The sequence below is a fragment of the Mesorhizobium humile genome (assembly GCF_033977215.1).
Lineage (GTDB): Bacteria > Pseudomonadota > Alphaproteobacteria > Rhizobiales > Rhizobiaceae > Mesorhizobium > Mesorhizobium humile.
This window is the reverse complement of record NZ_JAVIIV010000020.1, coordinates 57,463-114,286: the sequence shown is the minus strand read 5'-3', so window position 1 is coordinate 114,286 and position 56,824 is coordinate 57,463. Positions and strand designations below refer to the sequence as shown.

At 64.3% G+C, this 56,824-nt stretch carries 50 protein-coding genes and 2 pseudogenes (1 of these 52 cut by a window edge); 23 read left to right on the top strand and 29 right to left on the bottom strand.

What is annotated here, in order from left to right; translation table 11 throughout:
• From RFM52_RS25670 to RFM52_RS32885, 9 genes are all read left to right on the top strand, one after another.
• Positions 1-462 carry the 3' portion of a sugar phosphate isomerase/epimerase family protein gene (locus tag RFM52_RS25670; RefSeq protein ID WP_320298554.1) on the top strand. It extends 357 nt beyond the left edge of the window, so 462 of the gene's 819 nt are visible here — the last part of the coding sequence; its start codon lies off the left edge, out of view; the stop codon is at positions 460-462.
• A complete protein-coding gene (locus RFM52_RS25665) occupies positions 462-1,289 on the top strand; it encodes an alpha/beta fold hydrolase (RefSeq protein WP_320298553.1) in 828 nt (275 codons plus the stop codon). Before RFM52_RS25670 ends, RFM52_RS25665 begins: the two co-directional genes overlap by 1 nt.
• On the top strand, positions 1,286-2,008 hold the full coding sequence (locus RFM52_RS25660; RefSeq protein ID WP_320298552.1) for a ribulose-phosphate 3-epimerase: 723 nt from the start codon (positions 1,286-1,288) through the stop codon (positions 2,006-2,008). The genes RFM52_RS25665 and RFM52_RS25660 overlap by 4 nt, the downstream gene beginning before the upstream one ends.
• On the top strand, positions 2,008-3,015 hold the full coding sequence (locus RFM52_RS25655) for an ROK family protein (RefSeq protein ID WP_320298551.1): 1,008 nt from the start codon (positions 2,008-2,010) through the stop codon (positions 3,013-3,015). Before RFM52_RS25660 ends, RFM52_RS25655 begins: the two co-directional genes overlap by 1 nt.
• Positions 3,016-3,332: 317 nt before the next feature.
• Positions 3,333-4,319: a sugar ABC transporter substrate-binding protein gene (locus tag RFM52_RS25650; protein ID WP_320298550.1), complete on the top strand. Its 987-nt coding sequence runs from the start codon at positions 3,333-3,335 to the stop codon at positions 4,317-4,319.
• Positions 4,316-5,320 carry an ABC transporter permease gene (locus RFM52_RS25645; protein ID WP_320298549.1) on the top strand — a complete coding sequence of 335 codons (1,005 nt, stop codon included), beginning with the start codon at positions 4,316-4,318 and terminating at the stop codon, positions 5,318-5,320. Before RFM52_RS25650 ends, RFM52_RS25645 begins: the two co-directional genes overlap by 4 nt.
• The gene (locus tag RFM52_RS25640; RefSeq protein ID WP_320298548.1) at positions 5,317-6,081 is read left to right on the top strand and encodes an ATP-binding cassette domain-containing protein; all 765 of its coding nucleotides are present in this window, start codon (positions 5,317-5,319) and stop codon (positions 6,079-6,081) included. Before RFM52_RS25645 ends, RFM52_RS25640 begins: the two co-directional genes overlap by 4 nt.
• Positions 6,082-6,155: 74 nt before the next feature.
• On the top strand, positions 6,156-7,241 hold the full coding sequence (locus tag RFM52_RS25635; RefSeq protein WP_320298547.1) for a Gfo/Idh/MocA family protein: 1,086 nt from the start codon (positions 6,156-6,158) through the stop codon (positions 7,239-7,241).
• 131 nt (positions 7,242-7,372) lie between these two features.
• Positions 7,373-7,672, top strand: coding sequence for a helix-turn-helix transcriptional regulator (locus RFM52_RS32885; protein ID WP_430699305.1), 300 nt, complete (start codon positions 7,373-7,375; stop codon positions 7,670-7,672).
• 37 nt (positions 7,673-7,709) lie between these two features.
• Here the strand turns inward: RFM52_RS32885 and RFM52_RS25625 are convergent, their stop codons facing one another.
• Positions 7,710-8,471 (bottom strand): SDR family NAD(P)-dependent oxidoreductase, encoded by a 762-nt coding sequence (locus RFM52_RS25625; protein WP_320298545.1) that lies wholly within the window; start codon positions 8,469-8,471, stop codon positions 7,710-7,712.
• A 124-nt stretch (positions 8,472-8,595) separates the two neighbouring features.
• Between RFM52_RS25625 and RFM52_RS25620 the strand changes: the two genes are divergently transcribed.
• Positions 8,596-9,519, top strand: a complete 924-nt coding sequence (locus RFM52_RS25620; RefSeq protein ID WP_320298544.1) for an AraC family transcriptional regulator — start codon at positions 8,596-8,598, stop codon at positions 9,517-9,519.
• Positions 9,520-10,130: 611 nt separating this feature from the next.
• Here the strand turns inward: RFM52_RS25620 and RFM52_RS25615 are convergent.
• The 6 genes from RFM52_RS25615 to RFM52_RS25590 form a co-directional block, all read right to left on the bottom strand.
• Entirely contained in the window at positions 10,131-10,829 is a 699-nt protein-coding gene (locus RFM52_RS25615; RefSeq protein ID WP_320298543.1) for an SDR family oxidoreductase, read from the bottom strand.
• A complete protein-coding gene (locus RFM52_RS25610; RefSeq protein WP_320298542.1) occupies positions 10,819-12,234 on the bottom strand; it encodes a GH1 family beta-glucosidase in 1,416 nt (471 codons plus the stop codon). The genes RFM52_RS25615 and RFM52_RS25610 overlap by 11 nt, the downstream gene beginning before the upstream one ends.
• Positions 12,215-13,861, bottom strand: a complete 1,647-nt coding sequence (locus RFM52_RS25605) for an amino acid ABC transporter permease (RefSeq protein WP_320298541.1) — start codon at positions 13,859-13,861, stop codon at positions 12,215-12,217. The genes RFM52_RS25610 and RFM52_RS25605 overlap by 20 nt, the downstream gene beginning before the upstream one ends.
• Positions 13,862-13,924: 63 nt before the next feature.
• Positions 13,925-14,671, bottom strand: a complete 747-nt coding sequence (locus tag RFM52_RS25600; RefSeq protein WP_320298540.1) for a transporter substrate-binding domain-containing protein — start codon at positions 14,669-14,671, stop codon at positions 13,925-13,927.
• Between the two features lie 17 nt (positions 14,672-14,688).
• The gene (locus RFM52_RS25595) at positions 14,689-15,765 is read right to left on the bottom strand and encodes a LacI family DNA-binding transcriptional regulator (protein ID WP_320298539.1); all 1,077 of its coding nucleotides are present in this window, start codon (positions 15,763-15,765) and stop codon (positions 14,689-14,691) included.
• Between the two features lie 122 nt (positions 15,766-15,887).
• Positions 15,888-18,941 carry an aminotransferase class III-fold pyridoxal phosphate-dependent enzyme gene (locus tag RFM52_RS25590; protein ID WP_320298574.1) on the bottom strand — a complete coding sequence of 1,018 codons (3,054 nt, stop codon included), beginning with the start codon at positions 18,939-18,941 and terminating at the stop codon, positions 15,888-15,890.
• Positions 18,942-19,080: 139 nt separating this feature from the next.
• Here RFM52_RS25590 and RFM52_RS25585 point away from each other — a divergent pair, with 139 nt between their 5' ends.
• Complete coding sequence (locus RFM52_RS25585) at positions 19,081-19,515, top strand: Lrp/AsnC family transcriptional regulator (RefSeq protein WP_320298538.1); 435 nt, start codon at positions 19,081-19,083, stop codon at positions 19,513-19,515.
• Between the two features lie 169 nt (positions 19,516-19,684).
• Here the strand turns inward: RFM52_RS25585 and RFM52_RS25580 are convergent, their stop codons facing one another.
• The 5 genes from RFM52_RS25580 to RFM52_RS25560 all read right to left on the bottom strand — a co-directional run bounded on the left by RFM52_RS25580 (position 19,685) and on the right by RFM52_RS25560 (position 25,703).
• Positions 19,685-20,554 carry an ABC transporter permease gene (locus RFM52_RS25580; protein ID WP_320298537.1) on the bottom strand — a complete coding sequence of 290 codons (870 nt, stop codon included), beginning with the start codon at positions 20,552-20,554 and terminating at the stop codon, positions 19,685-19,687.
• The gene (locus RFM52_RS25575; protein ID WP_320298536.1) at positions 20,547-21,434 is read right to left on the bottom strand and encodes an ABC transporter permease; all 888 of its coding nucleotides are present in this window, start codon (positions 21,432-21,434) and stop codon (positions 20,547-20,549) included. The genes RFM52_RS25580 and RFM52_RS25575 overlap by 8 nt, the downstream gene beginning before the upstream one ends.
• A 17-nt stretch (positions 21,435-21,451) precedes the next feature.
• Complete coding sequence (locus RFM52_RS25570; protein ID WP_320298573.1) at positions 21,452-22,486, bottom strand: ABC transporter ATP-binding protein; 1,035 nt, start codon at positions 22,484-22,486, stop codon at positions 21,452-21,454.
• A gap of 76 nt (positions 22,487-22,562) precedes the next feature.
• The gene (locus RFM52_RS25565; protein ID WP_320298535.1) at positions 22,563-23,690 is read right to left on the bottom strand and encodes an ABC transporter substrate-binding protein; all 1,128 of its coding nucleotides are present in this window, start codon (positions 23,688-23,690) and stop codon (positions 22,563-22,565) included.
• 126 nt (positions 23,691-23,816) lie between these two features.
• Positions 23,817-25,703, bottom strand: a complete 1,887-nt coding sequence (locus tag RFM52_RS25560) for an oxidoreductase (protein ID WP_320298534.1) — start codon at positions 25,701-25,703, stop codon at positions 23,817-23,819.
• Between the two features lie 10 nt (positions 25,704-25,713).
• Between RFM52_RS25560 and RFM52_RS25555 the strand changes: the two genes are divergently transcribed.
• Entirely contained in the window at positions 25,714-26,676 is a 963-nt protein-coding gene (locus RFM52_RS25555; protein WP_320298533.1) for a helix-turn-helix domain-containing protein, read from the top strand.
• A gap of 174 nt (positions 26,677-26,850) precedes the next feature.
• Here the strand turns inward: RFM52_RS25555 and RFM52_RS25550 are convergent, their stop codons facing one another.
• Positions 26,851-27,924: a helix-turn-helix domain-containing protein gene (locus RFM52_RS25550; RefSeq protein ID WP_320298532.1), complete on the bottom strand. Its 1,074-nt coding sequence runs from the start codon at positions 27,922-27,924 to the stop codon at positions 26,851-26,853.
• Between the two features lie 191 nt (positions 27,925-28,115).
• Here RFM52_RS25550 and RFM52_RS25545 point away from each other — a divergent pair, with 191 nt between their 5' ends.
• The 6 genes and pseudogenes from RFM52_RS25545 to RFM52_RS25520 form a co-directional block, all read left to right on the top strand.
• The gene (locus RFM52_RS25545; RefSeq protein ID WP_320298531.1) at positions 28,116-30,482 is read left to right on the top strand and encodes a beta-glucosidase family protein; all 2,367 of its coding nucleotides are present in this window, start codon (positions 28,116-28,118) and stop codon (positions 30,480-30,482) included.
• 81 nt (positions 30,483-30,563) lie between these two features.
• Positions 30,564-31,799: an ABC transporter substrate-binding protein gene (locus RFM52_RS25540; RefSeq protein ID WP_320298530.1), complete on the top strand. Its 1,236-nt coding sequence runs from the start codon at positions 30,564-30,566 to the stop codon at positions 31,797-31,799.
• Between the two features lie 120 nt (positions 31,800-31,919).
• On the top strand, positions 31,920-32,795 hold the full coding sequence (locus RFM52_RS25535; RefSeq protein ID WP_320298529.1) for a carbohydrate ABC transporter permease: 876 nt from the start codon (positions 31,920-31,922) through the stop codon (positions 32,793-32,795).
• Between the two features lie 8 nt (positions 32,796-32,803).
• Positions 32,804-33,676 (top strand): carbohydrate ABC transporter permease, encoded by an 873-nt coding sequence (locus RFM52_RS25530; protein WP_430699306.1) that lies wholly within the window; start codon positions 32,804-32,806, stop codon positions 33,674-33,676.
• Positions 33,677-33,679: 3 nt separating this feature from the next.
• Positions 33,680-34,750 carry an ABC transporter ATP-binding protein gene (locus tag RFM52_RS25525; protein ID WP_320298527.1) on the top strand — a complete coding sequence of 357 codons (1,071 nt, stop codon included), beginning with the start codon at positions 33,680-33,682 and terminating at the stop codon, positions 34,748-34,750.
• Between the two features lie 45 nt (positions 34,751-34,795).
• Positions 34,796-34,933: pseudogene (locus RFM52_RS25520) on the top strand (Tn3 family transposase); the annotation flags it as partial.
• A 143-nt stretch (positions 34,934-35,076) separates the two neighbouring features.
• Here RFM52_RS25520 and RFM52_RS25515 read toward each other — a convergent pair.
• The 3 genes and pseudogenes from RFM52_RS25515 to RFM52_RS25505 form a co-directional block, all read right to left on the bottom strand.
• Positions 35,077-35,340, bottom strand: a pseudogene (locus tag RFM52_RS25515) (tyrosine-type recombinase/integrase); the annotation flags it as partial.
• A gap of 400 nt (positions 35,341-35,740) precedes the next feature.
• On the bottom strand, positions 35,741-37,306 hold the full coding sequence (gene guaA, locus RFM52_RS25510; RefSeq protein ID WP_320298526.1) for a glutamine-hydrolyzing GMP synthase: 1,566 nt from the start codon (positions 37,304-37,306) through the stop codon (positions 35,741-35,743).
• A 56-nt stretch (positions 37,307-37,362) separates the two neighbouring features.
• Entirely contained in the window at positions 37,363-37,845 is a 483-nt protein-coding gene (locus RFM52_RS25505; RefSeq protein ID WP_320298525.1) for a MarR family winged helix-turn-helix transcriptional regulator, read from the bottom strand.
• An 85-nt stretch (positions 37,846-37,930) separates the two neighbouring features.
• Between RFM52_RS25505 and RFM52_RS25500 the strand changes: the two genes are divergently transcribed.
• Positions 37,931-38,248, top strand: a complete 318-nt coding sequence (locus tag RFM52_RS25500) for a hypothetical protein (RefSeq protein ID WP_320298524.1) — start codon at positions 37,931-37,933, stop codon at positions 38,246-38,248.
• Positions 38,249-38,259: 11 nt separating this feature from the next.
• Here RFM52_RS25500 and RFM52_RS25495 read toward each other — a convergent pair whose 3' ends face one another.
• From RFM52_RS25495 to RFM52_RS25485, 3 genes are all read right to left on the bottom strand, one after another.
• Positions 38,260-38,898 carry a 5'-methylthioadenosine/S-adenosylhomocysteine nucleosidase gene (locus tag RFM52_RS25495; protein WP_320298523.1) on the bottom strand — a complete coding sequence of 213 codons (639 nt, stop codon included), beginning with the start codon at positions 38,896-38,898 and terminating at the stop codon, positions 38,260-38,262.
• 138 nt (positions 38,899-39,036) lie between these two features.
• The gene (locus RFM52_RS25490) at positions 39,037-39,498 is read right to left on the bottom strand and encodes a PaaI family thioesterase (RefSeq protein ID WP_320298522.1); all 462 of its coding nucleotides are present in this window, start codon (positions 39,496-39,498) and stop codon (positions 39,037-39,039) included.
• Positions 39,499-39,593: 95 nt separating this feature from the next.
• Positions 39,594-40,883: an RsmB/NOP family class I SAM-dependent RNA methyltransferase gene (locus tag RFM52_RS25485; RefSeq protein WP_320298521.1), complete on the bottom strand. Its 1,290-nt coding sequence runs from the start codon at positions 40,881-40,883 to the stop codon at positions 39,594-39,596.
• 334 nt (positions 40,884-41,217) lie between these two features.
• Here RFM52_RS25485 and RFM52_RS25480 point away from each other — a divergent pair, with 334 nt between their 5' ends.
• Positions 41,218-41,895, top strand: coding sequence for an MIP family channel protein (locus RFM52_RS25480; RefSeq protein WP_320298520.1), 678 nt, complete (start codon positions 41,218-41,220; stop codon positions 41,893-41,895).
• A 69-nt stretch (positions 41,896-41,964) separates the two neighbouring features.
• On the opposite strand, the gene katG is transcribed toward RFM52_RS25480, so the two are convergent.
• Positions 41,965-44,175 carry a catalase/peroxidase HPI gene (gene katG / locus RFM52_RS25475; protein WP_320298519.1) on the bottom strand — a complete coding sequence of 737 codons (2,211 nt, stop codon included), beginning with the start codon at positions 44,173-44,175 and terminating at the stop codon, positions 41,965-41,967.
• 166 nt (positions 44,176-44,341) lie between these two features.
• Between katG and RFM52_RS25470 the strand changes: the two genes are divergently transcribed.
• The gene (locus RFM52_RS25470) at positions 44,342-45,250 is read left to right on the top strand and encodes a hydrogen peroxide-inducible genes activator (RefSeq protein ID WP_041009968.1); all 909 of its coding nucleotides are present in this window, start codon (positions 44,342-44,344) and stop codon (positions 45,248-45,250) included.
• A gap of 19 nt (positions 45,251-45,269) precedes the next feature.
• Here the strand turns inward: RFM52_RS25470 and RFM52_RS25465 are convergent, their stop codons facing one another.
• From RFM52_RS25465 to RFM52_RS25450, 4 genes are all read right to left on the bottom strand, one after another.
• Complete coding sequence (locus RFM52_RS25465) at positions 45,270-46,076, bottom strand: amino acid ABC transporter ATP-binding protein (RefSeq protein WP_320298518.1); 807 nt, start codon at positions 46,074-46,076, stop codon at positions 45,270-45,272.
• Positions 46,073-47,014, bottom strand: a complete 942-nt coding sequence (locus tag RFM52_RS25460; RefSeq protein WP_320298517.1) for an amino acid ABC transporter permease — start codon at positions 47,012-47,014, stop codon at positions 46,073-46,075. The genes RFM52_RS25465 and RFM52_RS25460 overlap by 4 nt, the downstream gene beginning before the upstream one ends.
• 150 nt (positions 47,015-47,164) lie before the next feature.
• Complete coding sequence (locus RFM52_RS25455) at positions 47,165-48,022, bottom strand: ABC transporter substrate-binding protein (RefSeq protein WP_320298516.1); 858 nt, start codon at positions 48,020-48,022, stop codon at positions 47,165-47,167.
• 79 nt (positions 48,023-48,101) lie between these two features.
• Positions 48,102-49,115 carry an isopenicillin N synthase family dioxygenase gene (locus tag RFM52_RS25450; RefSeq protein ID WP_320298515.1) on the bottom strand — a complete coding sequence of 338 codons (1,014 nt, stop codon included), beginning with the start codon at positions 49,113-49,115 and terminating at the stop codon, positions 48,102-48,104.
• A 92-nt stretch (positions 49,116-49,207) separates the two neighbouring features.
• On the opposite strand from RFM52_RS25450, the gene RFM52_RS25445 reads away from it, so the two are divergent.
• Complete coding sequence (locus tag RFM52_RS25445; protein WP_320298514.1) at positions 49,208-50,152, top strand: nucleoside hydrolase; 945 nt, start codon at positions 49,208-49,210, stop codon at positions 50,150-50,152.
• A 166-nt stretch (positions 50,153-50,318) separates the two neighbouring features.
• Positions 50,319-50,993 carry a TetR/AcrR family transcriptional regulator gene (locus RFM52_RS25440; RefSeq protein ID WP_320298571.1) on the top strand — a complete coding sequence of 225 codons (675 nt, stop codon included), beginning with the start codon at positions 50,319-50,321 and terminating at the stop codon, positions 50,991-50,993.
• Between the two features lie 61 nt (positions 50,994-51,054).
• On the opposite strand, the gene RFM52_RS25435 is transcribed toward RFM52_RS25440, so the two are convergent.
• The 5 genes from RFM52_RS25435 to RFM52_RS25415 form a co-directional block, all read right to left on the bottom strand.
• Positions 51,055-52,122: a calcium:cation antiporter gene (locus RFM52_RS25435; RefSeq protein ID WP_320298513.1), complete on the bottom strand. Its 1,068-nt coding sequence runs from the start codon at positions 52,120-52,122 to the stop codon at positions 51,055-51,057.
• A gap of 257 nt (positions 52,123-52,379) precedes the next feature.
• Positions 52,380-53,003, bottom strand: coding sequence for a poly-gamma-glutamate hydrolase family protein (locus RFM52_RS25430; protein WP_320298512.1), 624 nt, complete (start codon positions 53,001-53,003; stop codon positions 52,380-52,382).
• Between the two features lie 10 nt (positions 53,004-53,013).
• The gene (locus tag RFM52_RS25425; protein ID WP_320298511.1) at positions 53,014-54,780 is read right to left on the bottom strand and encodes an AMP-binding protein; all 1,767 of its coding nucleotides are present in this window, start codon (positions 54,778-54,780) and stop codon (positions 53,014-53,016) included.
• Positions 54,781-54,854: 74 nt separating this feature from the next.
• Positions 54,855-55,553, bottom strand: a complete 699-nt coding sequence (gene hisG / locus RFM52_RS25420; RefSeq protein ID WP_320298510.1) for an ATP phosphoribosyltransferase — start codon at positions 55,551-55,553, stop codon at positions 54,855-54,857.
• On the bottom strand, positions 55,550-56,668 hold the full coding sequence (locus RFM52_RS25415; RefSeq protein WP_320298509.1) for an ATP phosphoribosyltransferase regulatory subunit: 1,119 nt from the start codon (positions 56,666-56,668) through the stop codon (positions 55,550-55,552). The genes hisG and RFM52_RS25415 overlap by 4 nt, the downstream gene beginning before the upstream one ends.
• Positions 56,669-56,824: the final 156 nt, after the last annotated feature.

Below are 56,824 nucleotides of genomic sequence, written 5' to 3'. Positions count from 1 at the left end.
CATCCGGACAATGCCGATCCCTCGGCCTGGGCCGACATGGCGCGCGAGATGGAGAAGGCCCTGCTGATGGCCGAGCGCCATGGCGTCGATCTCGGCATCGAGCCGGAGCAGGCCAACATCGTCACCTCGGCCGGCGACGCCATGCGGCTGATCGCCGAGATGGGTTCGAAGCGTCTGCGCATCGTGCTCGATCCCGCCAATCTGTTCGAACAGGCCAATCCCGACGAGGCGCGCGCCATCGTTGCCGCCGCGGTCGAACGAACGGCGGGCCATGTGTCTTTGGCGCATGCCAAGGATCGTTTTGCCGACGGCCGCTTCGCCACCGCGGGACAAGGCGTCGTCGACTTTCCCGACTTCGTCGCCCGCCTCAAGGCCGGCGGCTTCGACGGACCGCTGGTGACGCATGGGCTCACGGCCGAGGAGGCGCCCGGTGTCGCATGCTTCCTCAAGGAGCTGGTCTGATGGCGGCCCGGACGAAGCTGCTCCGCGACGGTGCCGCGCTCGGCATCACCGATACCGGCGAAGGCCTGGCGGTCGTCTTCCAGCACGGGCTGGGCGGCGGTGAGGCGCAGGTCGCGCAGACGTTCCCCGCGGGCTTCCGGCGCATCACGCTGGAATGCCGCGGGCATGGCGGTTCCGGGCTTGGCGAGCGGCGGCCGTTCTCGCTGCAGATGTTCGCCGACGACGTGCTCGCCGCCGCCGATCAGGTCGGCCTCGACCGCTTCGTCGCCGGCGGCGTGTCGATGGGGGCGGCGATCGCCATGCGCCTTGCCTGCCGCCATCCTGATCGCATCACCGGGCTGGTGCTGGTGCGGCCGGCGTGGACCTTCGGCCCGGCGCCGGACAACATGCAGCCGATCGCCGAGGTCGCCCGCCTGATCCTCGATCATGGTCCGGACAGAGCGCGGACGATCTTCGCGCAGTCGGAGACGGCGCTGCGTCTTTATCGCGAGGCACCCGACAATCTCACCTCGCTGCTCGGCTATTTCGACCGGGCGGATGCCCATACCTTCGCGCAGGTGCTGTCCAACATCGCGGCCGACGGACCGGGCGTTTCCGAACAGGGCGCCACCGCCTTGCGCGTTCCGACGCTGGTCATCGGCAATGCGGTCGATGCCGTGCACCCGCTCTCGGCCGCCTACGCGCTTGCCGCCGCGATACCCGATGCGATCTTCGCCGAGATCACCCCCAAGGCGCGCGACAGCGCCAAGCATTTCAGCGAGCTGCACACGCAGATCGCAAACTTCCTGCAATCCCACTCGAAAGTCCGGAGCCTCATTCCGTCATGACCAGCAAATCCCTCTCCGGCCCCTCGGCAATAGCCGCCTTGCCGCGAAACCGGCTGATCGGCGAGTTCTCGCTATGGTCGGCGGACCTCGCCAATATGGAGCGCGACCTGAAGCGCATCGAAGCCTATGCCGACCTGCATCACATCGACGTGGCCGACGCCCGCTTCACGCCCGGCTTCCTTTTTTTCCCGGACCTTGTGGCGCGCATCGCAAAGCTGACGGCAAGGCCGATCCATGTGCATCTGATGGTCGAGGCCGAAATCGTCGAGGCGCAGACGCGCCAGTTCATCGAAGCCGGCGCCGACCTCGTCACCATCCATGCCGAGAATGGCGAGGCCGGCCTGCGCGCGGTGAAGCTGGCACATGAGCTCGGCGCCGCGGCCGGCGTGGTGCTGCGGCTGGAGACGCCGGTGTCGGCGATCGAGCCGTTCCTGTCGGACGTCGCCTTCGTGACGCTGCTCGGCACCTCGATCGGCGTCAAGGGGCAGAGCCTGTCCGAAAAAGCCTGCCCGCGCCTGATCGAGGCGCGTACGCTAATGCGGAAAGCCGGCGTCGAGGCCGACATCATCCTCGCCGCCGATGGCGGCATCCGCCACGAGACCGTGCCGAAGCTGAGCGCCGCCGGCGCCGACACTGTGGTGCTGGGCTCGCTCGCCTTCGGCGATCCGGACCTCGCGCAGCGCATGGCCTGGCTGCACGGATTGAAGGCCGCCGCCTGATGAGCACGATCGCGCTTGCCTTCGATCTCGGCGGCACGGAGCTGCGCGGCGCGCTGGTCGAGCGCAGCGGCGACGTCATCGCGCGCGTCTCGGAACCGACGATGGCCGGCGCTGGATCGGACGCGGTGATCGGCCGCATCATCGCGCTTGCCAACAAACTGCTGGACGACCACCCGCAGGCCAAGGTGATGGGCATCGGCGCCTGCGCGCCAGGGCCGCTCGATCCGAAGGCCGGCATCGTCATCGGACCGCCGACCCTGTCCGGCTGGCACAACGTGCCGATGATCGACATCCTGGGGCGGCAGTTCGGCCTGCCGGTCAGGCTGGAGAACGACGCCAACGCGGCGGCACTCGGCGAATGGCGTTTCGGCGCCGGCCGCGGCACGGAATCTTTGGTCTTCGTCACCGTCTCGACCGGCATCGGCGGCGGCGTCATCGCCGATGGCCACATCTATCATGGACGGCGCGGACTGGCGGCCGAGATCGGCCACATGACGATCACCGGCGAGGGCGAACGCTGCTTCTGCGGCAATGTCGGCTGCTTCGAGGCGGTCGCCTCCGGTACCGCGCTGGGGCGGCAGGCGACGCGGCTCACTGCGCCGGGCGACGGCTCGGCGATGCGGCGTCTTTCCAGGGATGGCGACGTCTCCGCCCGCCATGTCGTGGAAGCCGCGCGCGCCGGCGATGCAAGCGCCCGCGCGCTGGTCGAGGCCGAGGCGAGATGGCTGGGCATAGGCTTCACCAATCTGCTGCATCTTTATTCGCCCGACCTGATCGTCATGGGCGGTGGGCTCTCCAACGGTTTCGACCTTTTGGCGCCGGGGATACGGGCGACCATCGACGAGCGCGCGATGGCCGCCTATCGCGACGTGCCGATGGTGCGAGCCGAGCTCGGCGACCGTGCCGGCCTGGTCGGCGCCGCCAGCCTGATCCTGTGGGAGGGCGAACCCGGCACGGCGCTGGCGATGGTGCAGAACGAGGCAACGAAGGCGTCCAACCGAGCATGACGAAAACGATGGTGCGGCCTCTTCGATTCCTGCTGCATTGCAGCACATCAAAATAGGCGGCACACCATTTTAATTATTGACGCATGTCAAATTTTTATAAAGCATGCGGAAATGCTGGCGAGGCATCAGCCAGCGCTCTGGGAGGAGCAATGCCTGTCACAGAAGAAACCCGAACCCGGGGGCGCAGTCCGCGCAGCGGGCAGTCGGCATCCAGTCATCACTTTCGCAGGGCAAGCGCCGGGGTCGCTTGTGTCCCGTCAGGCATTCCCGCTCCCGGAAAACGAGCCGACAACCCAAAATTCGGAGGAGGAATATCCATGCGCATCTTCAACGGCCTGACGCTAGGCGCGGGCCTGCTTGCAACCATCGTCTCGGCGCCGGCCTATGCGGGGGACGCGAAGGTCGCGGCGATCGTGAAAGGCCTCGACAACCCTTTCTTCCAGACCATGCAGAAGGGCATCGAGGAGCAAGCCAAGGCCGACGGCGTCGCCGTCACCGTCCAGGCCGCCGCCAATATGGGCGACGCGACCGGCCAGGCCGACAAGCTGACCGCCATGGCCCTGCAGGATTACGACTGTTACCTGGTCAACCCGATCAGCGTCTCCAACCTGGTGCAGGCGCTGGTGCCGGTGGCGCAGAAGAAGAAGCCGATCATCAACATCGACTCGACCATCGACGCCGAGCAGGCCAAGGCAGCGGGCTTCGCCGTCTCCACCTATATCGGCACCGACAACGTCGCCGCCGGCGCGCTGGCCGGCGAGGAGATGCTGAAGCTGGTGCCGAAGGGCTCCAAGGTGGCGCTGATCGCCGGCATCGTCGGCGACGTCGGCTCCAACGCCCGCATCAAAGGCTTTAAGCAGGCCGTCGAGGGCAAGCTCGAAGTGGTTGTGATGGTGAGCGCCGACTGGGACCGCGAGAAGGCGCTGACGGCGGCCACCGACATCCTGGCCGCCCATCCGGACCTCGCCGGCTTCTTCGCCGCCAACGACATCATGGCGCTGGGCGTCGAGCGCGCCGTGCAGACGTCGGGCAAGGACGTCAAGGTGATCGGCCTCGACGGCATCGTCGATGCGCTGAAATCGGTCGCGGCCGGCGAACTCACGGCCACCGTCGCGCAATACCCCTATGTGGTCGGCGCGATGGGCGTGGAGGCCTGCAAGGCGGCGGTGATGGGCAAGGAACTGCCTGCCAACGTGCCGGCGCCGGTGCTGCTCATCAACAAGGCCAATGCCGAGGCATCGCTGAAGAACTTCCCCGCCCCCGGCGGCGACTATCCCGATCCGTTGCGCGAGCTGCTGAAGTGAGCCTACCGACAGACAACGCGCCCGCCGCCCCATCGGCGGGCGCGACGGAGGAGAGCCGTTCCTCCCTTGCGGCTCTCCTCCTCGATCCTTCCTTCTGGGCCGACTGGGCATCCGTGGTCGGCCTGGTCGGCCTCGTCATCCTGTTCGGCGTCACCTCGCCGGTCTTCCTCAGCATCGCCAACCTGCAGGCGCTGCTGCTCGCCGCCGCGATCCTTGTCGTGCTGTCGATCGGCCAGACCTTCGTCGTCGCGACCTCCGGCATCGACCTGTCGCTGGCCGCCGCCGTCATGCTGGGCGCCGTCATCCTCGGCCTTGTCAACGCCGCCGGCTGGGGCATCTTTGCGGCCTGCGTGCTCGCGGTTCTCGCCACCAGCGCGGTCGGCCTGCTCAACGGCGTGCTGATCACCGCGGGGCGCATTCCCGATTTCGTGGTCACGCTCGGCACGCTCTCGGGCATCACCGGGCTCGGCCTGATCATCTCCGGCGGCGAACCGAGCATGGTCGGCTCGACCTTCCTGCTCAAGCTCGCATCCGGCTCGTTCGGACCGTTCGGCTATCCCGTCTGGGTGGCGATCGCGGCGGTCGTCGTCGCCCATATCGCCCTCTACCACACGCGCTTCGGCGTGCATCTTCTGGCGACCGGCGGCCAGGCCGAAAGCGCTGCCGCGCTGGGCATCCGCACCGGCCGGGTCAAGATCGCCGCATACACGATCTCCGGCTTCTGCGCCGGCATCGCCGCGATCCTCCTGGTGGCGCGCATCGGCTCGGCCGAGCCGCAGATCAACACCAGCCTGCTGTTGAATTCGGTGGCGGCCGTGGTGCTGGGCGGCGTCAGCCTGTTCGGCGGCCGCGCCAGCATTTTGGGGCCGGCGATCGGCGCGCTGATGCTGACGGCGCTGGTCAACGGGCTGACGCTGCTCAGCGTCTCGGCCTTCTACCAACCGCTTGCCGTGGGCGCCATCGTGGTGCTGGCGGCGCTGATCATGCGGTATCAGAAATGAGCGCCGTCAATCATATCCCATCCGCCGAAGCGGTGCTTGCCTGCGAGGGGCTGAGCAAGCATTTCGGCGGCATCCGCGCCTTCACCGATGTCGGCTTCCAGGCCCGCCGCGGCGAGGTCACAGCCGTGATCGGCGACAACGGCGCCGGCAAGTCGACGCTGATCCGCTGCCTGGTCGGCGTGCATCAACCGGACGGCGGCGCGATCTATTTCGACGGCCGCCAGCACCCGTTCTCCAACCCGGACGAGGCGCGCAAGGCAGGCATCGAGACGGTGCACCAGAATCTGGCGCTGATCGACGAATTGACGGTGGCGCAGAACCTTTTCCTCAATCGCGAGATCGTTCGCCGCATCGGCCCGTTCGCGCTGCTCGACCGCAAGGCGATGAAGGCCCAGGCCCGCGCCATGCTGTCCAAGCTGTCGATCAACGTGCCCTCGGTGGGCCAGCGCGTGCGGCGCCTGTCGGGCGGGCAAAGGCAGGCGATCTCGATCTGCCGGGCCGCCGGTTCCGGCGCCAAGCTGGTGGTGATGGACGAGCCGACGGCGGCGCTCGGCGTGCAGGAGACGGCCAATGTCGAGGCGCTGATCCGCAAGCTGCGCGAGCAAGGCGTGAGCGTCATCCTGATCAGCCATAATTTCGATCAGGTGCGGCGCCTGTCCGACCAGATCTGGGTGATGCGCGCCGGCAGGATGGTGGCGACGGTGCGCGCATCCGAAACCAGCGGCAACGAGCTGGTGGCGCTGGTGACCGGGGCGGCGTGACCGGCACATCATTTTTGAAGTCAACTGCCAGCCGTTGCAGCCGGCGATAGAATGGAAATACAAGGGAGTTTGCCGTGGCGGTCATCCGTGTCGGACTTGTTGGGCTTGGCGAGGTCGGGCAGTCGATCCATCTGCCGGTGCTGGCCGACCAGCGCGACCGCTGGGTGATTGGTGGCGTCCATGACGTCTCACCAAGTCTGGTGAACCTCATCACATCGAAATTTCAGACTGCCAAGGCCTACGAGAGTGCTGAGGCACTGATCAATTCGCCCGAGATCGATGCCGTCTTCGTGCTGTCTTCCGACGACACGCACAGCCGCTTCGTGCGCGCCGCGATCGAAGCCGACAAGCACATCCTGCTGGAAAAGCCCGCTTGCCTGACGGTGCGCGAGATCGACGAGTTGCTGGCGTTGAGCAAGAACTACGAAAAGACGATCTTCGTCGGCTACATGCGCCGTTACGCGCCGGCCTATCTGGCAGCACGTGAGGAACTGCCGACGCATGGTGATATCACGCATGTGCGCATTTTCGACCTGATCTCCGAGGGCAGGCATTTCTTGAAGAAGAGCCAGAATGTCCTCTACCCGCACGACATCGATCCGGCGATCCTTGCGCGCGGCGCAAAGGAGCGGGACGCGCTGATCCGCGAGGTCGTGGGCAAGGACGCCTCGGGCGATCTGGTCCGCGCCTATCGCGGGCTGACGGCGCTTTCCTCGCACCACATCTCGGCGATGCGCGGACTGATCGGCGAACCGCGGCGGGTGGTTGCAGCTCACCGCACCAATGGCGGCGCCAACACCAGCGTCACCTTCGACTATGGCCACTTCGCCTGCCTCTATGACGCGGTGGTCGACGACCTCGGCCTGTTCGACGCCATGATCGAGGTACGCTCGAACACAAAGCGCGTGCGCATCATCTACGACACGCCCTATATCCGCAGTCTGCCGACGCGGCTGGAGGTGACGGAAGCCGGCCCGCTCGGCCCCGTAACGAAAGCGCTGGGTCCGCTCTATGGCGACGCCTTCTCCAACGAGCTCGAGGCTTTCCACCGCCACATCATGGACCGCACCAGGCCGCTGACTGACCTTGCGGATTCGCGCCGCGACCTGGCGCTAATGGCCGAGATCATCGAGCGGATGAAAGCGTGCGGCGGGACCTGAGATCGCCGCTTGTCTCGTCATGGCCGCTGGCCGGCGCGGCCTTGGCGAGGACGCACCAGCAGATAGAAGCCGAAATCGGAATTGGCGCTGCTTGGCGACTCGATCGCCAATTTGACCTTCGAGGTGATGCTATGCTGGCCAATTTGAGCGGCGACGTCGCCATTGCCGACATCACCCAGGCCTGCAGCCTCTCGGTCAGCTACTTCGCCCGCGCCTTTCGCCGGACGATGGGTGTTCCGCCGTACAAGTGGCTTATGAACGAGCGCATCCGCAAGGCAAAGACGTTGCTCAGCCAAAGCAGGCTTGGAATTTGCGAAGTGGCCCTCGCCTGCGGGTTCGTCGACCAAAGCCATCTGACGCGCGTGTTTCGTTGCACCGTTGGCCAGACACCTCGCCTATGGAGAAAGGAGGCCGGCACCAGGACGGATTAGCGTCGGTCAACCTAGCATCTGCCGCGCCTCGTCAGGCTCACACGGTGGTCAAGCCGCCGTCGACGAACATCTCGAGGCCGTTGACGTAGCTCGAGGCTTCGCTGGCCAGAAACACGGCCGCCTTGCCGATCTCGTCGGGCTCGCCGATACGGCCGGAGGGATGCCGGTCGCGGATCGATTGGATAATCGCTTCCACCTTCCCCTCGCCGCCGGCCTTGGCGGATGCACTGCGAAGCGACGGCGTGTCGACCGCTCCGGGGCTCAGCAGATTGATCCTGATGCCCGTTCCCTTCACGTCCTTGATCCAGGCCCGCATGCAGCCGCGCAGCGCCGCCTTGAGACCGCCATAGACGCCCATTCCGGCGGGTGGCTCCACGGATGCAGTGGACCCGATCATGATGACAGAGCCCGTCTCTGTCATCAGAGGAACAGCCGACTGGATTGCGAACACGATGCCCTTGAAGTTGACATCGATCATCTTGTCGACCTGATCTTCGGTGATCGCGCCGAGCGGCGCATGCTCGCCGACGACAGCGTTGGCCACCAGGATATCGAGCCGGCCGTGCCGCGCCTTCACGTCTTTCAGCAGCCGATCCATCCCCGACGGGCTGCCGGCATCCGCGACGGTCCCGAAGGCATTCTCTCCCAACTTCGCGCAAGCTGATTGAAGGTCGTCGTCTTCCCGGCCCGTGATGACAACCACGGCGCCCTCTCGAATAAATGTGGTCGCGATGCCGAAGCCCACGCCACGCGCGCCGCCGGTGATCACCGCCACTTTGCCGTTCAGTACCTGTGCCATATCTCATCCTCATTTTCAGATCGGTGTATCCAGGTCGGTTTCCCAACCCTTCGTTCCGTGATAAACGAAGATGCCCTGGACTATCCATGCTTGAACGGCCAAGAGTCTACATCAGGAGTCCAAATTGCATGACGCGCTGTCCGATATCCTGGCGCTGATCGAGATGCGCAGCATACGCTGCACGCGGCTGGAAGCGGCCGGCGAATGGGCATGGCGCTTCCCGGCGAAACCAATCCTCAAATTCGTAGCGGTGCTGAAGGGCGGATGCTGGCTCATCCTCAACGGTGAGGAGCGGTACCGCCTTGAAACAGGCGACACATTTCTGCTCGCCAACGCTTCGGACTATGTCGTCGCAAGCGATCCCGGCAAACGCCCCGAAGACGGCATGGCTGCCTTCGATTGGGATCGCTCCGACATCGCGCGGTATCAGGGTGACGATACCGTCTTGCTCGGCGGCGGCTTCGCCCTCGAAGGCAACAATGCCGGGCTGCTGCTGGATGTCCTTCCCGATGTGATGATCCTGTCCGCCGCCGGTCCCTCGGCCGCCGTTCTGCATGGTTCGCTGAAGCTTCTGGACGAAGAGGTGCGAGCGGCGCGAATGGGCACGACGCTGTTGACGCACCGCCTCGCCGACATTCTTCTCGTGCAGGCGCTGCGGGCTTTCGTGGATCAAGGTGGCGGAGGTGTCGGGGGATGGCTTGCCGCTCTGAAGGACCCGCGCCTCGGCGCCTCTATCAACCTGATGCACCGGACGCCCGAGCGGCAGTGGACACTGAGAGAACTCGCCGCCGAGGCCGGCATGTCGCGGTCTTCCTACGTCGCCCATTTCAAGGAGGCGGTCGGCATGCCACCGATGGAGTACCTGCGGCGTTGGCGGATGGAGAAGGCGCGGGACGCGCTGCGCAACGCAAACACTTCGCTCGCCGATCTGGCCCACGATCTCGGCTTCGCCTCCGAAAGCTCGTTTGGCAACACCTTCAAGCGCGTGTTCGGGCATTCGCCGCGAAACTACTGGGCAACCCGGGACAGTGTCCTGGTGTCAAGTTGAGGCGCTCGCTGCGGCCGTGCCCTTATGGGCGGGCTGATATCGACAGCCTGAATACCGCTGACGTGACCTTATCCGTCTGCAATGTTGCTGCCTCAGTTCTGGACATGGTGTTCACCAGCTGCGGACTAAAGTCTGCCAAATGTCGGCCCGCTTGTACCCATCAGGCCTCTTGCAACAGGGATCCGGTTTCGATCACGGCTTCCTCAGAGCAACGCCAGATTAATGCGCTGGTCGGCGCGTTGACCTTAATGCATGTCGCCCAAAAGTGCGCAGCGGTTTTGGGACAACGACATGCATAAAAACAACAACCTAAAGCGCGCCGCATGAGGCCGTTCCGACGCGACGCGCTTTAGCCGTATGCGCGTCCCATCAGAACATCTCGGGTAAGTGAAAGTCCTGATCGGAGCCGAGCGTGCTGCTATGTGTGCCAGCCTGCCCAAGGCCGTGCGGGAGGCCGCGAGCTGACCGTGAATCGGCGTGCAAAATTGACCCCTCCCCCTGCGCCGGAGCGCCCCGTAGCCGGGAATTCCGAGTGACGCAGCGATCACTGACCGCGCGACGGCTTGATAAAAGTGGGTGGACGACAATCCTTTCACCCCGCAGTTGTTGACCTACCAGCCGACCCGCTTGCCGTCGAAAGTAAGGAACGAACCGCTGTCCTCGACCGATGCGCAGTGGATTATTTCGCAAAGGCCGCGGGCGCTGTCCTCCGCTGGCAAGGCCGCTTCGGGGCCACCCATATCGGTTTTCACCCAGCCCGGGTGAAGCGCGAGCACAGTGATGCCGGCGGGCTTCAGGTCGCGCGCGAGCTGCACCGTCGCCATGTTGAGCGCGGCCTTGGAGCAGCGATAGGCATAGTCGTCGTCATCATCGTCGAGCAGGCCTTCCGCCATCGAGCCGGCGCGGCTGCCGATATTGGCGATGACGGGGCCGGCGGCTAGCCGAAGGTTCGGGAGCAGGGCCTTGGCCATGAGGATCGGCGCCAGCGTATTGGTGCTGATGACGTCGAGGAACGCCTCCGGCTCCAGGGCCACCAATCCGGGCGCCCGGCTGCGGACGGCGGCATTGTTGACCAGCACGTCGAGAGGCCGGTCCGCCAGCCGCGACGCAAGGGAGCGGATCGATGCCGGATCGGTCACGTCCAGCGGCTGGAATTCGACGCGTTCCTCAAAACCATCCGCGGGGAAGGCGCGGCCGCAGGCGATGACCCGCCAGCCGGCCCGCGCATACTGGCGGGCCAGTTCGCGGCCGAGGCCACGCCCCGCACCGGTGATCAGGACGGTGCCCGGCTGTCCTGGCTCAGCGGCCAAGCCCGGCTCTCCGCGCCGGCGCGAGGCTTTCCTGCCTTGCGATCGTGGCATAGATCTCGCCGGAATATTTGACGCGCCGTTCCTGCGTTTCGTAGTCGACATGGGTGATGCCGAAGGGCGTCGTATAGCCGTAGGCCCATTCGAAATTGTCCATCAGCGTCCAGGCGAAATAGCCCTTCATCGGCACGCCCTCGGCCGCGGCCTTCGCCACCTGCTCGAGATGGTCGACATAGTAGGCGGCGCGCAGATCGTCCCAGACATGTCCGTCGGCGCCGACCCGCTCGGGCCGCGTCGCGACGCCGTTCTCGGAAATGTAGATCGCTTGCGGCGCATAGCGGTCGTTGACGTAGCGCAGGATGTCGTACATCGAGCGCGGCCAGATCTCGTAGCCCACCGCCGAATAGAGCCCTTCCGGCTGCACGCGGCGATAGTCGAGGGGGCTAAGTTCCGTGCCCGCAGCTATCACCGAACGGCGATAGATGTTGACCCCGAGATAGTCGACGGGCGTTGCGATCAGCCTGTTGTCGTCTGCGTGGATCTCCGGAAGCAGGTCGCCATAGAGGTCGAGCATGTCCTGCGGATAGGCGCCCTTGAAGACGGCGTCGAGGAACCAGCGGTTCTGCGCGCCGTCGAAGCGCCGCGCCGCGGCGACATCGCGCGGGTCGCCGCTTGCCGGCTCGGCGACGTTGAGGTCGAAGACGATGCCGACCGACGCGTCGGGCACCTCGGCGCGGATGGCCGGCACGGCCTTGCCGTGGCCTAGCAGCGCGTGATGGCTGGCGGCGACGCCGCCTTTCGTCCCGTCGCGCAAGCCCGGGGCGTCCTCGCCCGAGGCGTGGCCCGACCAGCAGAAGGTCCAGGGTTCGTTGAGCGTCGTCCATTTCTTGACTCGGTCGCCGAAGCTGCGCGCGGCAAGTGCAGCGTATTCGGCAAGCGCGTCGGAAGTATCGCGGCTGTACCAGCCGCCGCGCTCCTGCAGCGCCTGCGGCAGATCCCAGTGGTAGAGCGTGAGATAAGGCTCGATGCCGGCTTCCAGCAGGCCGTCGATCAGCCTGTCGTAGAAGGCGATGCCCTTGGCGTTGGGAATACCGCGGCCCTCGGGGAGAAGCCGGGTCCAGGCGAGCGAAAAGCGATAGGCGCCGAGACCAAGCGTCTTGAGCACGGCAATGTCGTCGCCCCAGCGATGGTAGCTGTCACAGGCAACGTCGCCGCTGGAGCCATCGATGATCACGCCCGGAACCTTGCAGAAGCGGTCCCAGATACTCTCGCCCTTGCCGTCGGCGGCCGGCGCGCCCTCGATCTGATAGGACGCGGTGGCGGCGCCGAAGACGAAGCCTTTCGGCATGACGAGGGAGGCGGCCCGCGCTTCGAGGTCCCGGCGCGCTTTATCTATGCTTGATGTCATATTTTCTCTCGACGGTGCTGACTAGGCTGGCCGCCGCCAGCGTCAGCAGGATGTAGAAGATGGCGGCGGAGTTGTATGGGGCGAAGGGCAGGAAGCTTGCCGACTGGAATTCCCGCATGCGCTGGGTGATATCGCGGATCGACAGGATCGACAGCAGCGAGGTGTCCTTCAGGATGGCGATCAGCTCGTTGCCGAGCGGCGGGATGATGATGCGGAAGGCCTGGGGCAGGATCACCAGTCGCGCCGTCTGCCAGCCATTGAGGCCGAGGCTGCGCGCCGCTTCGAGCTGGCCGCGCGGGATGGCATTGATGCCGGAGCGAAAGATCTCGGCCAGATAGGCGGAGTAGGCCAGCGCCATGGCGGCGATGCCGCGCGCAAGGTTCGGCGGATCGAAGACGCCCTGGGTGGCGTCCTTAAGCGCGCCCGCCAGCGGCAGGCCGACATAGAGCACGATGACCAGCATCGGGATGCCGCGAATGGTGTCGACGATGAATTCCGAGCCGATCGAGAGCGGATGGCGGCGGTGGATATGGCCGCCGAAGGTCAGCAGGCCAAGCACGATGGCAAGCACAGCGAGCGTGATGCCGGATGCCTTGTCGCGGTCGCCCAGCGTCTGCGTCTGCCAGAGCACCGGCAGGTCGGCGGGCGCCAAGGCGGAGGGAAGCAGCGCGGCGCTGACGTCCTTCTTGGCCAGCGCGGCGAGCGCTTCCGGCGCGCCCTTGAAGGTGCGCAGCGGCACTTCGTTTTCGGGGCCGGATGGAAACTGGCCGAAGCGCACGGCGCCGATCATGCCGGCGGGCGTGCCCGATATCACGGCGACCTTGCCTTCAAGGCTGCCCGCCAGCGTGTAGGCCTGGCGCGGCTGCATCAGGAACCATGCGGCCGCGCAGGCCAGCAACGCCGTGATGACGATGAAGGAGAAATCGGCTCGCCTGCTGTATTCGAGCTTGAGCAGGCCGACCCAGACGAGGCCGAGCAGCGCCGCCAGAATATATGCCGCGATCGCAGCGCGGATGGTGGTGGCCACGCCGGCCGCGAAGGCCATCGGCGCCAGGAACAGTATGAAGACCAGCCCGGCGCCGTTGACCAGGCCGAGGGTCGCGCGTCCGGTGCGCCGCGTGACGTCGCCATTATCCTGCCGGCCGCCGACGAGAAAAAGAGCGAGGGCGACGACGGTCACAGCGAGATAGATCCACAAAAGCGTCGAGACGTGGCCGTGCACCATCGCCTCGGCCTCGCCGGTCAACTGGCGGGGCGTCACGCCCTGGACGACCAGCTTGGACGTGAAAGGATCGACGGCGTTGGCAACGACCGACGATGCGTAGGGATAGACCAGGCCGGTCGTCGCTGCGGCGAGCGCCGCCACGAGGTTGATGGCGGCGCATAACAGCGCAAGGCGCGGTTTCAGTGCCTTGGCGCGACTGAAGACGACGACGCCAATGCCGGCGGCGAAGGCGACAGCCAGCAGCACAAAGCCGGGCACGAACGCCGACGAGCCGTGCTCGACGCCGAGGATAGCGCGCAGCGAACGCTGGTAATCGGCCGACGAGGCAAAGAGGTAGACGATGAACGGCAGGGCGGCGGCAATGATGAGATTGCTGGGCCGAAGGCGCATCAGGAGCTGCATCGAATGACCGCCCTCCAACAAAAAGGTCCCGGCGCGGCGGAGCGCCGGGACCATCGACCACGATTACTTGACGCCCCAGTACTTGCTGATCAGCGCGTCCAGCGTGCCATCCTTCTTGATGGCCTCGATGCCTTCGTTGAAGGCCGCGGCGTTCTCGTCGCCCTTGCGGAAGACGAGGCCGAGCGGATCCGACTGGAGGTTGCGGATCGGCACCACCAGTTCGCCTGCGAACTCCTTCTCGTAGGCGGCGGCGTTGGCGTCGTTGATGGCGACGCCGTCGACATCCTTGTTCTTGAGCGCGATCACGGATGCGCTGAAGCTGTCATAGGCCACGACATTGTCCTTGCCGACGATGCCTTCGGCGACCTGGGCGTCGGTCGTGTTGGCCTGGGCCGAGAGCTTCTTGCCCTTCGACTTGAAGTCGCCGACGCTCAAGCCTTCGTCCGCGACACGCATCAGCACGGCCTGGCTGTTGACGATGTAGGGCTCGGAGAAATCCATGGCCTTCTTGCGTTCGTCGGTGATCGAGACGCCGGAGGCGACGAAGTCGAAATTGCCCTGGTCGAGCGCGGCGAAGATGCCGTCCCAGCCGGTGGTGACGAACTCGGCCTTGCAGTTGATCTTGGCGCAGACGGCGTTGACCACATCGACATCGAAGCCGACGATCTGCCCAGTCGCGGTGTCGACGCTCTCCATCGGCGGCGAGGTGGTGTCGGAACCCACCTTCATGAGCTTGCCGCCAAGATCGGCGGCATGCGCGGCGCCAGACGCCAGCAGAGCCAGCGTCAGGCCAAACAGAACTTTCTTCATGCTGTTTCCTCCATTTTTCAAGGATTGTGGCGGCCGAGGCGGCCGCCGAGATTGTCAGCCTGCCGCGCGATCAACTGCGGGCGGAAGACCTCGGTGAGACGCGCGGCATCCTCGCCAGCCATCAGCCGCAGCAGGAATTCGCCCAGCCGGCGGCCGAGCACCTCGATGGGCTGGTAGAGCGTGGTGACGGGCGGACTGAAATAGGCGCTGACGTTGATGTCGTCATAGGCGATCACGTCGACATCTTCGCCGACCCGCAGGCCAAGCGAGCCAAGCGCCGACAGCGCGCCGAGCGTGGTGGATTCGTTGACGCAGACCAGGGCGGTTGGCGGCTGCGGCAGGCCGCGCAGCGTCAGCGTGCTGTCGCGGCCGAAACGGGTGGAGAGGTCACCGCCGGCGACCAGATCGAGCGACGGCTCCAGCCCTGCCTCGCGGAAAGCTCGGACAAAGCCATCGATCCGGTCCAGGGCGTAGGAGAAACGTTGCTCGGCATTGATCAGCGCGATACGGCGGTGTCCGCCGGCGATCAGCCGCGCGGTGGCGGCATGGGCTGCCCATTCGTTGTCGACGTCGACATGGGCATAGGTGAGCGGCTTGCGGCAGCGGCCGAGCGAGACGAAGGGGAAGCCCGATTGCGCCAGCATGGCAATGCGCGCGTCGTCGGCCAGCACGCCGGAGAAGATCAGCCCGTCGGAGAGCTTCTGGTCGGCGACGCGGCGGGCAACGGCGCAGGCGTCCTCGTAGGAACGATAGCCGTGGACCGAAAGCTGGTAATCGCTGCCGTCGAGCGCCTGACTGATGCCGTTCAGGATCTGCGTATATTCGACGCCATCCCATTCGTAGCCGGCGGCTGCGGTGAGCGGCATCAGTACGGCGGCCTGATAGGTCTTGCCGGTGCGCAGTGCCATGCCGCGCGCATTGGCCTGGTAGCCGAGTTCCTTGGCGGCGGCGAGGATTGCCTCGCGGGTCTGCTCGGTGACCACCGGCGAACCGCGCAGCGCTTTCGAGATCGTGCCGATGGAATAGCCGGTGTGCGCCGCCAGCGTCTTGATGGTCGGCGAAAGCCGGCTTGCCGCGATGCTGCCCTCTGCCATGTGCGCCTGCTCTCCTCTCAGGAATGGCATTACCGGCAAATAAAAACGTTTTCAAGAAAAATAAAAACGTTTTTATTATAAGATGCAAGGAAGCTGCTGACGGAGTCGGAGCGGGCCCCCTGCTACTCCTTGCCGGCCAGCACTGCCTCGAAGGTGCCCTCGAGAACCGACAACAGATGATCGGCGTTGGCCCGGGTGAAGATCATCGGCGGGCGCATCTTGAGCACGTTGTCGCCCGGCCCTTCCGTACCCATCAGCACGCCCCGCGCGCGGGCGCCGTCGCATATCTTCTTGGCCAACACCGTCGCCGGCTCCTTCGTCCGGCGGTCGGCGACCAGCTCAATGCCGAGGAACAGCCCCATGCCGCGCACGTCGCCGATAGCCTCGTGACGTTCCTGCATGCCGCGGAAACGCTCGATCAGGTAGTTGCCGATCTCCAAGGCGTTGCGGCGCAGGTCGCCCTGTTCGATCACGTCCAGCACCGCCAGTCCCGCCGCGCAGGACACCGGATTGCCGCCGAACGTGTTGAAATACTCCATGCCGTTGTTGAAGGACGCCGCGACCTCGCGCGTCGTCACCAGCGCCGCCATCGGATGGGCATTGCCGATCGGCTTGCCCATGGTGACGATGTCGGGCACGACACCCTGCGTCTCGAATGCCCACCAATGGCTGCCGACGCGGCCGAAGCCGACCTGAACCTCGTCGGCGACGCACAGCCCGCCGGCCGCGCGCACCATGGCGTAGACCTCGCTGAGGTACCCATCCGGCAGGAAGACCTGCCCGGCGACGCTGGGGATCGATTCTGCCATGAACAGAGCCGGGGCGCGGCCCTCTCGGCGCATGGCGTCGATCTGTTCGGCGACGCTGGCGGCGAAGCGCTTCGCATGCTCCTCCGCTGGCCAGTCCGCCGGCGCGCGATAGCTGTCGGGGATTACCGCCTCGAAGACGTGGGGCTTGCGCCCCTTGCCGCCCTTGCGCTTGTATTTGTAAGGGCTGAGGTCGATCAGTTCCTGGGTCGTGCCATGATAGGCCCAGTCGAGCACGATGGCTTCCTCGCGGCCGGTGTGGGTACGCGCCATGCGCAGCATCAGGCTGTTGGCCTCGCTGCCCGAGCAGGCGAATGAGGCGACGCAGAGCTCCGGAGGCAGTGTTGCCGTCAGCCGCTCGGCATAGGCGACGATGTTGTCGTGCAGGTAGCGTGTGTTGGTGTTGAGCTTCGCGGCCTGTCGGGCGATGGCCTCCACGACATGCGGATGCGCGTGGCCGAGATGGCAGACATTGTTGAAGCAGTCGAGATAGGCGCGACCGCGATCGTCGATCAGCCAGACGCCGTCGCCGCGCACGAACTTGATCGGCTCGGAATAGGAGATCGACAGGTTGGGCAGCATCGTCGCCTTACGGGCCGCGACGATCTCGGCCCGGCTGCGGCCGGTCTGCGTGAAAGTCTCGGGGGGAATGCCCACCAGCGCCGCCGCGTCGGGGAACAATTCGCGCCATACGCCCAGATAGCTCGCCTCGCCGACACCCAGAATCGCGCGTGCCGAGAGGCCGGTATCGGCCGAAATCTGGAGATGCAGATGCGGCGCCCAGCCGCCGTTTTGCGCGTGCGCGCCCATCTCGCCGACAAGCGCGCCGGCGGCGAGCTTCTGGCCGGGCTTCAGCCGCGCCACGACTTCATGGGCAAGATGCCCCCAGAGCGTGACGAAGGCAGGGCAGCCCTCGGGCTCGTGCAGCAGTGCCACGAGGCCGCCATAGCCGAGCGGCTCCTCCTCGATCTCGGCGCTCTGGACTGTCGCGGCGAGCGGTGTGTGGACCTTGGTGCCGGCCGGCATGAAGAGGTCGAGGCCGAGATGGCGGTCGCGCCGGCCGCCGTCGATGAAGCGCGACTTGAACATGTCGCCCGAGTAGACGTTGCGCGCCTCGCCCCATGGCCCGATGCCGAGGGCGACGCCCGTTTCGCTCGCATGGGCTTCCCACCAGGCGGAGGCCTTTTCAGGGTCGGCGGCAGCGGAGGCCACCGTCATCGGATTGGCGGCGTCGCCATAGGGCACCAGCGCCTTGGCCAGCGTGGCCGGGTGCGGGCGCACGACCGGCGCCATGTTCTTGGCATTGCGATCGATCCAGGTCGCGATAGCAGTTGCGCCGGGCACCGCATCGAAGCCGCAGGCATGACGCAGGATCGCCGTGGCAAAGCGCGGGTTCATCGCATCGAGGCGCCGCAGCATGCGCCAGGCCGGTGCCTCGCTGATCGCCAGGTAGGGATTGTCGCCGACACGGCTGGCGCGCGCCGCCGAAAGCGTCACGCTGATGACCAGTCGCGCCATGATGAGGTCGAACAAGACGTCGAGTTCTTCCTCACGCAACGGATAAAGGGCGTGGAAGCCGGCCGCCAGTTCGGCCACGGCGCCGATCGGGTCCGCCTGGTCGAGTATGGCATAGGCGCTGGCCACCGCCACCTCGGCGATCAGCACCGTGTGCAGTGCGTCGCCGAAATCGATCATGCCGGCGACGCTGTCCGGCCGGTGCGGATCGACCAGGACGTTCCAGTCATTGGCGTCGTTGTGGATGACCTGCGTCCGCAACATTGCGAGACGGGGCGCCACCTGCTTGTCGAAGCGATCGAGGAAGCGCTCCAGCAAGGCGCGGTCGCCGGCATCGGCAACATGAGCGAGCCGGGCGCGGGCTTCGCCGACGCGCCGGACATCCCAGTCCAGCGCGCGCAGGGCGCCGGAGTGGATGAAGCCCTGCAGGGCGCGATCCATGCGGCCCAGCATCTGGCCGAGAGAATTGAGAACGGCGGGGCTGCGTGTGCTTTCGGCGAGCGGCCTGCCCGGAAGCCATGACACCATGCGCAGCGAATGACGCTCGCCAGACGCCGCCAGGGTGGTCGCCAGCGCGGTGCCCGATGCCGCCTTTCTCAGGCGCGGCAGCGAAAGGTCGGGCGCGACAGCCGCCAGATGAGCGAGCAAGGCCACCTGGAAAGCGCTCTCCAGGCCGGGTTCGCTGGCGTTGATGATCTTGAAGGTCCAGGTTCCGGCACTGGAAGCCAGCCGGAAGTTCTGGTCGCGCTCACTGTCGAGAGGGCTAAGCTCGCCTTCGATGCCGAAGTGCTCGCTCGCCAGAAGGGCGGCCTGGTCTATCGGGAAAGCGGGTGCAGGATGGTGGAGATCGGTCATCGGGTCTGCCGGCATGTCGCTGAAATTGGTGGATAGTTTTGCATGGCCGTGCAAATCAGACATCCGGCAAAGCGCCGGCCCTGCCGGCAGTCTGACGTGATCAGCCGGCATATTGCCGGCGCGCCCATGGAGCCCCGCGGTGAAGCAGCCGGACGCAAAAGACCACGAGATCCTCGCCATCCTTTCCAAGGAGGCGCGCATCCCGCTGAAGGCGCTGGCTGCGCGCGTCGGCCTTTCGCGCAGCGCCGCCAGCGAGCGGGTGGCGCAGCTCGAGCGCGCCGGCGTGATCCGAGGCTATCGCGCCGATATCGGCCAGATGGACCGGGACGTCATCCGGGCCTTCCTTCTGGTGACGCTAGCCCGCACGCCCTCGATGAGCATCCTCGACAAGCTGGCCGGTTACGCCGAGGTGCGGCGCGTGTCCTCGATCAGCGGCCAGCTCGACCTCGTCGTCGAGGTCGAGGTGCCGTCGATCGACCGACTGAACAATCTGCGCGACAACATCGCCAGCGGGCCGGCGGTGCAGGACCTGACGACGCTGATCGTGCTGCGCCGGGATATCGACAGGGAGTAATAAAGGGGCGCTCTCTGGAGTGCCCCCTGAGGGTGGACAGTATCAAGCGGCGTTTTGATCCGTCATCATCATGGCGCTTGGGACACCGCTGGTGCTCGGCCCCTTTTGCCGTAGGCCTCAGCCTCGTGCGGTTTGGGCCAGGCGACTGGCGGCGATCAGATATATTTCCCTAATTCTTGCGAAGCTGCCTGATGTACCAAACCATGATTAGCGACAGGCTGACGAAGACGGCGGCGGCGAGGATGACCGAGGCGACGGCGAGCCGTGGCGTGCCGGCCGAGCGGAGGCTGAGCCACATCAACACCGGTAGGGTCTGGGTGTCGCGTGTCGTGAGGAACAGCGCCATGACGAATTCGTTGAGCGATATTACGAAGGCGAACAGGGCGGATGAGATGATGCCGGTCGAAACCGACGGCAAGACGATCTCCAGGAAGGTCCGCAGCGGCCTGCCCCCGAGATCGTATGAGGCTTCGACGACGCGATGGTCCACCGTACGGAAGGTCGCCTCCATCAGCATGAAGACCAGCGGCATCGCCCACAGCGAATGCGCGAGCATGACGAGCGCCCGCGAGCCGTAGATGTTGATGCCCAGGAGCGAGACATCGCCGAAAGCCATCGCGACGCCCAGCCCCAGCACGACGCCGGGCATGAAGAGCGGCAGCATGATCAGGAGATAGACGAGAGGCTTGAAGACAAAGGTGAAACGCTCGAACGCCCAGGCTGCGAGGACCCCCGATACCGTCGAGATGACTGTCGTTCCGAGCGCGATGATGATGCTGCTCGTCAAGGCATCGACCCACTGCGGGCTGGCGAAGAAATCGCCATACCATTTCAGCGACCAGACCTTGATAGGGAAGCGGATCGCCGATGCATCGTTGAAGGACATGGCGAGCGTGACCAGCATTGGGATCGCGATATAGGCGATGATGGAGACGGTGAAGGCAAACGTCAGGATGCGCAGAAAAATGGTGTCCTTGCGCGCCCGTAGCGCGGGTATGGCCGCGGCATTGCGCGTCGGAAGGATCGAAGTTTCAGCCATTGAGCGCGGTCCGTTTCGACGTCAGCGCGCGGACGATCACCATCACCAGCGCGACGCCGATGGTCAGCACGATCGAGAAGGCGGCCGCGCGGGGCCAGTTGTGCTTGCCCAGCATCTGTTCCTGGATCAGGTAGCCGATCGTCCAGAGCGTATCCGGGCCGAGCGCCGAGGGCGTCGCATAGGTGCCGACCGCCCAGATGAAGGACTGTGCGAAGGCCGCGGCGATTCCGCCTTTTGTAAGCGGCAGGAGCACTTCATAAAAGGTCCGCAGCGGCGCGGAGCCGAGATCAGCGCTGGCCTCCAGCACCTTCTTGTCGATGCCATCGAAGATCGACAGCAGGATGAAGAAGCAGAACGGCAAGGTCACGTAGGTCAGACCGACGAAGGCCGCGAATTCGGTGTACATCAGGCTGATCTTGTCGGTGATGAGCCCGGACGAGACGAGCGCGTAGCTGAGCAGGCCGTTCTTCGGAAAGAACATCCACCAGCCGAAGATGATCGATATCTCCGAAATCAGCAGCGGGCAAAGCGCCAGCGCGATGAACGCCAGCCGCCAGCGCTTCGGCTTCAGCCACACCAGCATCGCGAAGGCGTAGCCGATGACGACCGTGACGACGGAAGAGATGAGGGCCAGCCGCATCGTCGTGAACAGCGCGCCGCGGAAGGTCTGGTCAGTCAGCATGGCCGCGTAATTATCGAACGTGAAGCCCGGCACGTAGAAGCGCTGGTCGATGTGCTCATTGAAGCTCATGCGCGCCATGAAGGCGATCGGCAGGCCGAAAAAGGCGACCGCGATCAGAAGTGCCGGCGCCATCAGCAGCCAAGGCGCAAGCCGCGCGCGCAGCCCGGCCTTTCGTCTGGCGGCGTCCGGAGCGCTCATTTCCGAGGTTCCGATGCTCATTGATAGGCGATCATGTCTGCGGTCTGCCAGCCGATGTCGACGAGGTCGCCCGGCCTGTGCGCGACAGCTCCCGGATGATCGACGAACAACTCCAGCTTCGCGGCCTTGAAATGGTAGCGGTGAACGTCGCCAAGGAACTCGGTGAAATCGAGACGGGCCTTCAGGCCGTTCGGCATGTCGGCGCGGCCGAGATGCATCCGGCTCGGCCGAATGTAGAGGCGCCAGGCACCGTCGCCTGGAGGATTGGAAAGACGCAGGTCGATAGGCTCGCCGTCGCTGTCGGCGGCGCCGCCGGCGACTATCCGGGCCTTCAGGCAACAGCTCTCGCCGATGAAGGTGTAGACGAATTCGTTGGCCGGCTCGCCAAACACCTTTTCGGGACGGTCGATCTGCTCGATCCGGCCACCTCGCATCACCGCGATGCGGCTCGACATAGCCATCGCTTCCCCCTGATCGTGGGTAACGTAGATGGCACTAAAGCCGATCTCCTCGTGAAGGCGCTTGATCTCGGCGCGCAGCTGCAACCGCAGCGACAGGTCGAGCGCCGACAGCGGCTCGTCGAATAACAAGATCGCGGGGCGGACCACCATCGCCCTGGCCAATGCCACGCGTTGCTTCTGCCCGCCCGACAATTGCGCTGGATATCGCTGTTCGTAGCCGGAAAGCCGCACGACCTCGAGAGCCTGCTTCACACGCGGCGCGATGTCGGCCTTGGCGACGCCGCGCATGCGAAGGCCATAGGCCACATTCTCGGCCACGGTCTTGTGCGGGAAAAGCGCGCCGCTCTGGAAGATGGTCGTCGTGTCGCGCTGGTAGGCGGGCAGGTGGTCGATGCGGATGCCGTTGATGCGGATCGCGCCGGCATCCGGCCGTTCGAAGCCGCCGATCAGCCGCAACGTCGAGGTCTTGCCCGAGCCCGACGGGCCGAGCAGCGTGACGAATTCGCCACGTTTCACATCGATGGAAACATTGTCGACTGCCACGACGCCACCGTAGGCGCGCCGCACACTGTCGAGTTCCAGTGCATTCATGTCAGCCAAAACCGTCAACTCCGCGTCGAAGCGCGCGAAGCACCCCCCTGCGGGGGCGCTTCGCGCGGGCTTGGGGTCAGCCCTGTGTCGTCTTGGCGATGGTTTCCTTCATGCGGGCGCTGTAGACATCCCAATGCGGGCCGAACTTGTCCCAGCCATCGATGCCGAACAGCTTGTAGGTGCCGCGCAGCGCTTCCTCGCTGCGCGGATAGCTCGGCCAGTGCGGCGGGGGCTCGAGACCCTGCAGCGACATGAAGTCCGTCGAGGCATTGAGGAAGTTCTGCTGCGTCTCCTTTTCGAGCAGGTAGCTCAGGAAGAGATCGCTGAGCTCCGAATGCCTGGTGCCGCGCACCTTCATGAACCAGTTGCTGTAGGAGGCCGTGCCTTCCTTGGGGATGGCGGCCTCGAAATCGTCGCCATACTGCTTGATGAATCCGTAGGCGTCGGCGGAATACATCATCGCCACCGCCGCCTCTTCCTGGGTCATGAGATTGGTCAGCTCGGCGCCATCCTTGTACCATTTGGCGACCTTGAGCTTGTCAAGTTCCTTGAACAGGAGCTCGACGTCGTCGGGCGAGCCGAACACTTCGTCGATGCCGGGTTTGGCGGAGGAGAGCAGCGCCGGGATGCAGAGATCCCAGTAGAAGGCGGAAGCGTCGAGGGTCGATTTGCCCATCGCCTTCTCGTCCCAGAAGCCCTTCCAACTCTCGGGCTTCAGACCGCTCGACTTGGACGTCAGCATCCACAGCGAGCCGGTGCCGAAGGGCACGCCATAGTCCTTCGCCGGGCCGCGATTCTCGTCGAACCAGGGATAGACATTGGCATTGCCAGGAATCTTCGACCGGTCGACCTTGGTGAACACGTTCTGTGCCATGCCGGTCGTGGTCGTGTACTCGTCGGCGATCGTCAGGTCGAAAGGCGGATTGTCGGCGGGCGCCGCGACGATCTGGGCGATCATCTGGTCCCAGCCGCCGACGGTTTCGACCTTCGTGCCGTATTTCTCGTTGAACGGCTTGACCACCGCCTCGCGAAAGCTGAGCTCATGGTTTCCCGACCAGGACACCACGATCAGCCCTTCGCCGGCAAAGGCCGTCGCGGCCGAGGCGACGTTTGCGCGGCCAAGGATCGCGGGCATTCCGATCGCGGCGCCGAGCGCTAGTTTCATTGCGCCGCGGCGGCTGATACCATTTCCTTCGAATGCCATGAATTCTCCTCCAGTTTGCTCAAGGACGGACTGTCGGCTTTCCGCGGGCATCTCCGTCCACCCATTCATTCCTTTGTCGTCCCCATCCGGCGCCTGAAAGCGACCGGCACGTCTGTCCGATGCCGCCTACAGCGCGGCGCCGACCTTCAATCCTTCGTAAACGGCCTCCTCCGCGGTGCGCGGGGCCATGCTGTCCCCGATGATGTGCAGTTCCGGCACCTTGCCCGCCAGTATGTCGCTCAATTCGCTTACCGGCTCATGTCCCAGGCAAAGCACCAGGGTGTCGACATTCTCGAACATGATCGGCTGTTCGCTGGCGGTATGCTGCATGTAGACGGTGCCGCCGTCGCAGCCGAAGAGGCGGGCATACGGGGTTACGACCACGCCAAGCCTGTGCAGTTCGGCGGCAATGTTGTCGCGCACGTAGAGCGGCAGCAACTCGCCTGGATGGGTGCCGTTGACGGCAAGTTCGACGCTGCAGCCGTCATTGACCAGCATCTCGGCGATGCCTGGTCCGATCCAGTCGCAACGCCAGTCCGCCACCACAGTGCGGCTCCCCGTCTTGACCTGCTTCCTCAGCACCTGCCAGGCATCGACGACCTGAACGCTTCCGTCATCGGGCATTTCCGGAAGATAAGGTCTGGCACCGGTCGCGATGACCACCGCGTCCGGCCTTTCCGCTTCGACCAAGGATTGGTCGACGCGCGCGCCCTTGACCACGCGCACTTGCGTCAGTTCGAGTTCGCGCGAAAGATTGGTGACGATGCCCCCGAATTCGGCGCGGCGCGGCAGTAGCTGGGCCAGCAGCGCCTGTCCTCCCAGATGAGAGGACGCCTCATAGAGGGTGACCTGATGCCCCCGGGCGGCCGCGACGGCGGCGGCCTTCATTCCCGCCGGACCGCCACCGACGACCATCACTTTCTTCGGACGCGGGGCCGGTGTGAGCTTGCCAAATCTGAGCTCGCGCCCCGTCTCGGGATGTTGGATGCAGGAGATGGGAAATCCCCGGTGGAAATGCCCAATGCAGGCCTGGTTGCAGGCGATGCAGGCGCGGATGTCGTCCGTGCGGCCTTCTTCGGCTTTCGCGGGCATGTCGGGATCGCAGATCAGCGCCCGCGTCATGCCGCAGACATCCGCAGAACCCTCCGTCAGCACCGCCTCGGCTTCATGCGGCTGGTTGATGCGCCCGGCCACCATGATCGGTATGTCGAGTGCCTGCCTGAACCGTGCAGCGTCGCTTGCCAGATAGGCGTTGCGATAAGCCATGGGCGGCACGATATGCACCGCGCCGCCGGCGGAAGCGGAGGTGCCGGCAGTGACATTGACGTAGTCGAGCAATGGCTCGAGTCCAAGGCAGGTCTCCAGCGCCTCGTCCATGGTCAGGCCGTGCTCGTCACGTTCGCTGCCGCTGATGCGCAAGCCGATGACGAAGTCCTCGGATGTCGCCGCGCGCATCGCGGCGAGCGCTTCGGTCGCGAAGCGCAGGCGGTTCTCCAGCGACCCGCCATAGTTATCTACACGGCGGTTGACGCGCGGATTGAAGAACTGCGCCGGCAGGTAGCCGTGGCTGGCGACGAACTCGACGCCGTCCAGCCCCGCCTTGTGCATCCGCCGCGCCGCCTCGGCGTAGCCGCGAACGATCTCGTCGATCAGGCGTTTGTCGAGCTCGCGCGGCATGACACGGAAGCGCTCGTTCGGCGACACGGATGGCGCGTAGGCCACCGTCAGCAGCCCATCGCCGCCTTCCATGATCTCCCGGCCTGGATGGAAGAGCTGGGAAAAGATCTTGCAGTCATGCGCATGGCAGACCTCGGCCAGCTTCCGGTAACCGGCGATGCATTCGTCTTGCGTCGCCATGAGCATGTGCGAGGTGTAGCGCGCCGTCTCGTGGACGCCCGCGACCTGGCTGACAATAAGCCCGGCTCCGCCCCGCGCCCGCGCCTCGTGGTAGGCGATCAGCGCATCGTTGACCAGGCCGTCGGTCGGCAATGTCGTATCGTGCCCGGTGGACATGATACGATTCTTGAGCCGCACGCCACGGATCCGCAAAGGTTGGAAAAGGCGCGGGAATGGCGTCGAGGGTTGTTTGATATGCGCGGCGCCGGCCATCGATTTCCTCCGTCGCTGGCAAACTACGCTCTCATATTTTGCCATAAGTAAAAAATCCAGATATTTTTTTACCAATGGCAAAATTCATTGCGAATTATCGCCGGCGGTGAAATGGTTCTCCCTGGGCCTGAAAAGACTGGCGACGTTGAAGGGTTCGTGCGGAAAGGCTGGAATTCCAAATGCCCACCTTGCGGACAGCGCTTTTGATCGACAAGAACGGAGATCTTTGGCCGAGTTGGGTGGCCCGTTTTCATCGGGCATTGTATCCGGAGTGAGCATGTCGTCTGAAGGCGGCCCTGAAACCGGGCTGGTATCTGTTGGCGGCGATCCGGTTCTTGGGGATCGCATTCGCGGCTTGCGCAAACGGCGCAAGATGACGCTTTCGCAGTTGTCGGAAAGCGCCAACCTTTCCATCGGCTATATCAGCCAGATCGAGCGTAACCTTGCCTACCCATCGATTCCGGCCCTGGTGAATATCGCCCGAAGCCTGGGCGTGACCGTGCAGTGGTTTTTCGCCGGCGCCTCGCCCGTACCGCAGGAAGAGCATGGCTATGTCGTCAGGAGCGGCAACCGCCTGAAGATACAGTATGAGGGCGGTATCATCGACGAGCTTGTCACGCCGAAGATGAGCCTGCAGGTGGAGATGATCTATACGCGCCTGCCGCCAGGAACCGAAAGCGCCGAAAGCTACACCCACGAGGGCGACGGCGTCGGCTTCGTCGTCTCGGGCGAACTCGACATCTGGGTCGGCGAGCGACATTTCCACCTCTACGAAGGAGACAGTTGCTCCTATTCGTCAGGCGAGCCGCACAGGTACAAGAATGCGGGTGGGCGAGAGGCCGTCGTGATCTGGGCAATCAGCCCGCCAAGTTTCTAGCCTCGGATTTGTGGAAACCGAGATCGCCTGGTGCTCGGGCAGCCGGCAATGCAAGGCATACTGCGGGTCGTCGTCCGAGATGATGTCCATCAGCAGCGCCGCATCGCGGGCCGCGCCATCTCAGGCGCACCTCCCGCGAAGCGATTTCCGAGCCCGGTTTACTTATTCGAGGCCCTATTCTTTCCCCGTGGACCCGAACAGCTTCGCCGTCGAGGCAGCGCTGTGCGGCGCACTGAGAACAATCTGTCGCTTGCCGCCAGGCGCGAGCCCGACCGCCAGTTCAGCCGCCTTGCCGACGCCGGCTGCATGCGCGACCAGAAGCCTTTGAACCTCAGCGGCATCCTCCGTCGTCAGCACACTCTGAGGTTTCGATGACCGATGGCCGCGGCGGAACTCGGCCGGGCTGCAGCCGAACCGGGCCCGGAACTTATTGTAGAAGACGGCTGGATTGCCGAAGCCGCCGCGCTCCATGATGATCCCGATCGTGTCATTGGTGGTGCGCAGCGCTTCGGCGGCGCTGTCGAGCCGCAGGTTCTGCGAATAATCGCGATAGCCGATTCCCAGATGTCGCTTGAACAGGCGGGAAAGGTGGCTGAGCGTCAGCCCCTCCTCTTCAGCGATCTCGCCGAGATTCTGCCCTTCGTCCTGATCACTCAACGTGTCCATGATCCGCAGGATCCGGTCGCGGCTGTCGGACCGCAACTGCGCGCCCGCCGCATCGGCCACTTCATGCGGGATCCAGCGGTAGACGTAGCAGGCAAGCAGGCTGGCGATGGTCTGGCGTACCATGATCTCTTCGGGATGGTTGCTCAGATCCAGCGCCAGCCGCGCCATCAGCGCCTTGATCGGCGCAACCCGATGCATGAAGGACTGGCTGTGCAGGAAGGTGCGGCAAAGATACTGCCGCGAAGCGAAGCCGGGCAGGCCCAGCCGCTCGAAATGGGCAGCGTCGAGATGTACGCCGCAGATCAACGTATCGCGCGAAATGGACGTCGAATTGTGCGGTACGTCGGCATTGATGATGATGGCGTCGTCCTGCTCCATCTCGCAGACCTGCCCATCCACCACGAGGCGAAACCGCCCGCGCAGCACGAAAAGAATCTCCATCTCCCGGTGCCAATGATAGGGCACGTCGGCATAGCCGTGCACGAAGGCGCGGCAGTGCCCTTCGCCCGTAGGGCCGTGATCCTCGAAACCGCAACCGGCCTTCTCGCGCCCAGGCTCGGGCCTCAGGTAGGCGACATTCATCCGTGACCTCCGTGGATTTGCTTACTAGATATCAAAAACTGTCGTAATTCCAGTGCAAGTTTCGCGGCTAGATGACGAGCTGACGCTATGTCATCGTTTCTTCGTTCTCCGGCGGATGGTCGATCCGCGCAAGCGCGGAAGCCTGCGGCCATCGGCATGCCGATGGCCGCGACAATGAAGTGGACAGCCCGATGACGTGGAATATTTCCGACAAGGAACTCGGCGCCCTCCTGGATCAGATGACCCTTGAGGAAAAGACGACGCTGGTGACGGGTCATGGCCTTTGGCGCACTTCCGCCAATTACAGGCTCAACATTCCCGAGATCCTGATGACCGACGGAACCTACGGCGTACGTTATTCGATCGAACAGATCGATGGCCCGCAGGATAGCGACAGCCAGCTCGCGTCGTTCCTCAGCGTCGTCAACGCCGACCTTTCGCGTGGCGTGGAAGGCGCATTCGGGTCCACCCGTCCGGCAACCTGCTTCCCCAACGGATCGTCCTTCGCCTGCTCCTGGGACGTGGGTCTCGCCCACGAGCTCGGCGAGGCGCTCGCCGACGAATGCCAAGCCTTCGGCGTCAACATCCTGCTCGGTCCCGGCATCAATATTCGTCGTACTCCGCTCGCCGGGCGCAGCTATGAATATTATTCGGAAGACCCGATCCTGTCCGGCGAGATCGCGGCAGCGGTCATCAACGGCATGCAGAAGAACGGCGTCGGCGCTTCGCTCAAGCACTTCGCATGCAACAATTCCGAAGTGCAGCGGACCACGATGAGCTCAGTCGTCGAGGAGCGCGCCCTGCGCGAAATCTATCTGGCCGGGTTCGAGAGGGCGATCCGCAAGAGCAACCCCTGGACCGTCATGAGTTCCTACAACCGCCTGAACGATGTGCAGGCGGCCGAGAACCGCTGGCTCTTGACGGACGTGCTCCGCGAGGAATGGGGTTATGACGGCGTTGTCGTGTCCGACTGGCACGGCATCAAGGATCGCGCGGCCTCGATGAACGCCGGCAACGATCTCGATATGCCGGAAAGCGCGGCGCGCCGGCAGGAGTTGCTCGAGGCCGTGAAGGACGGCCGCGTTTCGGCGAAGGCGCTGGACCGGTCGTGCCTGCGCATCCTCAAGCTGATCCGGACGGCGCGCAACGGCCTTCGCACGAACATTACCGCCGACTTCAGGAAGCATCACGCGCTGTCGCAGCGCATGGCGGTCGAATCGATCGTGCTGCTGAGGAACCAGGCAGGCCTCCTGCCGCTCGACGGAACGAAGCTGCAAAGGATTGCCGTGGTGGGTGCCGCAGCGCGCGAGCCGGTTATCCAGGGGTCGGGCTGCGCCACGACGCGCCCGACCGAGGTCGATATTCCACTCGACGAGATTCGTCGCCTGGCGCCGGGCGCCACCGTTACCTTCAACGTGGTTTCCGACTTTGCGCCCGACAGCGCCGGCGAACAGGCGGCGCTTACCAACATCGACGCCGCCGACGTGGCGCTGTTCTTCGGCAATACCGAGGTAGGTTACGACGGCGAAGGCTCCGACCGTACGGACCTCAACCTGCATGACGGCCAGGACGAACTGATCGACCGGCTTTCCAGGCGTAACGGCAGGTTCGCCGTAATCCTCGCCACGCCAGACGCCGTCGCCATGCCCTGGGTAAACCAGACCGCGGCTGTCCTGGCGATGTTCTTCGGCGGACAGGGCGCGGGCCGCGCCGTGGCTGAAGTGCTGTTTGGGGTCCATAATCCGTGCGGAAAACTCACCGTCACTTTCCCGGTGAAACTCGAGGACACACCTGGCTTCCTCACCTATCCAGGAGAGAACAACAGGCACATCTACAGCGAAGGCATCCACGTCGGATACCGTTCCTACGACAAGCGCAAACTCGCTCCGCAGTTCCCGTTCGGGTTCGGCCTGAGCTACACAACGTTCGACTATTCCAACATCGAAATCGATTTGCACAGCATCGACGAAGCGGACACCTTCACCGTGTCCTTCGATGTCACCAACACAGGCAAGCGCGCCGGCAAAGAGATCGCACAGATCTATTCCCGGCCGCACAACCCGCGCCTCATTCGTCCGCTCCGCGAACTCAAGGGCTTCGTCAAATTCGAGTTGCAGCCGGGAGAAACCAAGCGCGTCGAGGTGACGATCGAGGCGCGCGACCTGCGCTACTATGACTGCGACCATCGCAGATGGCTGCTCGACGCCGGCAAGCTGACGATCGAAGTGGCGGCATCCTCGCGCGACATCCGGCTGGAAAGGACGATCGACGTCGAAGCGCCGGCGCTGCCGTCGAGCATCCTCACCGTCGAAAGCCAGCCTGCCACCGTGCTGGAGCAGGAATTCGCGCGCAAGCGCTTCGGCGCCTTTCTCAAGGAACAACTCGATCTCGACGACGAGGAAACCGTCAAGCTGCTGGAATATTGCGGCGGTTCCTTCCTGGGGATCTACAACACCGTCGCCTGGGTAGCCGGAGACAAGATCTCCAAGGACGCCATGGCCGCGTTCCTGGACAGCCTCAACAGGGAAATGGGCAGAGCCATCGGCAAGGCGGCCTGACGGGTTCGGCAACCGCCTTGCCGCCCGGCCAGCGAAAGATCGCTCAAAATCAACAAGAATGACTTCAGAAAGGGAACCAGGATGAACCTGAAACGCCACTCCTCCACGATAGCCCTTGCCGGGCTGCTTGCCGCATCCACGCCTGCCTTCGCCCAGACCGTCGACGTGCAGCAGTACTGGACGAGCGCCAGCGAATCGAAGGCCATGAATACGATCGCCGATGCCTACAAGGCCCGCGGCGGCAAATGGATAGACAGCCCTTCGGCCGATTTCGACTCCACCATCGCGGCGGCGACCAGCCGCATCGCCGGCGGCGAACCGCCCTCGGCGGTGCTGATGACGCCAAGCGCGGCTATGCGGGACCTCGCCTCCTCCGGGCAGCTTCGCAACTTCGATGATCTCGCCGCGGCGAATGGCTGGCAGAAGGCAATGCCACCCGTCGTCTGGGACAAGCTGAACGTCGACGGCCATCTCGTCGGCCTGCCGGTGGGCATTCATGCCGACAACTGGGTCTGGTACTCCAAAGCGGCCTTCGAGGCGGCGAAAATCGAGGAGCCGAAGACGCTCGACGAAATGTTCGCCGCCGCCGACAAGCTGAAGGCGGCTGGATACACCGCATTCGCCGTCGGCGGCGAGCCCTGGCAGGAGGTGACCATCCTCACCTCCATGATCATCGCGCTCGGAGGTCCCGATTACTGGAACGAGCTTTTCATCAAGCGCGATCCCGAGGCGTTGAAGTCGCCGATCCTGCCCAAGGCTTTCGAATTGTTCCGCAAGGTTTCGACCTACGCCGATCCGGCCAGCCCCGGCCGCTCCTGGAACGAGACCACGAACATGGTGGTGACGGGCAAGGCGGGAATGCAGTTCATGGGAGACTGGGCGCGCGGCGAATTCCTTGCCGCAGGCCAGGTCGCCGGCAAGAATTTCGGCTGTTTCCTGATGCCGACCGACAAGCCCGCCTACGCCATCGTCGTCGACATCTTCGCATTCCCCCTCAACAAGGACGAGGATCGTATCAAGGGCCAGACCATGCTTGCTGAAACCGTCATGGACCCGGCGGTAGAGGCAAAGATCGCAGCCGTGAAAGGCTCCGTCCCGTCGCGCCTGGACGTCGACACCAGCACGCTGGACCTGTGCGCGGTCAGGGGCGTCAAATCGCTCGGCACACCCGGCGTGACGGTCTCTTCCACCTACGACGCTCTTCCGGGCGACCTCAACGGCCGGATGACGGATCTTGCGACGCAGTTTTGGACCGATCCCTCGATGACGGTAGATACTGGTGTCAAGAGCTTGGGGGACATCCTCCAGAGCAAGTGAGCCTGGGGACAGGAACGGTTAAAACGCTGTTCCGGCGGCACCTGTCTGGAGGAAGATACCGACAGGTGTCGCCGGCCCCAGTGAGGGACGCGGACGCGGCTTGCCCGCGGGAGGATTGGAATGTCGACCTGGCTCAAGCGGCAGGGTTTCAAGCCGGACATCACGGTGGCGGTCTTCTTCGCGATCGTGGCGGTCTTCTTCTATGGCTCGATCCTGTGGACCTTCTACATGTCCCTGACACGCTCGACCCTGATCCCCAAATACGAGATCGTCGGTATCGATCAGTATTTCGACCTGTTCACCAACCAGCGCTGGCTCGTCTCCTGCCTGAACATGGTGATTTTCGGCGTGTTCTACATGCTTGGCACGCTAGCGTTCGGAACCCTGCTGGCGGTACTTGCCGACCGCGGCATCAAAGCCGAGTCGTTGTTCCGCACGACCTTCCTCTATCCTCTTGCGGTATCGCTGATCATCACCGGCCTTTCCTGGCGCTGGATCCTCGATCCGACGACCGGTCTGCAGGCACTGATGCGCGACGCCGGCTGGGACAGCTTCACCTTCGACTGGCTGACGCGCCCCGACCGCGCCATCTACACGCTGGTCATCGCCAGCATCTGGCACTCCGCCGGCCTGGTGATGGTGATCGTGCTGGCCGGACTACGCGGCATCGACAACGATCTTTGGAAAGCAATCAGGATGGAGGGCATTCCGCCGTGGCGTGCATATTGCCAGGTGATCTTTCCCGGCATGCGGCCTGTCATCGCCTCCTGCGTGGTGTTGCTCATGTCCGAAGTGATCCGGGGCTACGACTTGATCATCGCCATGACCAAGGGCGGTCCCGGCATCGCCACCGAGATGCCGGCGAAGTTCGCGGTGGATTTCTATTTTGCCCGCGTCAACCTCGGGCTGGCTTCGGCGGCGTCGATCATGATGCTGGTGTTGTCGCTCATCATGCTCACCCCCTATTTCTATAGCGAATTCCGGAGGCGGACATGACAGTCGCCATCGCCCGCCGGCGACCGGTATTCGGGCCGCGCGCCGCCCGCATCGGGCTCTATGCCTTCCTCGCCGTGTCCGCCATCTTCTTCCTCCTGCCGCTTCTGCTGGTCATCATGAACTCGCTGAAGCCGATGGAGGAGATTCGCCAGGGCAACCTGCTAGCGCTGCCGGTCAATCCGAATTTCGATGCATGGGTGAGCGCCTGGCAGAGCGCGTGCACAGGCCTCGAATGTGCCGGCGTCCGACCCGGCTTGTGGAACTCCATCAAGATCACCATACCGAGCGTGGTCATTTCCACCCTGGCAGGAGCCCTCAACGGCTATGCGCTGGCGCAGTGGAAATCGCGCCATGCCAATATGATCATGCTGCTGGTCACGGTCGGCCTGTTTATCCCCTACCAGGCGATGCTCTATCCGACCGTGAAGATCCTCAGCAATGTCGGGCTCTTCCGCACCTATCCGGGCATCGTCTTCGTGCATGTCATCTATGGTCTGCCGTATACGACGCTGCTCTTCCGCAATTTCTATGTCGGCATACCCGACGAGATCAGCCGCGCGGCGCGGATGGAAGGAGCGCGCTTCCTCAGAACCTTCTGGTCGATCATCCTGCCGATCTCGACCAACATCCTGGTGGTGGTCGCCATCCTGCAATTCACAGGCATCTGGAACGACTACCTGCTCGGCCTGATCTTCGCCGGCAACGACAATTTGCCGATGACGGTGCAACTGACCAACATCGTCGGCAATTCACGCGGCGCCGCAAATCCCAACGTCAACATGGCTGCGGCGCTGATAACCGCGATCCCGACGCTCGTCGTCTATTTCCTGTCGGGCCGGTACTTCGTGCGCGGCATCGCCGCCGGCGCCGTGAAGGGTTGAAACATGTCCAGCATTTCTCTGCGCCAAATCAAGAAATCCTTTGGCGGCCTCATCATCCTCCATTCCATCGACATGGAGATCGAGAAGGGAGAGTTCGTCGTCATCCTAGGCCCGTCGGGTTGCGGCAAATCCACCCTCCTCAACGTGATCGCCGGCCTCGATGAGTGCGACGAAGGCCAGACCGTCATCGAGGGGAAGGACGTCAGCGGGCTGGAGCCGAGCGAACGGGGCCTGGCGATGGTGTTCCAGTCCTACGCGCTGTTTCCGGCCATGACGGCGCGCCGCAACCTTTCCTTCGGCATGGAGATTGCCGGAACGCCAAAGGCAACGGTGGCCGAGAAGGTCGCCTGGGTGGCCAAGCTCCTGCAGATCGAGGCCCTGCTCGACCGCAAGCCGGCCCAGCTTTCCGGCGGCCAGCGCCAGCGCGTGGCCATCGGCCGCGCTCTGGTGCGCTCCTCGAGCATCTGTCTGTTCGACGAGCCGCTGTCGAATCTCGATGCCAAGCTGCGTGCCGAGACCCGCGTCGAACTCAAGCAACTGCATGAAACCCTGGGGTCGACGATGATCTACGTCACCCATGACCAGATCGAAGCCATGACCATGGCCGACCGCGTCGCCGTCATGCACAAGGGTAAGGTCGAGCAATTTGCCCATCCGCAATCGATCTACGAGAAGCCGGCCAGTCTTTTCGTGGCCGGTTTCGTGGGGTCGCCCGCGATGAACTTCATCGAAGGCAGGCTCGACGGATCGGGGCGCTTCGTGACCGGCGATATCTCCGTCGACACCGGCGATTACGCGTTCGAGGAGCCGTGGGCTTCAGGCGACGCCGTGCTCGGCGTCCGGTCCGAGGACATATCGGTCGTGGATTGCGGCGCGCCGCGGAGCATCCCGGCAACACTGGCCTTCACGGAACTGCTGGGTGCGGATGCGCTAGGCTGGTTCGATTGTCTCGGCAAGCGCTTCAGCGTCCGGCTCGGCATCGAGGCGGCGCGATCGATGCGGAAGGAAGTCGGCCTGCGTTTCAATATGGCGACGGCGTCGATCTTCTCGAAAGCAACGGAACGGCGGCTCTGAGGCCGCGCTTATAGGCGCCTCTGCTTTACTGGTGCGCGAGCCATCGGCCGACGCGACGGTCCGAAACGGATGGCCAGCGCGTCCGGAGGTATCGGCGCTCACCAGGTCAGCTGGATGCGCACCTTCCACGCCCGGTCAGAGACCTACCGCGCAGCGCAGGCCTGTGTGACGGACGCACACAGTGAGCGCGACTAAGTCCTATAGAGTACCAAGGGACGGTGAAACGCGACGGCCTTGTCGATAGCCCGCGCTGCCAAGCGCCTAATCTGTTGTCGTGGCCCCTGCCAGCAGTTTCGATTCGATGATCGAGGACAGGACCTCCCCCATCAAATTGAAGGATCTGGTTCAAAGATCGCAATTGTCGGAGGAACAAGCGCCACGGGCCGCTTCCTCCCTTCAACCCACGCTTCGACTAGGTCGGACCATTCCTGCATCATGTGGCGGCGCTGGATTTCGTATTCGGCCTTGTTGTAGACGCCGCGGGACGACCGGCCATCCTCGTGGGCCAGGCATTTCTCGATCCAGTCGCTGTTGAACCCAAATTCGTTGAGAAGCGTGGAGCCTGTGCGACGAAGATCGTGCACGGTGAAACGAGATCGCGCCGCTCGGCATCACCCGGACATACATGCCGTCGCGGTCCGCGACCTTGTACATTTTCTGTTTTGGTTTCAATGCCTTGAGGGCGGCGTCCGTCAGCATCCCGACTGCCTTTCAAAAAGTACGGTCACATGGTTTTTGAGAGCTACCGGTGTGAATTTGTCTTTCTTTTCAGCGTGTTAAACTGAAAAAAGTACCGTCATCAGCCCTATGGATCGTGACGGTACTGTCGAAAACTCAGGTTGGCAATACGAGCAAGGGCCGGCAAGCGGGTCGGCAAAGCCAAACCATGCACACCGATCGTAGTCGAACGCGCTGGCAAAAACTATTTTTGATTTCAGTGGCTTAAGTCGAACCTTGGCGTGATTTCGGCGGTGTTCGGATGGCCCTGAATCATTCCCACTCGATCGTGCCGGGCGGCTTCGAGGTCACGTCGTAGACGACGCGGTTGATGCCCTTGACCTCGTTGATGATGCGGGTGGCGGCCGCGCCCAGGAAGTTCATGTCGTAGTGGTAGAAGTCGGCTGTCATGCCGTCGACGGAGGTCACGGCGCGTAGCGCGCAGACGAATTCGTAGGTGCGGCCGTCGCCCATGACGCCCACCGTCTGCACCGGCAAAAGCACCGCGAAGGCCTGCCAGATGGCGTCGTACAGGCCGGCCTTGCGGATCTCGTCGAGATAGATGGCGTCGGCCTCGCGCAGGATCTCCAGCTTCTCGCGCGTGATGCCGCCCGGGCAGCGGATGGCAAGGCCGGGGCCCGGGAAGGGATGCCGGCCAATGAAGCTCTCGGGCAGGCCGAGCTCCTTGCCGAGCGCCCTCACCTCGTCCTTGAACAATTCGCGCAGCGGCTCGACCAGCTTCATGTTCATGCGCTCGGGCAGGCCGCCGACATTGTGGTGCGACTTGATCGTCACCGACGGGCCGCCGGAGAAGGAGACGCTCTCGATCACGTCGGGATAGAGCGTGCCTTGCGCCAGGAAATCGGCGCCGCCGAGCTTCTTCGCCTCGTCCTCGAACACTTCGATGAACAGGCGGCCGATCGTCTTGCGCTTTTTTTCGGGATCGGCCTCGCCTTCCAGCGCCGAGATGAAGCGGTCGGACGCATCGACCAGGATCAGCGGCAGATTGTAATGCTGGCGGAACATCTCCACCACGCCTGCCGCCTCGTCCTTGCGCATCAGGCCGTGGTCGACGAGGATGCAGGTCAACTGGTCGCCGATCGCTTCATGGATCAAAAGTGCGGCAACCGAGGAGTCGACGCCGCCCGAGAGCGCGCAGATGACCTTGCCCTTGCCGACCTGCTTGCGGATCGTCTCCACCGCATGCTCGCGATAGGCGCGCATTGTCCAGTCGCCCTCGATGCCGGCGATGTTGTGGACGAAGTTCCTGAGCAGCCTGGCGCCATCCGGCGTGTGCACCACCTCAGGGTGGAACATGATGCCGTACATCTTACGCTCGATATCGCCGAAGATGGCGAAGGGCGAGCTTTCCGACTTGCCGAGCACCTTGAAGCCCGCTGGCAGTTCGATGACGCGGTCGCCATGGCTCATCCACACCTGGTGGCGCTGGCCGGGCGCCCACAGTCCTTCGAACAGCGGGCTCTCCTTCTCGATCTCGACGAAGGCGCGGCCGAACTCGCGATGGTTGGAGCTTTCGGCGACGCCGCCCATCTGCACGCAAAGCGCCATCTGGCCGTAGCAGATGCCGAGCACCGGCACGCCGGCGTCGAACACGATCTGCGGCGCGCGGGGGCTGCCAATGTCGGTGGTCGAGGCCGGACCGCCCGACAGGATCACCGCTTTCGGATTGATGCGCTTGAAGGCGGCTTCGGCCGATTGGAACGGCACGATCTCGGAAAAGACGCCAGCCTCGCGAATGCGGCGGGCGATGAGCTGCGTGAACTGGCTGCCGAAATCGACAATCAGGACGGTGTCGGGATGATTGGCTGTCGTCGTCATGGCGAGCCTTTAGAGAAAGAAACGAGTCGACGCAATGGGTCGCGCGGTCGCGCCGCTCACTTCGATCCTGGTGCGTCTCCCGATGCGTCGCCCTGCTCGGCGTCAAGTGAGCGCAAGGCGTCCATCAGCGCCGCGAACCGCCGCTCGCCGATGCGATCGATATAGCCGCGTTCGATCTCAAGCTTGATGTGGTCGCCGTCGCGCAAGGCATCCAGACCCTTGCGCGTATAGCGCACAAGCTTGCCGCGCCCGTCCCGTGGATCGGGCAATCGCTCCAGCACGCCTTCCGCCTCCAGGCCGTCGAGCAATTGCTGAACCGCCTGCTTTGAGATGGCCGCGCGCTCGATCAATGCCGACTGGCGCGTGCCGTTGCGGGGAATGTGGCCGAGCAGCCCGGCGCGCGCCTCGCTGAACCACGCGTGGCCGGCGGCTCGCATGGCGGCAGCGAATTCCGTCTGCCATGCACGGCTCGCCTGCCATAGCCGCCAGCCGACATGATCGGGCAGCGCATCGGATTTTTCGTCAAGTTCCTTGACCATTCAGTCCAAGCTCCATATAGTCAAGATACTTGACGATATTCATGCCGTCGAGACCATTCCAAACGCAAACCCACGGACAGGGACAATGACGATACTGAACAGGGATACGCTGGCCATTATCATGGTCGGAACCACGCATGTCATCGACATGGGCGGCAAGAACGCCTTCGTCCACTATGAAACTGCCGATCGGGCGCACATGCTTCTGCCGGACGGCACGCGCTTCCACGGGGCCTGGACGCTGCTGGACGACGGCTACAAGGTCGAATGGAAGGACGGCCCGACCGGCGCATGGAAGCTCGACCATACACCAGGGGCGATCGACTATATCGACGCAACCGGCGCCGCCCGCGGACGCATTTCACGCATCGATTTCGGCGACCCGCAGCGCCTGGCCGCTTGATCCAACTGCAGTCAGCCACCAAGCAGGCCGTCGCCGATCGCCTGTTCCAGCAAACCGATCGCGGCGGCGAGCTTCTCGTCGATGACGTGGAGATACTCCGTCCAGTCGTTGACATGCCTGAGATCGGCCGCGCCGTCCGAAATGCCGCGGAGCCCGATCAGCGGCACGCCGAACAGCTGGCAGGCGCGCAGGCAGGCAAAAGTCTCCATGTCGACCATGTCGGCATCGATGGCGTCATAAGCGGCACCGGAGACGATCGCGCCGCCTGTGGAGAGCGCGGCGGTCTTGACGCCTGGAATGACGAAGGGCAGCGGCACCGACACCGGCAGGTCGAGGAAAGGCGTCGCGCCCTTCTCGAAGCCGAGCGGCGAAGCGTCCATGTCGCGATAGCTCACCGACACGGCCTGATAGATCTCGGCCTGCTCCAGCCTGCGGCTGCCGGCCGAGCCCAGCGAAACGACCAGGTCCGGAAGCGCACCCTCGGCCTTCAACGCCGCGAGCTCGGCACCCAGCCGCACACCGGCCTCGACCGGACCGACGCCGGTCATCAGCGGCGTGAACAGGCTTTTCAGATGCGGACCGTATTCAGCCTCGACAGCCATGACGAAGAGAACGGATTTTTGCCACAGGCGTGACACTTCGACAGTCATGAGCTTTACCCCTATTTGCTACGACGAAGAGAAAGGGCAACGTGCCCTCGCCGCCTGCCGGCCCTTCGCTATGGCTCCGGGCGTTCGTCGCTCGAAAAGCCCATTAGGGGGCTTTTCGTCCGCTGCGCGGACCGCTCCTCACCCCTCGATACCGTCGCGACCGACCACCGTCATCATGGTGCCGGTCATTGTGGCGATCAGCTTGGCCTCGCCATCGGCGGCGAAGGCGTAGGCCTGTCCGTCGGCGACGATGATGGTACGGCCGGGTTTCGTCACGGAGCCGCGGAACAGGAACCGCTCGCCCCTGCCCGGCGCCAGAAGGTTCACCTTGAACTCGATGGTCAGCACGCTCGAATTCTGCGGCATCAGCGAAAACGCGGCATAGCCGCAAGCCGAATCCAACGCGGTCGAAATGACGCCGGCATGCAGGAAGCCGTGCTGCTGGGTGAGCGAGGCGGAATACGGCATCTCGATCTCGATGATGCCGGGCGTCACCAGCGTCAGCTCGGCGCCGATGGTGGCCATTGCCTCCTGCCGGGCAAAGGAGGTCCTGACGCGTTCCTCGAAGTCGGGAGCGGGTACGATCTTGGCTGCTGCCATGGCGTTTCGCCTCATATTTGCTGGCGAAGCTTATTGCAGAGCCGGGCGAGACAGGCAATCTTTTATGTTGCAGCGCAGCAAAGGACTGGCCGCCGTCAAGCAGCCCTGCGCAAGGCGTGGAAATAGAAACCGTCGGTGCCGCTCAACGCCGGCGACAGCGAGATACCGCCGGCGCCGGCAATGCGCGCGGCTCCTTCATGGCCGGGGAAGCGGCCGTCCCAGAGCTGGCGATGATCGACCGGTGCAAAGCCTTCATGGCGCTCGCGGAAGGCCGCGACCTGCTCGCCGTTTTCAGCGTCGAACACCGAACAGGTGATATAGACGAGCAAGCCGCCCGGCTTGACGAAGGCCTGGGCCGTGTCGAGGATCGCCTGCTGCTCTGCCTTGCGGGCATCGAGCTGCCTTTCCGTCAATCGCCATTTGGCGTCGGGCCGCCGCCGCCAGGTGCCGCTGCCGGTGCAGGGCGCGTCGATCAGCACGATGTCCATATGATTGGCGAGCGGCGCAAGCTCCGCGGGCTTGCTGACGACCTGGATGTTGCGGTTGTGCGAGCGGCGGATGCGCTCGAAGATCGGCGCCAGCCGCACCTTTTCCGCGTCATGAGCGAAGAGCTGGCCTTTGTTGTCCATCTCGGCCGACAGCGCCAGCGTCTTGCCGCCGGCGCCGGCGCAATAGTCGAGCACCTGCATGCCAGGCGCGGCGCCGGCAAGAACCGCGGCAAGCTGCGAACCCTCGTCCTGCACTTCGAACCAGCCTTTCTGGAAGGCCGGCTCGGCCTGCACGTTCGGATGCCTGCCGTCGCCGTCGATCGGCGGGATGCGGATGCCGTGCGGCGCGATCGCCGCAGGCGCGGCACCCGTGCCCTGCAGCTCGGCCAGCACCTTGGCGCGATCGGCCTGGAGCGTGTTGACCCTGAGATCCAACGGCGGGCGCTGCGCCAAGGCCGCGCCTTCCTCGACCCAGGCCTCGCCATAGGCCTGCTCGAGCAGCGGCGCGCACCAGTCCGGGATATCGGCACGCACCACATCGGGCGCGTCGGCCAGCCTGCGGCTGGCGGCTGCCTTCAGCTCGCCGGCGTCGAGCAGCGGCGGCGCGAATTTGTCGCCGTCGAGCGCGCCGTTGAGCGACTGCGCCGTCTGGCCCCATTCCAAAAGAAGCGCGCCGAAGCCGATGGCGCGCGGGGTGTCCTCGCCGAACAGCCAGCCGGCCGAGCGTTTGCGGCGCAGCGCGTCATAGACGATGTTGCCGATCGCCGCGCGATCGCCACCACCGGCGAAGCGATGCGACAGGCCCCAGTCGCGCAGGGCGTCGGCCACCGGCCGGTGACGCCGGCCGATGTCTTCCAGAACCTCTATCGCTGCTGCCAGCCTTCCGCCCAATCGCATTCCGTTTTCCGCTTACACCACAAAATCGGCTCCAGCCCGCTCTTAAAGCGTTTCAGGCCTGGATTGAAAGAGTTCTGTTCGCGCTGGCTGCGAAACCCGTTTCCAAAACCAAGCGATACCCCCGAACGGTTTTTCAGAGCAAGGCGCCACCACCGTAAAAAGCAAGAACAATTCGCCAGAATATGAAAGGTCTCTAATGTCTTTGACTGGCGGGTACAAGCAAGCTTTTTGGCTTAACCTCTCAGCTTTCCAAGTGTTGCCCCCAGGAATACTCTTCCGGCAGTGATTCGCGGCGCGGGAGACGCGGTTTGGCGGATCCTATGAGGAGAGGGCAATGAAGACTTATCTGGCAGAAGTTCTCGGCACGTTTTTGTTGGTGTTCATCGGCACGGCCTCCGTGGTCACGGGCGGTTTCGGCGGCGCGCTGCCGCTCGGACAGGAAGGCATCGGCCTGGCGTTCGGCATCGGCCTGATCGCCGCGGCCTATGCGATCGGCCCGATCTCGGGCGCGCATCTCAATCCGGCGGTGACGCTCGGCGTGTTCCTGGCGGGGCGGATGCCGGCCAAGGATGTCGTCCCCTACTGGATCGCGCAGGTCATCGGCGCAATCATCGCCTCGCTGGCGCTGTGGATCATCGTATCGGGCCAGGCCGGCGGCCACACCGGCGGCTTCGGCGCCAATGGCTGGGACGCGACGAAATGGGGCATGAGCTCGGCCTTCCTGTGGGAGCTGATCGGCACCTTCACCTTCGTCACGGTGATCCTCGGCGTCACCAACGCCAAGCACACTACCGCCTTTGCCGGCCTGGTCATCGGCCTGACGCTGGCCGGGATCCACTTCGCCATGATCCCGGTGACCGGCACCTCGGTCAATCCGGCGCGCTCGATCGGCCCGGCGCTGTTTTCGGGTGGCGCTGCGCTCGGCCAGCTCTGGCTGTTCATCGTCGCGCCGCTGATCGGCGGAGCGATTGCCGGCGTCGTCGCCAAGGCCGGTATCTTCGAAAAAGACTGATCCGTCTTGAAGGAGTGAACGAAAAAGGCGCGGGCTTGGCCCGCGCCTTTTTACTTGGGAGGATGGACCTTACTTTGCGATATCGAAGCGGTCGGCGTTCATCACCTTCGTCCATGCCTTGACGAAGTCCTTGACGAACTTGGCCTTGGCGTCAGTCGAGCCGTAGACCTCGGAGAGCGCGCGCAGCTGCGCGTGCGAGCCGAAGATCAGGTCGGCACGGGTGCCTGTCCACTTGACCTGCTTGGTCTTGCGGTCGCGCGCCTCGTAGACCTCGTCCGAGCCGGGCTCGGAGCCGGCCGCCGGATCCCAGACGGTCGCCATCGAAAGCAGGTTGACGAAGAAGTCATTGGTGAGCGTGCCCGGCCTGTCGGTGAAGACGCCGTGCTTGGAGCCGCCGGCATTGGCGCCGAGCACGCGCAGGCCGCCGACCAATACCGTCATCTCCGGCGCCGTCAGCGTCAACAGCTGGGCACGGTCGACCAGCATCGCTTCGACCGACATCGGCAGCTTGCCGCGGGCATAATTGCGGAAGCCATCGACTTTCGGTTCCAGCGCGGCAAAGGAAGCGACATCCGTCTGCTCCTGCGAAGCGTCCATGCGGCCTGGTGTGAAGGGCACCTTCACCTCATTGCCGCCATCCTTGGCCGCCTTCTCGACCGCGGCGACGCCGCCGAGCACGATGAGATCGGCCAGCGAGACCTTCTTGTCGCCGGTCTGGGCCGCGTTGAACTCCTTCTGGATGGCTTCCAGTTTGGCCAGAACCTTGGCGAGTTGGGCCGGCTGGTTGACCTCCCAGTCCTTCTGCGGCGCAAGGCGGATACGGCCGCCATTGGCGCCGCCGCGCTTGTCCGAGCCGCGGAAGGTCGAGGCGGAAGCCCAGGCGGTCGAGACCAGCTCGGAGACCGAGAGGCCGGAAGCCAGGATCTTGGCCTTGAGCGAAGCGATGTCGGCCTCGCTCACAAGCTCATGGTCGACCGCCGGGATCGGATCCTGCCAGATCAGCTCTTCCTTCGGCACGAGCGGGCCGAGATAGCGCACGAGCGGGCCCATGTCGCGGTGGGTAAGCTTGAACCAGGCGCGGGCGAAGGCGTCGGCAAACTCATCCGGATGCTGGTGGAAGCGGCGCGAGATCTTCTCGTAGGCCGGGTCGAAACGCAGCGCCAGGTCGGTGGTGAGCATCGCCGGCGCGTGACGCTTGGAGGGGTTGTGCGCGTCCGGCACGGTGCCGGCTCCGGCGCCGCCCTTCGGCGTCCACTGATGGGCGCCGGCCGGGCTCTTCGTCAGCTCCCATTCGTAGTTGAAGAGGTTGTCGAAGAAGTTGTTGCTCCATTTGGTCGGCGTCGTCGTCCAGGTCACCTCGAGGCCCGAGGTGATGGCGTCGCCGGCGATGCCGGAGGCATATTTGCTCGACCAGCCGAGGCCCTGCGCCTCGATGCCCGCGCCTTCGGGCTCGGCACCCACGAGCGAGGCGTCACCGGCGCCATGGGTCTTGCCGAAGGTGTGGCCACCGGCGATCAGCGCCACGGTTTCCTCGTCGTTCATCGCCATGCGGCCGAAGGTCTCGCGGATGTCGCGCGCGGCGGCGATCGGGTCCGGCTTGCCGTTCGGGCCTTCGGGGTTGACGTAGATGAGGCCCATCTGCACGGCGCCGAGATGGCCGCGAAGCTCACGGTCGCCCGAATAACGCTCGTCGCCAAGCCACTTGGCTTCGGAACCCCAATCCACGTCCTGCTCCGGCTCCCAAACATCGGCGCGGCCGCCGGCGAAACCGAAGGTCTTGAAGCCCATCGATTCCAGCGCGACGTTGCCGGTGAGGATCAGGAGGTCGGCCCAGGAGATCTTGCGGCCGTATTTCTGCTTGACCGGCCACAGCAGCCGGCGCGCCTTGTCGAGATTGGCGTTGTCCGGCCAGCTGTTCAGCGGCGCGAAGCGCTGCTGGCCGGCACCGGCGCCGCCGCGGCCGTCGCCGATGCGATAGGTGCCGGCGCTATGCCAGGCCATGCGGATGAAGAGCGGCCCGTAATGGCCGAAGTCGGCCGGCCACCAGTCCTGCGAATCCGTCATGACCTTGTGCAGATCCTTGACTACTGCATCGAGATCGAGGCTTGCGAACTCCTTGGCGTAGTCGAAATCCTCGCCCATCGGGTCCGACAGGTTCGACTGCTGATGCAGGACGGCAAGGTCGAGCTGGTTCGGCCACCAGTCACGGTTGGTCCGGCCGGCGGGTCCATGCGCCACGGGGCACTTGCCAGCGCTGTTGTCGTCAGTTTTGGCGTCCATCTTAGTCTCCGATTCTGCCGAGGTTTTTGCCGAGGTTGAATTTTGCCGAGGTTCCCGAGTTTCGGGAGGCAGCCATTGGCCGCGCGAACCTGGAATGATTCCAGACTAGGCCGGCCAGCCGATAAAGACAAATTGCCTTTCCTGTTTCATTTGATAGGATTTTCTTATGATTGGCCTCACAGTCCGGCAGATGCAATATTTCGACGCGCTGGCGCAGACGCTGCATTTCGGCCGCGCCGCGAAGCTTGCCGGCGTCAGCCAGCCGGCCCTTTCCGCGCAGATCGCCGAGATGGAAGAGCGGCTGAACTGCCTGTTGTTCGAGCGCGGCGGCAAGACGGTGCGCATGACCGACGAGGCGCTTGCCCTGCAGCCGCGTATCGAACGCATTCTGGCCGACATACGTGACGTCGAGACGACTGCCCGGCGCGGCCGCCCGACCATGGAGGGACGCTTCCGGCTGGGCATCATCCCGACCGTCGCGCCCTACCTCCTGCCGCACGTGCTGCCGGAGTTGAAAAAGCATTACCCTTCCCTGCAGCTCGAACTGCGCGAGGCGGTGACCGCGTCGCTGGTCGAGGACGCGACGTCGGGCCGGCTCGACGCCTTCATCGCGGCCTTGCCGCTCGATCAGCCGGCGATCGTCACCGAAGGGCTTTTCCCCGACCGCTTCTTCCTCGCCGTTCCCGCCGGCGATCCGGCCTTCGCCTCACCGCCGGTGCCGCCCGAGAGCCCGGCGCTGGAGCGGCTCATGCTTCTGGAGGAAGGCCACTGCCTGCGCGAGCAGGCCTTGGCCGTCTGCGGCAATGTGCGGCCGGTGGCGATGGCAAGCTATGGCGCGACCAGCCTGACGACACTCCTCCAGATGGTGGCGCATGGGCTCGGCGTCACGCTGGTGCCGGAAATGGCGGCAAGTGCCGCCGGCGTCATGCCGGACCTGAGGATCGTGCCGTTCCAGGAGCCGATGCCGCAGCGCATGATCTGCATGGCCTGGCGGAAGAACAAGGTGCGGCAGGACGAGTGTGTGGAGCTGGCAAGGATCATACGCGGACTGGATCGGGCGGTGCTGGCGGCGTGAAGCCGACATCGGGCCGAAATCAAAGCACCCGAGACAGGAATTCGCGCGTGCGGGGCGACTGCGGATCGGCGATCATCTGGCGCGGCGCGCCGCGCTCGACGATGACGCCGCCGTCCATGAAGACAAGCTGGTCGCCGATCTCGCGGGCAAAACCGATCTCATGGGTGACGACGACCATGGTCATGCCGCTCTCGGCCAGGTCGCGCATGACCTGCAGAACCTCGCCGACGAGCTCGGGGTCGAGCGCCGAGGTCGGCTCGTCGAAGAGCAGCACCTTCGGCTTCATCGCCATGGCGCGGGCGATCGCCACACGCTGCTGCTGGCCGCCGGACAATTCGCGCGGGTAGCGGTCGACCTTGTCGAGCAGGCCGACGCGCTTGAGCAGGATTTCCGCCTCGGCCTTGGCCTGGTCGGGCGCGATGCGCCGCACCTGCGTCGGCGCCTCGATGAGGTTCTCCATCACGGTCATGTGCGAGAACAGGTTGAAGGATTGGAACAGCATGCCGATCTCGGCGCGCCGCTGGCAGAGCAAATCGTCCTTGACTTCGTAGAGCTTGTCGTCCCGGAGGTCGTAGCCGACGAACTGGCCGTCGACGAGCAGGAGGCCGCCGCTGATCTTCTCCAGATGGTTGATGCAGCGCAGGAAGGTGCTCTTGCCGGAGCCGGACGGGCCGATGATGCAAGCGACGGAGCCTGCCGGAACATCGAGGTCGATGCCCTTGAGCACTTCCAACTGGCTGTAGGATTTGCGCACGCCACGCGCAAACACCATGGAATCGGCGGGCACACCGAAGCGGGCGCGGTTCTCGGACTTCACATCGCTCATCGGGCAATGCCGCGCAGGCTGATGGCGTTGCGCAGCGTGCGCATCGAGAGCGGCTCGCGGCGCGTGTCGCTGCGGCCGAAATGACGCTCGAGGAAATGCTGGCCGACCGACATGATGCTGACCACCGCAAGGTACCAGAACGCCACCACGATCAGCAGCGGGATCGTCTCGAAGGTGCGCGCGTAGATGCTCTGGGCCGAATAGAACAGATCGTCGACCGCGATGAAGGTCACCAGCGATGTCATCTTGAGCAGGTTGATGGCCTCGTTTCCGGTCGGCGGCAGCACGAAACGCATGGCCTGCGGCAGCGTGATGCGTTTCAGGATCATTCGATAGGGCATGCCGAGCGCGCTCGCCGCCTCCGCCTGGCCCGACGGCACCGACTTGATGCCGGCGCGGATGATCTCGGCCATATAGCCCGCCTCGCAGAGCGAAAGCGCGACGACGGCCGAGAAGAAGGGCGTCATGAAATCGTTGGTGCGAACGGAAAAAAGCGTGCCCAGGAACGGAACGGTCAGCGAGACCTCGCGCACCAGCAGCGACAGGTTGAACCAGAAGATGAGCTGGATCAGCGCCGGCACGCCGCGGAAGAACCAGACATACACGCCGGCAAAGCCGCGCAGCACCGCGCTCGGCGACACGCGCATGATGGCGATCACGGTGCCGATGACGATCGCCAGCGCCATGATCACCACGGTGAGGATCAGGGTGTTGGCGAGGCCGCGCATGATCGAAGGATGGAAGAGATAGCCCCCGGCCGTGCCCCAGGCGAAGGCCGGGTTGCTGGCGAAGGCCCGGATGATGAGGAAAGCCAGCAGCAAGGCGAGCGCCGTGCCGACCCAGATGCCATAGCGGCGCTGCGGCACGACGGTGAGCCGGGCCACCGCGGCGGCGGCGCCTTGCTCGATGCTCATCTCGGTCGGGAGGGCCGCGCCCATCGCTCAACTCCTGATCATGTCAGGCATCCGGCTGACCGGATGCCGATGTCCCGTTCAAACGCTGGCGCGCCCTGCCGGGCGCGCAAACACGTCGTGCTGATTTTGCGATGGTCCTTCGCGAAAATCGATTCCGATTTCGGATCGATTGCCTTAGTCCGCGCGCAGCGCATCCATGCTGTTGACGAAATAGGGTTCCTTGATTGCGTAGGCGCCCATGCCGTATTTCTCGAGAATGGTCTTGTAGGTACCGTTCTTGAACAGCTCGGAAAGCGCGGCGACCATCATGTCGGCGGTGCCCTTGTCGTCCTTGGCGATTGCCATGCCGAGCGGGGCAACCTCATAGAGCTTCGGCAACACGACGAGCTGGCCCTTGCTGGTCACCTCGAAGTAGCTCGACGCGGTCGCGTCGTCCATACGGGCGTCGATGCGGTCGGAGAGCGTCGCCTGGGTGCTGTCGGCGGTGGAGTTGAACAGCGACTTCTGGATCGCCGCCTGCCCTTTGTCGGTGCAGTCCTTGCTCAGCTTGTCGATCAGGAAGTCCGAAGCGCTGCCGCCGGTGGCGCCGATGCGCTTGCCGCACAGGCCGTTGTCGGCGGACAGGCTGTCCTTCTTGTCGGGCGTCGTCGAAACGGCGATGCCGGCCTTGAGGAACATGATGAAGTCGACCTGCTTCAAGCGCTCGGGCGTCGCCGAGAAGGTCTCCCAGGCGATCTTGAAGCGGCCGGCGGCGAGGCCGGGGATCATCGATGGGAACGGAATGCGCTGGACGTCCAGCTTGGCGTCGAGGGCTTTCGCCACCTCGCCGGCGAGGTCGATGATGATGCCGGTTTGCTTGCCGTCGGCGTCGAGATATTCGAACGGCGCGAAGTCGACCGTGTTGGCGACGGTGAGCGCGCCCGACTGCTTGACCTCATCCGACTTCGGAATTTCGGCGGCTTTGGAAAGGCCGCTCCAGGCCGTGGCGAAAGCAGCCAGCGCAAGGCCGGCCATGCGTAGGTTTGTTCTCATTTTCGTTCCCCTGTTGCTCATTCTTCATTGCCCCGGCGCGCCATGAACAGGTCGACGCAGGGGCGGACCGTCCGATCGCCTACGCGCTCGCCGCCTCCGCGGCCTTCTTCTTGCGGTAGTGATAGTTCTTGTCGATGCGCTCCATCAGATAGTCGCCATAGAGCACCGGCTCGTATTTTGGGCTGGCGCCGGCGGGCACGCAGACGGGCAATGCCGCGATCGTCTCGTCCATCGACGGGTCGAAGAAAAAGGGCTGCGAGTAGCGCTCGCGCCCGGACCTGTTGATGACGCGATGCGGCGTCGAGACGAACTGGTCGTTCGACCAGCGCGCCAGGATGTCGCCGACATTCATGACGAAGGAATCCGGGATCGGCGGCGCGGGCACCCATTCGCCAGCCTTGTTCTTGACCTCCAGGCCGCCCACGTCATCCTGCGCAAGCAAGGTGATGAAACCATAATCGGTATGCGGGGCGGAGCCGAACAGCCCCTCCTCGTGCGGCTGCGTCGGATAGTGCAGCAGCCTGAGGAAGGTTGTCGGCTGATCGAAATAGCGATCGAGGCTGCCGGCCGGAAGGCCGAGCGACAGCGCGATGGCGCCGACCATTTTGCGGGCAAGCGTGCTCATCTCGCCGACATAGTTCTCGATCGTTTCCCGGAAGCCGCCCAGCGCGGCCTCGTCCGGCCACTGGTTGGGACCTTGCAGCGGCTTTTCGGCGAGAGCCCGAGGATCATCTTCGCCGACCTCATGCATGAAGAAAATCGACTCGCTCTGGTTGGGCTTGCTGACGGTCGCGACCGACGAGGTGACGATGGTCGAACCGGCGAAGGGCAGATAGCCGCGGAAATTCCGGTCGATCTTGAGCTTGAGCTTTTCATCCTCCGGCAAGGCAAAGAAGCGCTTGCTTGCCTCGCGCACCGCCTCGACATCGGCGCGCGGGATCGGATGGCCGACGACGTATAGGAAGCCGACCGTCTCGAGATAGCGGCGCAGCGTCGCCGCCGTCGCCCGGATCGCATCCTGGTCGGCGCCGTAGAGAGCCGACACGTCGAGGATCGGAATTTCGGAAAAGTCGCCGCGCTCTCGTTCGCCCATTTTCGATCATCCTGTCTTGAACATAAGATACAGTACTGTATTTCTACACATCCAGACGGGCTCATCAATAGGCTTTCGAAAGCAGGCACGACATGGCACCACGCAAGATCATCATCGACACCGATCCCGGCCAGGACGATGCCTTCGCCATTCTGTTCGCGCTCGGCTCGCCGTCCGAGATCGAGGTGGTGGGCATCACCACCGTCGGCGGCAATGTGCCGCTGCCGCTGACGTCGAAGAATGCGCTGAAAGTGGTCGAGCTTGCCGGGCGGCCCGACGTGCCGGTTTACGCCGGCTGTCCGGGGCCGATGGTGAAGAAGCTGATGACCGCCGAATATGTGCACGGCAAGACCGGGCTCGACGGCGCCGATCTCCCCGAGCCGGTAACGCCGCTGCAGAGCGAGCATGGCGTCAATTATCTCGTCCGGGCGATCATGGACGCGCCGGAAGGCGAGCTGACCGTCTGCACGCTCGGACCAATGACCAATCTGGCGATGGCCATGACCATGGAGCCCAGGATCATCCCGCGCCTGCGCGAAGTGGTACTGATGGGCGGCGGCTTCTTCGAGGGCGGCAATGCGACGCCCGCCGCCGAGTTCAATATCTTCGTCGACCCGCACGCGGCGCACAAGGTGTTCGACAGCGGCGTGCCGCTGACGATGGCGGGCATCGACTGCACCTACACGGCGATAATGACGCTGGAGTGGCTCGACCGCCTGCGCGCCACCGGCAGCAGGGCGGCGATGGAGGCTGCCAACCTCGCCGACTTCTACCGCCAGTATGGCAGCCACAAATTCGGCACCCCGGGGCGGCCGATCCACGATGCCTGCGTAACCGGCTATCTGCTGGCGCCGGAGATCTACGAAAAGCGCCAATGCGCGGTGACGGTGGACATCGTCTCGCCCGAGACGATCGGCATGACCGTGGTCGACTGGTGGCATGTCACCGGACGGCGCAAGAATTGCAACGTGCTGCGCCGCATCGAGCCGGCGCCGTTCTTCGAGCTCATGCTGCAGCGGATCAGCGCATTGCCCTGAGCCCAGAAAGCATGGCGGTTTCGCTCGAGAACGACATGCATGGGCCAGGAGAGACAGCGTTCCACGGTGGACGGCGACGGTTGCGGGTTGCGAAGCGGGCAAACATCGGATTGATCAGGGATGGCCGGGCGAATTGCCACCGGCCGCCACGGAGGCCTGGAAGCAGTTGAAAGCGGATGCCGCCTCGGCGAAGACCAAACGATCGTCCCGGGCGCGCAGCGGATCAGCAGCACGGCAGACGCTGAGCCGCGAGGCGTGGATCGCGGCGGCGCGCAAGGTGCTGGAAAAGCGCGGCATCGCCGAGGTCAAGATCGACCGCCTGTCCAAGCAGCTCAAGGTCACGCGCGGCAGTTTCTATTTCCACTTCATCAGCCTCGCCGACCTCCGCGACGGGCTGCTGCAGGAATGGCGCGACATCAACTGCGCGCCGTTCTGGGCGATGCGAGAGACGCATGACGTGGACGGCCTGCGGTTCTTCACCGACATCGTGCATGTCTGGGTCGACGAGGCGCCCTTCAGTCCCCTGCTCGATCTTGCCGTGCGCGACTGGTCACGGACATCGCGGAAGCTGGCGCAGGAAGTGAAGGACATGGACGATTTGCGCATCGCGCTGCTCGACCGCTCCTTCCGTGCGATGGGCTATTCGCCCGACGAAAGCCTGGTCAGGGCGCGCATCACCTATTTCCACCAGATTGGCCAATACGCGCTGTCCTTCAAGGAGGATCCGGCCGTACGCCGCAGCTATCAGCCGCTGTTCGGCGAAGTGCTGCTCGGTCCGCTCGTCCAGGAACCAGGCTCGGCGCCAAGGCCGTCAGAGATGAAGGCAGGCCGGCGATCGTAGAGCGGCCATGCGTCGGGTTACCTGCCAGCCGTATCTATCCTTGCCGGCTTCCACCAAGCCTTCACGGCACAAAGATCAGAAACACATAGGTGAAAAACACCACGACATGGACCATGCCGGTCAGGAACGTCGTTCTTTCGGTGCTGAAGCTCACGCTGCATATGAAAAGCGCCAGCACCAGAAGCACGGCATCTGACGCCGGAAGCCCCAGGGTCAGCCCCCTGCCCGTCAGCAGGCTGGCGGCCGCGACCGCCGGTATCGTCAAACCGATCGTGGCGCAGGCCGAGCCCATCGCGACATTCAGGCTGCGCTGCAGCTCATTCCTGAACGAGGCGCGGATCGCCGAAATGGCTTCCGGCATCAGAACCAGAGCCGCAATCATTGCCCCCACAATGCTATCGGCCTGGGTCACCTGGTAGGCGGCGAGCGCATCCTCCACGCTCGCGGCGACCTGCTCGGCGAGCAGGACGATGCCGACCAGCCCGCACAACAGTAGCAGGGCGCTGACGGAAATGCTGTCGTGGGAAGCGGTTCGCGTCGGAACGTCATGCGCCTGTTCCTGGACGAAGTCCTCCCGGTGCCGGACGGTCTGGGCAAACACGAAGCTCGCATAGAGCAGTACCGAAAGGACGCTTACGAAACCAAGCTGAGCCGCCGAAAACGTGCCGGGATCCGTGGCCTGGGTGTAGGTCGGAAGAATAAGCGTCATCACGGTCAGCGCGATCAGAACCGACAGGTAGGCGCTGGTCCCTTGCCGGACGATCGCCTGCTTGCGATAGCGCCAGCCGCCAAGCGTGAGACAGATGCCGACAACGCCAGTGGAGGTAATCATCACCGTCGAGAAGACGGATTCGCGCGCCAGCGTCGGGTTGTTTGCGCCGTGCAGCATCATGGAGACGATGATCGACACTTCGATCGCCGTCACCGCAAAAGTCAGCACCAAGGTTCCGTAGGGCTCCCCCACGCGCCGGGCGACTGCCTCGGCGTGGTCGAGCACGACGAAAATGGTGGTGAACATGATGGCGCTGGACAGCGCTCCAACCAGTATCCTGGCGTTCAGCGCCCCTTCGTCGACCGAAAGGCCGCTGGCCCTGACTGCGAAAGCCATGGCCAGCGCCGCCAACGGCATCGTGTAGGAAGTCACCGACCGCCCGTAACCAGTCATCCAAGCCCACCCAAGAGCGTTTCACCGTTTCACGGAAACGGCGAACCGCTCTATCTCTTTGTTTTTCCGCAATTCCGGACGGAACTTACGGCGAAGACGCCGAACTTAACCGCTCACACTTTTCCTGGAATTGCTCTTACGCCACGCGTTTCCCGCGAACTTAGCGTAAAAGCGCGTAGAGAGCACCTGTCACGGGCATCCTTGCCCGCCAAGCCGGTCGGTCAAAATACTATTGAGGACTGGGCGCCATTTCTAGCGTCGAATACATCAATGGCCTTGCGAACCGCCCCACAGAATCTTTCCAGAAGCTCCGGCTCGTTCCCCAGCCGACGGCGCAGCGACAGGGGCACTTCCAGCTGTGCGCCTTTCCCCGTCAGTCCTCGGTTAACGATGTTCGAATCCTGGATACCTGGAAACGGATGATTGTCCTTTTTCGTCTGGAAGCCGGTCTCCTGCAGACGCCATGCGATCTCTGAAACCAACGCGGCGTCCTTGCCGCCCAGGTAGACTGTCGCGGGATCGTCCCGATCCTGGCGGCCGTGGATGGTGACGACAGTGGACTTCGTCCGCAACAGTTCCAGCGCGGTTGCCTCGTCGAAATTCCTGGACGTTATGTGCAGCTCCCGGTTGCTTTCCGGCATGAGCCCTTCAAAGCAATACATATCGAGATCGCGCCCCGCTATCGTCTCGGTGATCAGCGAGGTGCGGGGCTCGATCTTGCCGCCATGCGGTGCCATGACGATCGCGCCGCCGGTTCGCGCGCCGCGCCGGACGACTATGCGATAATCCATGTTTTCGATTTTGGCGGCTCTCAGCGCCGCGAAATTTGGAAACTCGTTGTCCATAAATGCCGTTTCACGCCGTCTTCTGCGTCACCAATCCCAATTCCTCCACCATCGCCTCGCGCATCAGGAATTTCTGCGGCTTGCCGGTCACCGTCATCGGCAGCTCGGTGCGGAAGCGGATGTAGCGCGGCACCTTGTAATGCGCTATCTGGCCGGCGCAGAAGGCCTTGATCTCCTCGGCGGTGGCGATCTGGCCGGGCTTCAGGACGATCCAGGCGCAGAGCTCTTCGCCATATTTGTCGTCCGGAATGCCGAAGACCTGCACTTCCTTGATCTTGGGATGGCGGTAGAGGAATTCCTCGACTTCGCGCGGATAGACGTTCTCGCCGCCGCGGATGACCATGTCCTTCACCCGGCCGACGATGTTGCAATAGCCCTCGGCGTCGATCGTCGCGAGGTCGCCGGTGTGCATCCAGCCGTCGGCGTCGATCGCCTCGCGGGTCTTGTCGGCGTCGTCCCAATAGCCCTTCATCACCGAATAGCCACGCGTGCAGAGCTCGCCCGGCTCGCCGACCGCGACGGTGGCGCCGTCGGCGCCGATCGCCTTGACCTCGACATGCGGGTGGATGCGGCCGACGGTGGAGACGCGCTTTTCCAGCGGATCGTCGACGCTGCTCTGGAAGGAGACGGGGCTGGTCTCCGTCATGCCATAGGCGATCGTCACTTGCGACATGTGCATGAGCGAGACGACCTTCTTCATCACCTCGATCGGGCATGGCGAACCGGCCATGATGCCGGTGCGAAGGCTGGACAAGTCGAAGGTGGAAAAATCGGCGTGGTCGAGCATGGCGACGAACATGGTCGGCACGCCGTAGAGTCCGGTGCAGCGCTCCTGCGCGACCGCTTTCAGCGTCGCGCCGGCATCGAAGCCTTCGCCCGGGAAAACCATGGTGGCGCCCTTGGAGACGCAGCCCATCGTGCCCATCGACATGCCGAAGCAATGGTAGAGCGGCACCGGGATGCAGAGCCGGTCGTCGACGGTGAGGCGGATCGCCGAGGTGACGAAATTGCCGTTGTTGACGATGTTGGAATGCGTCAGCGTCGCGCCCTTCGGCGCGCCGGTCGTGCCTGAGGTGAACTGGATGTTGATGGCATCGCCGGGCTTCAGGCCTTCGGAGATGCGGTCGAGGCTGTCATGCTCGTCGCGGCCGGCCATGGCCAGAACATCGCCGAAATTGAACATACCGGGCGAGTTGTCTTCGCCCATGCGGATGACGATTTCGAGCGCCGGCAGTTTCTTCGCCTTGAGCTTGCCGGGCTCCGCCTTGGCGAGCTCCGGCGCCAGCGTCTCGATCATCCCGAGATAGTCGGAGGTCTTGAACTGCGCGGCGGTGACCAGCGCCTTGCAGCCCACCTTGTTGAGAGCGTATTCCAATTCGGTCAACCGGTAGGCCGGGTTGATGTTGACCAAGATCAGGCCGATGCGCGCGGTGGCAAACTGCGTCACCAGCCATTCCCAACGGTTCGGCGACCAGATGCCGACGCGGTCGCCTTTTTCCAGCCCGAGCGCCAGGAAGCCAGCAGCCAGCGCGTCGACCGTGTCCGACAGCTCGCTCCAGGTGAAGCGCTTGTCCTGTCCTACGAAGACGGCGGCGTCGAGCGTGGCGTATCTGCTCACCGTGTCGGAAAACAGCCCCGGAATGGTCTTGTCGAGCAGGGGCACCGAGCGGTCGCCCGACACATGCGCCTTGCCGCCAAGCGGAGCGACGAAGGCGCCGCTGGCGCCGCGCCGGCGCAGATTGGTGGCGTTCATGAGTTCGTCGAGTTTGATCGCCATCGCCGTCTCCTCCCGGGATGGGCCCAGCCTATCAGCCTGTCGGGATGGTGGAAACCCGCCGAAGGTATGGGGGTTTACGCGACCAGCCCGGCCATCTTCGCGGCGATTTCCCGCAACCCCGCCTCGTCCGCCGCATCGCGCTGCTTCTTTGAAGCGACGAGGCAGGCCTGCGACTTCAGGATCGTGCCGTCGCCCAGCACCTTGAGGTGGTTGGCGCGCAGCGTCGAGCCGGTGGTGGTGATGTCGACGATGACGTCCGCCAGGCCGGCAGCCGGGGCGCCTTCGGTGGCGCCGAGGCTTTCGACGATGCGGTAGACCTGGATGCCGTGCTTGAGCGAAAAGAACTGCTGCGTCAGCCGCCAGTATTTGGTGGCGATCCTGAGCCGCCGGCCGTGACGCTGGCGGAAATCGGCGGCGACATCGTCGAGGTCGGCCATGCTGTCGACGTCGAGCCAGATGTCGGGCACGGCGACCACGACATCGGCATGGCCGAAGCCAAGGCGGGCGACGATCTCGGCGCGCGCTTCCCAATCGGCAAGATTCTCGCGCAAAAGGTCCTCGCCGGTGATGCCGAGATCGACCGCACCCTGGCCGATCTCGCCGGCGATCTCGGACGCGGACAGGAAGGCCACCTCGACATTGTCGAGGCCGTCGATGCAGGCGCGGTATTTGCGATCGTCCTCAGGCAAGGTGACGGCCAGGCCGGCCTTGGCCAGCACTTCGAGGGACTGCTCCTTGAGACGGCCTTTCGATGGGATCGCCAGCGTGATCATCGCGCGCCCTCCCGCAAAGCCTCGATACGGTCGAGCCAGACCGAAAAGCCGACGCCGGGGATAGGCTTTTTCGCGCCGAGCAGCGTCAGCAGCCGATCGTAGCGGCCGCCGCCGGCCAGCGGACGGTCGCCGTCAACCGCGGCAATCTCGAAGACCAGGCCGGTGTAGTAATCGAGCGGGCGGCCGAAGGCGGCGTCGTAGCGGATTTGCGCCGAGGACAGGCCATGCGCCTCGATCGCCTTGGCGCGGGCGGCAAAATTCTCCAGCGCCGGTCCCAGCGACAGGCCGGCATCGGCGGCAAATTTTTCCAGCGCCGCGGTCGCGCCGTCGAGCGCCACGTCAATCTCGAGAAAACCCTTGAGCGCCGAAAAGGCGTCGTCGGACAGCCGCACGCTGCGCAGTTGCGCTTTCTCGATCAGCCGGCGGGCGATATCGGCCGGGGCGCGGCCGGACGACGCCGACAGCCCCGCCTCCTCCATGCCTTCGGCAATATGCGCGGCAAGGCCTTCCGCATCGCCGTCGAGCGCCAGCAGGGCGACGGGACCGGCAAGCTGGCTGTTGCGCGGCGGATTGGCGAGATCGGCAAGGGCTGCTTCCAGCATCGGCGCCGAGCCGAAGGCGCGGGCAAGACGCATGCGCCACCCCCGCGGCAGGCCGAGCGCCGCCAGCACCGCCTCGAACAGGGTCTGGTCGCCGAGCGTGACGGCAAGTGGCTGGCCGGGCAGCACCAGCGAAAGCAGCGCATGCGCGTCGGCCAGTGAACGGGCGTCGGCGGCGGCCGTATCGCGATCGCCAAGATCCTCGATACCGGCCTGGAAGAACTCGTTGCCGCCGTCGCGGCGCTGGCGGAACACCTCGCCCAGATAGGAATAGCGGCGCGGCGTGCCGGCCTGGCTGGCGATGTGGTCGAGGCAGACCGGGATGGTGAATTCGGGCCGCAGGCACAGCGTCTTGCCGGTCTCGCTCTCGGTGAGGAAGATGCGGCGGCGCAGGTCCTCGCCGGCCATGTCGAGGAATGGATCGGCCGGCTGCAGCACGGCGACCTCGACCGCGTGGGTGTCGCGGGTGGCGAAGAGTTTGACGATGTCGGCGGCGATGTCGGGGCGGGTGGTCATAAAGCGCCACCTCCCCTTCTCCCCTTGTGGGAGAAGGTGGCCGAGCGAAGCTCGGTCGGATGAGGGGTGCTGGAAGAAATGAGGCGTTGGCGTTCCCTGGAACACCCCTCATCCGTCTCGGCGCTCCGCGCCGATCCACCTTCTCCCACAAGGGGA

Bases quoted from the DNA above. Each gene is read 5' to 3' on its own strand.
- RFM52_RS25435 (WP_320298513.1), bottom strand. From the start codon at position 52,122: ATGCCGTTGGCGGCGCTGGCCATGGCTTTCGCAGTCAGGGCCAGCGGC.
- RFM52_RS25485 (WP_320298521.1), bottom strand. From the start codon at position 40,883: ATGCGATTGGGCGGAAGGCTGGCAGCAGCGATAGAGGTTCTGGAAGAC.
- guaA (WP_320298526.1), bottom strand. From the start codon at position 37,306: ATGACGACGACAGCCAATCATCCCGACACCGTCCTGATTGTCGATTTC.
- RFM52_RS25575 (WP_320298536.1), bottom strand. From the start codon at position 21,434: ATGAGCGCTCCGGACGCCGCCAGACGAAAGGCCGGGCTGCGCGCGCGG.
- RFM52_RS25495 (WP_320298523.1), bottom strand. From the start codon at position 38,898: ATGACTGTCGAAGTGTCACGCCTGTGGCAAAAATCCGTTCTCTTCGTC.
- RFM52_RS25540 (WP_320298530.1), top strand. From the start codon at position 30,564: ATGAACCTGAAACGCCACTCCTCCACGATAGCCCTTGCCGGGCTGCTT.
- RFM52_RS25490 (WP_320298522.1), bottom strand. From the start codon at position 39,498: ATGGCAGCAGCCAAGATCGTACCCGCTCCCGACTTCGAGGAACGCGTC.
- RFM52_RS25415 (WP_320298509.1), bottom strand. From the start codon at position 56,668: ATGACCACCCGCCCCGACATCGCCGCCGACATCGTCAAACTCTTCGCC.
- RFM52_RS25450 (WP_320298515.1), bottom strand. From the start codon at position 49,115: ATGGGCGAACGAGAGCGCGGCGACTTTTCCGAAATTCCGATCCTCGAC.
- RFM52_RS25430 (WP_320298512.1), bottom strand. From the start codon at position 53,003: ATGGACAACGAGTTTCCAAATTTCGCGGCGCTGAGAGCCGCCAAAATC.
- RFM52_RS25445 (WP_320298514.1), top strand. From the start codon at position 49,208: ATGGCACCACGCAAGATCATCATCGACACCGATCCCGGCCAGGACGAT.
- RFM52_RS25650 (WP_320298550.1), top strand. From the start codon at position 3,333: ATGCGCATCTTCAACGGCCTGACGCTAGGCGCGGGCCTGCTTGCAACC.
- RFM52_RS25545 (WP_320298531.1), top strand. From the start codon at position 28,116: ATGACGTGGAATATTTCCGACAAGGAACTCGGCGCCCTCCTGGATCAG.
- RFM52_RS25460 (WP_320298517.1), bottom strand. From the start codon at position 47,014: ATGGGCGCGGCCCTCCCGACCGAGATGAGCATCGAGCAAGGCGCCGCC.
- RFM52_RS25605 (WP_320298541.1), bottom strand. From the start codon at position 13,861: ATGCAGCTCCTGATGCGCCTTCGGCCCAGCAATCTCATCATTGCCGCC.
- RFM52_RS25455 (WP_320298516.1), bottom strand. From the start codon at position 48,022: ATGAGAACAAACCTACGCATGGCCGGCCTTGCGCTGGCTGCTTTCGCC.
- RFM52_RS25505 (WP_320298525.1), bottom strand. From the start codon at position 37,845: ATGGTCAAGGAACTTGACGAAAAATCCGATGCGCTGCCCGATCATGTC.
- RFM52_RS25600 (WP_320298540.1), bottom strand. From the start codon at position 14,671: ATGAAGAAAGTTCTGTTTGGCCTGACGCTGGCTCTGCTGGCGTCTGGC.
- katG (WP_320298519.1), bottom strand. From the start codon at position 44,175: ATGGACGCCAAAACTGACGACAACAGCGCTGGCAAGTGCCCCGTGGCG.
- RFM52_RS25595 (WP_320298539.1), bottom strand. From the start codon at position 15,765: ATGGCAGAGGGCAGCATCGCGGCAAGCCGGCTTTCGCCGACCATCAAG.
- hisG (WP_320298510.1), bottom strand. From the start codon at position 55,553: ATGATCACGCTGGCGATCCCATCGAAAGGCCGTCTCAAGGAGCAGTCC.
- RFM52_RS25610 (WP_320298542.1), bottom strand. From the start codon at position 12,234: ATGACATCAAGCATAGATAAAGCGCGCCGGGACCTCGAAGCGCGGGCC.
- RFM52_RS25480 (WP_320298520.1), top strand. From the start codon at position 41,218: ATGAAGACTTATCTGGCAGAAGTTCTCGGCACGTTTTTGTTGGTGTTC.
- RFM52_RS25500 (WP_320298524.1), top strand. From the start codon at position 37,931: ATGACGATACTGAACAGGGATACGCTGGCCATTATCATGGTCGGAACC.
- RFM52_RS25425 (WP_320298511.1), bottom strand. From the start codon at position 54,780: ATGGCGATCAAACTCGACGAACTCATGAACGCCACCAATCTGCGCCGG.
- RFM52_RS25625 (WP_320298545.1), bottom strand. From the start codon at position 8,471: ATGGCACAGGTACTGAACGGCAAAGTGGCGGTGATCACCGGCGGCGCG.
- RFM52_RS25560 (WP_320298534.1), bottom strand. From the start codon at position 25,703: ATGTCCACCGGGCACGATACGACATTGCCGACCGACGGCCTGGTCAAC.
- RFM52_RS25640 (WP_320298548.1), top strand. From the start codon at position 5,317: ATGAGCGCCGTCAATCATATCCCATCCGCCGAAGCGGTGCTTGCCTGC.
- RFM52_RS25550 (WP_320298532.1), bottom strand. From the start codon at position 27,924: ATGAATGTCGCCTACCTGAGGCCCGAGCCTGGGCGCGAGAAGGCCGGT.
- RFM52_RS32885 (WP_430699305.1), top strand. From the start codon at position 7,373: ATGCTGGCCAATTTGAGCGGCGACGTCGCCATTGCCGACATCACCCAG.
- RFM52_RS25580 (WP_320298537.1), bottom strand. From the start codon at position 20,554: ATGGCTGAAACTTCGATCCTTCCGACGCGCAATGCCGCGGCCATACCC.
- RFM52_RS25535 (WP_320298529.1), top strand. From the start codon at position 31,920: ATGTCGACCTGGCTCAAGCGGCAGGGTTTCAAGCCGGACATCACGGTG.
- RFM52_RS25660 (WP_320298552.1), top strand. From the start codon at position 1,286: ATGACCAGCAAATCCCTCTCCGGCCCCTCGGCAATAGCCGCCTTGCCG.
- RFM52_RS25565 (WP_320298535.1), bottom strand. From the start codon at position 23,690: ATGGCATTCGAAGGAAATGGTATCAGCCGCCGCGGCGCAATGAAACTA.
- RFM52_RS25470 (WP_041009968.1), top strand. From the start codon at position 44,342: ATGATTGGCCTCACAGTCCGGCAGATGCAATATTTCGACGCGCTGGCG.
- RFM52_RS25570 (WP_320298573.1), bottom strand. From the start codon at position 22,486: ATGAATGCACTGGAACTCGACAGTGTGCGGCGCGCCTACGGTGGCGTC.
- RFM52_RS25590 (WP_320298574.1), bottom strand. From the start codon at position 18,941: ATGACCGATCTCCACCATCCTGCACCCGCTTTCCCGATAGACCAGGCC.
- RFM52_RS25465 (WP_320298518.1), bottom strand. From the start codon at position 46,076: ATGAGCGATGTGAAGTCCGAGAACCGCGCCCGCTTCGGTGTGCCCGCC.
- RFM52_RS25665 (WP_320298553.1), top strand. From the start codon at position 462: ATGGCGGCCCGGACGAAGCTGCTCCGCGACGGTGCCGCGCTCGGCATC.
- RFM52_RS25525 (WP_320298527.1), top strand. From the start codon at position 33,680: ATGTCCAGCATTTCTCTGCGCCAAATCAAGAAATCCTTTGGCGGCCTC.
- RFM52_RS25655 (WP_320298551.1), top strand. From the start codon at position 2,008: ATGAGCACGATCGCGCTTGCCTTCGATCTCGGCGGCACGGAGCTGCGC.